Origin of the sequence: Solimonas terrae, assembly GCF_011067135.1 — a bacterium.
GTDB lineage: Bacteria > Pseudomonadota > Gammaproteobacteria > Nevskiales > Nevskiaceae > Solimonas > Solimonas terrae.
The window spans coordinates 1-57,157 of record NZ_JAAMOW010000009.1; the positions used below are offsets into that span (position 1 = coordinate 1).

Sequence of the window (57,157 nt, forward strand, 5' to 3'; positions counted from 1 at the left end):
CATCCTCGATCGCCGACGGCGCGACCGGGAAGCCGGCCTTCTCGACGAAGTTGCGCGCGCGCACCTTGTCGCCCATCAGGTCGATCTGCTGCGGTGTCGGGCCGATGAAGCGGATGCCGGCGGCTTCCACCGCCTCGCAGAAGCCCTTGTTCTCGGACAGGAAGCCGTAGCCCGGATGGATCGCGCCGGCGCCGCAGGACGTGGCCGCGGCAATGATCTGCGCGCCGTCGAGATACGAGGCCACCGGCGTGCTGCCGCTGATCTCGATCGCGACGTCCGCCATCTTCACGGCCAGCGTGCCGCGGTCCGCGGCGTGGTAGACCACCGCGCCTTTCAGACCGAGCTTCTGCACCGTGCGCAGCACGCGCACCGCGATCTCGCCGCGGTTGGCGACCAGTACGGTATGGAATGGCCAGGGGGTTTGCGTGGGCGCGGTCATGCGCTGCTCCTGTTGCGGGTTGCCCGCTTCCTGAAAGGCGTTTCGAGTGGTGACGCAGGCGCGTCGCGACGGCTGATGCCGTCACAGAGAATCGAGGTGATCTGTTCCGCAAGCACGTCGATGTCGAGCGTGACATGACCACTGGCGGCGCCGCGTTCGGCGCGGACTGCGGCGGATTTTCTGAGGTAGGGCCAGCTGTGGTGTTCAGTGGCGCCGTACACCATGTCGCGCAGCAGCGCGGTCGGCAGGTCGGTGCGGAACTCGCCGCTGGCGCGGCCTTCTTCGATCACGTCGATGAGGAACTGCGTGTACTGGCGATTCATCGCATGCAGACCCGAGCCGTGATAGTCGGATTCGCCATGCACTTCGCGAAACATCAGGCGGCACAGCAGCGGGTAGTCGCGTACCGAGCGCAGATGGCGCCAGATCAGCAGGTGCAGCCGGGCGCGCGCACCCTTGATGGCAGCAAGGTCGCGCGCGTAGTCGCCGAACATTTCCTCGTACCAGTGTTCGAGAACTTTCAGCAGCAGTTCGCGTTTGCTCGCGAAGTACTTGTAGATCGTGCCTTCGACGACGCCGATGCGCGCGGCGATTTCGGAAACCGCCGTCGGCTCGTAGCCCTTCTCGCAGAACACGTCGCGCGCGGCCTGCAGGATGTCGGCGACCCGCTCGTCGCGCGTCATCCTCGCTGCCTGCGGTCTGGCGATCATGCCGCGCACGCCGATCCCGACTCCGCAGGACGGGCGCATGCCACCCTGCGCGCGCCGGATGCATGCGGGCGACGGGATACGCTGCGCTGCTCCCGACCTGCGCGGCTCCTGACGTTCACGACAGCAGGTCCGCCGGCACCTGCATCGGAAAGTCCATCAGGATCTGCGCCAGCATCTTGCCCTGCGGGTCATAGCGCAGGCTCGCCGTGCCGCCACCGCCGAGCGCGTTGTGCATCAGGAAGTTGAAACCGTGCAGACCGGGAATTTCGAAACGCTCGACCGGCCCTTTCGCGAAATGGGCGAAGTACTGTTTCACCGCATCGGCAGTCAGCTGCGCGCGCAGGATCGCGACATATTCGGGCTTGCGCGCGAGCACGCCGATGTTGGCGGCATCGCCCTTGTCGCCGGAGCGGCCGTAGGCGAGCGCGATCAGCGGGACGGTCCTGGTTCCCTCTCCTCCGTGGGCAAGAGGATCGGGGTGAGGGGGCTGCCGCGCAGGACTTGATGCAGCATCGCCCGATCCGGCGCCCCTCTCCCCGCTCGGCACGGCGAGGGAGAAAGCCCGGCCGTCGATTTCGATGTTCACGCTGGACTTCGGCACCAGGCATGAGAACAGCGTGACGCGCGGCGTCGGTGTCGGCCGGCCGCCGGCGAAGCCGGTGATGCCCTGCACCATTGCCGTTGCCGGCGGAATGAATTCGCGGCCGAAGATGTCGAGCGCGGCCTTGTCGGCATGTTGCACGCCGATCTTCAGGATCACTTCACGCGCGTCGCGGCGGCGCGCATTCGTGCCCCAGTTCGCTTCGCTGCCCAGCACTTCGACATCGGTGCGCGTGTAGTCGGCGAGCCCGCGCGCCGCGAACAGCGTGCGCGTGCGCTTGAGGATCGCGGCACCGACGGCCTCGGCTTTGCGCACGGCATCGACGCCGCCGATCATCATCGTCGCGCTGCTGCGGAAACCATCCTGATACGTCGCCGAAACCTTGTACTGATCGCTCGGTGCGCGACCGCGCGCGCCGCTGACCTCGACCCGGTTCTCGCCGACCTGCCGGAGTTGCACGTCGCGCCAGTCGCAGCAGACGTCGGGCAGCAGATACGCGGCCGGATCGCCGATTTCGTAGACGATCTGTTCGGCGATCGTTTCCGGCGTGACACGCCCGCCGGTGTTCGCCGGCTTGGTGGTGATGAAGCTGCCGTCCGCCTTGCAGATCGCGATCGGGAAGCCCATGCGGTCCCAGTCCTGCGCGACCAACTGCCAATCGGTGCTCGCGCCGCCGGTGGCCTGCGCGCCGCACTCGATGATGTGGCCGGCCAGACTGCCGGCCGAGAGCTTGTCGTAGTCGTCGGCGGCCCAGCCGAATTCGTGAATCAGCGGCCCGAGCACGATCGCGCTATCGACGCAGCGGCCGGTCAGCACGATGTCGGCGCCGGCATCGAGCGCGGCGGCGATCGGGAACGCGCCGAGGTACGCATTCATGCTCCACAGCCTGGCCGGCATCGGCTGGCCGCTGAACATCTCCTTCACGTCGGCGAACTCGGCGGCTCGCGGCAGCAGATCGTCGCCGGTGACGATGGCGATCTTCAGCTCGATGCCGAGCGCCTTGAGCTTGTCCTCGATCGCCGCCTTGCAGGCCTGCGGATTGACGCCGCCGGCATTGGTGACGAGCTTGATGCCGCCGGTCTTGAGTCCAGTGGCGAGGCTGGCGACGACCGACGGCAGATCGGTGGCGTAACCGGCGTTCGGGTCCTTGGCGCGCGCCTTGGCGAGCAGCGACATGGTGATCTCGGCCAGATAATCGAGCACGAGGTAGTCGATCTCGCCGGACTCGACGAGCTGCTTCGGCCCTTCCGCCGAATCACCCCAGAAGCCGGCGCCGCAGCCGATGCGAATTTGGTCTTTCATCTTTTCACTCCGACTCCCGCTCATCCCGAGTAGCCGCGTCGCGGCGTATCGAGGGACGGCGCGTGCCTCGATACGCCCCGCGTCGCGGGCCTACTCGGCATGAACGGTTGGTGGACGATTCAAGCGCAATCAGTTGCCCGTGAACTGCGCCGCCCTCTTTTCCTGGAAGGCGGCCATGCCTTCCCTGGCGTCTTCGGTCGACGACATCACCGGCACCATCGCTTGCGCGTATTCGAGCGACTCGCGCAGGCCCATGTCGCGCATCGCGTTGTAGGCCTGCTTGCCGAGGCGGATCGCGGTCGGCGACTTGTCGATGATGCGGGCGAGCAGCCAGTCGAGCCTGGCATCGAGTTCGGCGCGCGGCACGACGTAATTGACGACGCCCCACTGCAACGCCTCGGCGGCCGTGAACTGTTCGCCGGTGATGCACATCTCCTGCAGCTTGCGCGGCGGCAGCACGCGCAGCATGTACGGCAGGATCATCATCGGCGTGACGCCGATCTTCGCTTCGGTCGTGCCGATGCGGATGTCATCGGCGGCGATCGCCATGTCGCAGGCGCAGAGCAGACCGAAGCCGCCGGCCATGACATGACCGTTGACACGGGCGATGACCGGCAGCGTGCATTCCTGCAGACGCTTGAACAGATCGACGATGTAGTGCTTCGGCCGTGCGAAGTCGACGGCGAATGCGAAGCCCTGGGTGCCCTTCGCGAGATCGGCACCGGCGCAGAACGCCTTGTCGCCGATGCCGGTGATGACGATGGCGCGCGACTCGCCGTCCCGGGTCGCGGCGTCGATCGCCTGATCGATCGTCCGCACAACCCCCTCGTTGAGCGCATTGCGGCGCGCCTCGCGATTGATCGTGATCCAGCAGACGGCGCCGCGGCGCTCGACCAGCACGGGATTTTCGACGGCCTCGGACATGCTCGCTCCTGCGTTGCGTTCACTGCGCAAATGGCGCGCGGAAATTGCGAATGGGGACAGGCGACGAGCGTGCCCGGTCGCTGGTGAGTCTGCCTCACCCATTTGTGCGAGCGCGGCCGCCGGCGGGCATTTCCGCTTGTTTGCGCCTAGAATGGGCGCGATCGCAGGTGCCTGAAGGCCGCTCGGCCGGACGGTGAAACGGGAAGTTCGTAAGGGGCCGCTGTGTCCCTGCAAGCGAACACTGCCCCCGCAACGGTAAGTGGGATACGCGGCACACCGCCACTGGACGAACCGTCCGGGAAGGCGCCGCCAATCCAAACCCACGAGTCCGGAGACCGGCCTGCGTTCATGTTCCGTGGTCGCGGCGGGCGACTCAGCGGGTGTGGCGGTTTGCCACGCCGACCACGGCCTGTCTGTCGTTCAGCGGGACGGTTCGTGGCAGCGATTCGACATCTTCACGCACGCGGGATTCCCGTCGTTCTGGCGCTGTGCGCCGGCTGGCCGCTGGCAGCGCGCGCCGACGACGCGCCGAACGAACTGCCGACGGTCACCGTGATCGGCGAGCGCAGCGAATTGCAGGACAGCGGCGTCGTCATCCGCGTGCCGGTCGCGCCGCTCGGCGCCAGCAGCCTCGCCGATCTGCTCGCCGCGCTGCCCGGCGTGCAGGTGCGCAGCAGCGGCGGACTCGGCAGCTACAGCGAGGCCAGCCTGCGTGGCAGCAGCGGTCGCCAGGTGCGCGTCCTGCTCGACGGCCTGCCGCTCGATACCGGCGGCGGCGACGCGACTTCGCTGTCGCTGGTCAGCCCGCTGCTGCTCGACCGCGTCGACGTCTATGAAGGGCGCGTGCCGGTCGCGCTCGGCAGCGGTCTGGCCGGCACCATCAATCTGCGCACGCGGCGCGCGCTGGCGGCGCCGGTGGTCTACGCCGGCAGTGTCGGCAGCTTCGGCGCACGGCAGTACGACGTCGCGGCACAGCTCGGCGACGACGTGCAGCTCGCGCTCGGCGGGCAGGCCGCCGACAACGACTTCCACTTCGTCAACAAGTTCAAGCCGTTCGATCCCGACGATCCGGACCGGACCGACAGCGAGCGCCGACAGAACGCGGCTACCAGCCAGTACTACGGCCTGCTGCGTTACCGCGGCCCGCTGGAGATCACCGCGCATGTGGTCGACGACATGCAGCAGCTGCCGGATCACGCCAACAGTCACAGCGCGGACGCCCAGCTCGACACGCATTCCTATGCCTTGTCGCTGAGCACGCCGGAAGAGGCGCTCTGGCAGGCGGCGCTCTCGCACCGCGTCACGCGCGAGGACTATCGCGATCCGCACAGCCAGATCGGGCTCGGCGCACAGGAAACGCAGTCCGACACACGACGCACGCTGCTCAGCGTCGGCCGCCGCTTCGAACAGCTGCAGGACAGCCTGAGCAGCGAGTACATCGACTACTCGGCGGACGATCACATCGCCAGCGTGCCGACCGCCAGCGCGCGTCGTTTCGGCATCCGCAACGGCGTCGCCGCGCAGATCGGCGATCTTCGCCGCTACAACGCCAGCCTGATCACCGGCTGGTCGCGTGACGGCAGCGCCGGCCGCCAGGACGATCGCTGGCAGCTCGAACCGGCGATCGGCGCCAGCCAGCAATTCGACAGCTGCCTGGCGGCGATCAATCTCGGCCGGCGTCAGCGCCTGCCGACCTTCTTCGAACGCTATGGCGACCGCGGCCTGTTCAAGGGCAATCCGGCGCTCGATCCGGAGACCGCGAACTACGGCGATCTCGGCGTGCGCTGCCGGCCGGGCGAACACCTGCAGCGGCTCGAACTGACACTGTTCGGCCAGGACCTGCATGATGCGATCAGCCCGACCTATGACGCGCAGGGTGTGGGCCATTCGATCAACACTTCGCATGCGCTGATCTACGGTGCCGAACTCGACAGCGCCGGCAGCGTCGCCGGCTTCGGCTGGCAACTCGGCGGCACCTGGCAACACACCGAAGACCGCAGCGACGTGCGCGCGACGCGCGGCAGGCAACTGCCCGGCCGCTTCGAAACACAGATCAATGCGCGCATCGAACGCGCCTGGCGGGGCCTGATCTTTCACTATGCGTTCCGCTTCGAGGCCGGCGCGTACTACGACAGCCCCAACCTGCTGAAGACGCCGGCCATGCAGCGCCATGACCTCGGCGTACGCGGCGCACTCGGCGCACTCGGCTGGTCGCTGCAGGCGCTGAATCTCGGCGACCAGCACTCCGAACAGTTCAACGGCTACCCGACCCCGGGACGGCAATGGCTGCTGTCGCTGAGTTATCCGGGCAGCGCCGCCGGGGCTGCCGACTCCACCCCACCCGAACCACCGACCGAAGGGACCTACCGATGAAGCTGAAAACCTGTCTGCTGCTGATCCCGGGCCTGCTGCTCGCCGCCTGCGGCGGCGGCCATGGCGACAACGCCGGCGACAGCCTGACGCATGTCGCCGTCGTCGCCACACGCGCGCCGGACTACGGCAGCGGTGCGATCTCGCTGATCGACACCACCGCGCCGTTCACCGCCCGCAACGGACTCGACTCGACGATTTCCGACATCGCCGTGCGTGCCGACGGTGATCACTACTTTGTCTTCAAGCGCTATGGCAGCAACCAGATCGCACGCTACGACGCGGCCGATCCGGCGACACCGGTGTGGACCTACTCCACCAACGACAGCGACGGCGAACAGAGCAATCCCTACGATCTGATCGTCGCCAGTCCGACCAAGGCCTACCTGCTGCGCTACGGCTCGGGCACGCTGTGGATCGTCAATCCGTCAGCCGGCAGCGAAGCGAACTTCAAGACCGGCGAGATCGATCTGTCGGCCTACGACAGCGACGGCGTGCCGGAGATGGCCGCCGGCCTGATCAAGAACGGCAAGCTCTACGTGCTGATGCAGCGCCTGCAGAACTACGACGCGACCCAGGACGGCTACGTCGCCGTGATCGACACCGCGACCGACACCGAAGTCGACACCGGCAAGGGCAGCGACGGACTCAAGGGCATCGAACTGCCGGTATTCAATCCGTCGGCGATCGTCGCGGTACCGGGCACCGACACGCTGCTGATCAGCGCATCCGGTGCCTACGGCAGCTATCCCGACTACGTTCCGCCGTACAACGGCGGACTCGTCCGCCTCGACACCGACAGCGACACGGCAACGCTCGCGCTCGACGACGGCGATGCCGACACGCACGCGTACGGACAGTTCGACGCGCTGGCGGTCGTCGATGCGCATCGCGCGTACTTCGTCGGCAGCAACGGCTACGGCGACACCGACCAGACCCTGTATCGCATCGACCCGGGCGCGACGACGATCGCGCCGGTTGCCGTCAACGACTTTGCCAACCGCGATCTCGGTGCCCTGGCCGTCGATCCGGACGGCCAGCTGTGGGTCGCGCGCACCAGCGACGCCGCGCCCGGCCTGAGCGTGCTCGGCTTCGACGGCAGCCAGGAAACCGTCAACAAGGCGCTGATCGACACCGTGCTGACGCCGATCAACATCGACTTCGGCGAGGTTCCGACGGAATAGGCCGGTTGCAGTGCGCGGGCGCAGACCCGAACACCGGGCCTGCGCCCGCACGCACATCAGCCAGGGCCTGTTGACGCTATGGACGATCCGCGCCGGAACGGTGGCTGCAAAGCTGTCGTCTTCGCGCGCATTGGTCGCGACCATGATCACGACGCTGGTTCCCGTCTGCGGATACCCGATGCCGGTGCAGCGCTCACCGACACAGCTCGCGGCGTCCGGGTTCTCCGGGGACGGCTCCGACGCAATGGTACTGACCTGCAGCGCGTACAGGCGACCGTCCGCGTCGGGGCCGAACTGTCCGGAGAACGCGCAGCCGTCCACCGTCGCGCCGCTGAAGGCGGTGTCAATCTGCCATGTGACGGTCGCGTGGCGGGCGAACCCCGCGTAGCTGACGAAAGCATCCGGAGTCGTTCCGCCTTCCAGACGCTGCATGTCGTATGCCGCTGCACGAGGCGCTGACACAGCGACGGTTTTCGACGGACGGCCGCGCGAACGACCGTTGCCGTCAACGCGCTCCGCGCGGTGCCGACGAGGGGCGCGCTTCGCGTGCCTGCGCAAGCGGCGCACCGCAAGGCAGGCCGCCGGTACAATAAGGGCCATGAGCGAATACATCCGTCCGCAACTCGACCTGCCGGAAGGCTACGACCGCAGCCGCGACAAGCTGCTGCTGCATTCCTGCTGCGCGCCGTGTTCGGGCGAGGTAATGGAAGCGATCCACGCGTCGGGCATCGACTACGCGATCTTCTTCTACAACCCGAATATCCATCCGCTCAAGGAATACGAGCTGCGCAAGCAGGAGAACATCCGCTTCGCCGAGAAGCACGATGTGCCGTTCATCGACGCCGACTACGACACCGACAACTGGTTCGCGCGCGCCAGGGGCATGGAGAACGAACCGGAACGCGGCGTGCGCTGCACGATGTGTTTCGACATGCGTTTCGAGCGCACCGCGCTGTACGCGCACGAGCACGGCTATTCGCTGATCAGCAGCTCGCTCGGCATCTCGCGCTGGAAGAACATGGAGCAGATCAACGGCTGCGGTGATCGCGCCGCCGCGCGTTATCCGGAGATGCGTTACTGGGATTACAACTGGCGCAAGAAAGGCGGTTCGGCGCGCATGATCGAGATCGCCAAGCGCGAGAACTTCTACCAGCAGGAATACTGCGGCTGCGTCTACTCGCTGCGCGACACCAATCGTCATCGCCGCGCGCAGGGCCGCGACCGCATTCACCTCGGCGTGCAGTACTACGGCGTGCCGGCCGCGGATGCCGCCGCCGCGCAAAGCGACGACGTGCCGGCGCGCGACGCGTGATCACGCTCTACGGCATCAAGAACTGCGACACGGTACAACGTGCGCGCAAGCGGCTCGACGCGGAAGGCATCGCGTATCGCTTCCACGACTTCAAGCGCGATCGCCTGAGCCATGAACTCGCACAGCGCTGGATCGATGCGCTCGGTGTCGATGCCGTCGTCAACCGCAAGGGGACAACCTGGCACAAACTCGACGACGCGAAACGCGCCGGCCTGACGACAACCGACGCCGCCGCGCTGCTCGCGCGCGAGCCGTCGCTGGTCAGGCGGCCGGTGATCGATCGCGACGGCGCGCTGTCGGTCGGCTTCGCGAAGGTCGACGAGGATGCGATCGTCGCGCGCCTGCGCTGATCGCGATGCAGGATTCGCTGTTCGGCGATGATGGCGGCGACGCGGCACGCGATGCGGCACGGCGCAAACCGGCTCGTCGGCGCGGCGTCGATGCCGCGGCGCACGCACCGGCGCTGCAGGCGCTGCGCGACGCGCTGCCGGCATCGCTGCGGCTCGGCACTTCGTCGTGGAATTATCCGGGCTGGATCGGCAGCGTCTGGGCCGGGGAGTATTCGCCGCAGAAGCTGTCGAAACAGGGCCTGCGTGCGTATGCACAGCACCCGCTTCTGCGCAGCGTCAGCCTCGACCGCGCGTTCTACCGGCCGCTCGACGCCGCCCAGTACGCCGCTTACGCCGCGCAGGTGCCGGACGACTTCCGCTTCGTCGTCAAGGCACCGGGTCTGATCGCCGACGCGCTGCGCCGCGACGAGCAAGGCCGTGGCATCGCACTCAATCCGGACTTTCTCGATCCGCTGCTCGCCTCGCGGATTTTCGCCGAACCGGCGCGCGACGGGCTGCGCGACAGACTCGGTGCGCTGGTGTTCCAGATCAGCCCGGTGCCGGACGTGTTGCTGCGCGATCGGAATGCGCTGCTGTGTCGGCTCGGCACGATGCTGCGCGCACTGCCGGCGCTGCGTGACCTTGCACCGGACGCGATCGTCGCCGTCGAGGTCCGCGATCCGGCGTGGCTCGGCCCCGACTTCGCGGCAACGCTGCGCGCGGGCGGCGCGACGTACTGCCTCGGTCTGCACGCGAAGATGCCGACGATCGAAGACCAGTTGCCGATTCTGCGCGCGCTGTGGCCCGGGCCGCTGGTCTGTCGCTGGAACCTGCATCGTCGCCACGGCGCCTACGGCTATGAAGCCGCGAAGCAACTCTACGGCGACTTCAACACGCTCGTCGATCCGGATCCGGAAACGCGCACGACGCTGGCGCGCGTGATCGCCGGCACCGTCGCCGCCGGCCACGCCGCCTACGTCACGCTCGGCAACAAGGCCGAGGGCTCGGCGCCGCGGTCGGTCGTCGCGCTCGCGGAAATGCTCGTCGCTCGGTGATCATCCGCGCCCGCGACTTCAGGCGGGCGTCGCGTCCGCCAGCGTCGCGCGCGCCGCACGTGCGGTCGCGACCATTCGCGTCAGCGCCGCCTCGGTTTCCGGCCAGCCCCGAGTCTTCAATCCGCAGTCTGGGTTGATCCACAGTCGATCGGCCGGCAGCACGGCGAGCGCCTTGTCCAGCAAGGCCGTCATCTCCTCGCGCGTCGGCACACGCGGCGAGTGGATGTCGTAGAGGCCGGGGCCGATGTCGTTCGGATAGCGGAAATCAGCGAAGGCATCCAGCAGTTTCATGCGCGCTCGCGAGGTCTCGATGGTAATGACGTCGGCGTCCATTGCGGCGATCGCCGGCAGGATGTCGTTGAACTCCGAGTAGCACATGTGCGTGTGGATCTGCGTCTCGTCGCGCACGCCCGAGGCCGTGATGCGGAACGCCTGCACGGCCCATTCCAGATAGGCCGGCCGGTCGGCCTGCTTCAGCGGCAACCCCTCGCGGATCGTCGGTTCGTCGATCTGGATGATGCGAATGCCCGCCGCTTCCAGATCGACCACTTCGTCGCGCAACGCCAGCGCCAGCTGCAGTGCGACCTCGCGTTTCGGCAGATCGTCGCGCACGAAACTCCAGAACAGCATGGTCAGCGGGCCGGACAGCATGCCCTTCATCGGTCGGTCGGTGAGTGACTGTGCGTAGGTCGACCACTCGACGGTCATCGCGCACGGCCGCGAGACGTCGCCGTGGATCACCGGCGGCTTCACGCAGCGCGAGCCGTAGCTCTGCACCCAGCCGTTCTGCGTGAACGTGTAGCCGTCGAGTTGCTCGCCGAAGTATTCGACCATGTCATTGCGTTCCGGCTCGCCGTGCACCAGCACGTCGATGCCGAGCGCTTCCTGTCGTTCGACCACGCTGCGGATTTCCGCCTGCATCGCCGTGCGATAGTCCGCTGCGTCCAGCGTGCCGGCCTTGCAAGCTGCGCGGGCAGCACGGATTTCGTCGGTCTGCGGGAACGATCCGATCGTCGTCGTCGGCAGCTTCGGCAGTCGCAGCTGTGCCTGCTGCGCGACATGACGTGTCGCAAACGGCGTGGCACGGCGCGCGTGTTCGGGCTTCAGAGCGGCGACGCGCGCACGCACGGCGGCTACCTGCGTGCTCGGCGCCCGGCGACGATCGGCGATCGCGCTGGCCGCGACGTGCAGCTCGCGCCAGACCGAGCCCTCGCCGTCGCGCAAGGCGCGCTTGAGCAACGCCAGCTCGTCGAGCTTCTGCACCGCGAACGCCATCCAGTTGCGGATGCGCGGTTCGAGTCGCCGCTCCAGCCGCAGGTCGGTCGGCACGTGCTGCAGCGAGCAAGAGGTCGCGATCCACAGCCGCTCGCCAAGCGCGGCCTGCGCGGCATGCAGCGTCGTCAATGCCGCAGCGAGATCCGTGCGCCAGAGATTGCGGCCGTCGACGATGCCGAGCGACAGCACCCGATCCTGCGGCCATTCATCGACGAACTGCGCGAGCTGCTGCGGCGCACGGACCAGATCGAGATGCAGGCCTGCGAGCGGCAGCGCGCGCAGCATTGCCGCATGCTCGCTGACATCGCCGAAGTAGGTCGCCAGCAGCAGCTGCGGTCCGGCGCCGGCGAGCTCGCCATAGCTCGTCACGAAGGCCTGCCGCCAGTCCGCCGGCAGATCGAGGGACAGTATCGGCTCGTCGAGCTGCGCCCATTCGACGCCAAGCGTCTTCAGTTCCGCAAGCAGGACCCAGTAGACATTGAGCAGCAGCGACAGCAGCGCGAGCTTGTCGAGGCCGGCCTCGGCTTCGCCCAGCCACAGCCAGGTCAACGGCCCCGGCAGGACGACCTTGATTCGATGGCCGAGCGCCTGTGCCTCGCGCACTTCCGGCAGCAGCCAGTCGCGATTCAGCGCAAAGCGCGTGTCCGCCGCGAGTTCCGGCACCAGATAGTGATAGTTGGTGTCGAACCATTTCTTCATCGCCAGCGCCGGCTGTTCGGGCGTGCCGCGCGCCATCGCGAAATAGTCGGCAAGGCCAGGCGACGGACCGACACCGAAGCGTGCCGGCGACGCGCCGACCAGCGCGGTCAGGTTGTGCAGATGGTCGTAGAACGCGAAGTCGCCGACCGTGACGAAGTCGAGTCCGGCATCGCGCTGCTGCTGCCAGTGCCGCCGGCGCAGGGCGCGCGCCGCTTCGTGCAGACCCGCTTCGTCGAGCGCGCCGCGCCAATGCGCCTCGACGGCGGTCTTCAGTTCTCGCTGTGCGCCGATGCGCGGAAAGCCGAGGATGTGGGCAACGGGCATGGCAGAACCTTCACGAAAAGAACCGGCCGTCATGGTCAGCGCGCCGCTTCCATGATTCAATCTCAGCGTTTTCCCGTTTTTGATGAATTCAATTAATAGGCATCCACATGGCCCAGTCGCCGCTCGAAATCCGTCATCTGCAGACCCTGGTCGCGCTCGCCGACAGCGGCTCGCTCGCCAAGGCGGCCGATCGCGTGTTCGTCACGCAATCCGCCCTGTCGCATCAGCTCAAGGCGCTGGAAACCCACTACGGCACCGCGCTGTTCGAGCGCAATACCAAGCCGCTGCGCTTCACGCAGGTCGGTGCGCGGCTCGTCGCGCTCGGTCGTGACGTGCTGGCGCAGCTGGGCGAGGCCGAGCGCGAGATCGTGCAGCGCGTCTCCGGCAGCAGCGGCGAACTTCGCATCGTCATCGAATGCCACACCTGCTTCGACTGGCTGATGCCGGCCATGGACGCCTTTCGCGAGCACTGGCCGCAGGTCGAACTCGATCTGGTCGGCGGCTTCCAGACCGCACCGATGTCGCTGGTCGAGCAGGGGCTTTGCGATTTCGCCGTGATTCACGACCGGCCGGCGCGACGGCCCGGCATCGTCACCGAGCATTTGTTCAGCTACGAGACACTGGCGATCCTCGCGCCCGAGCATCCGCTCGCCGAGCGCGACCATCTGACACCTCGGGATTTTCTGTCGGATACGCTGATCAGCTATCCGGTCGACGACGCGATGATCGATGTCGTGCGCCATTTCCTCGCCCCGAAAGGCATCAAACCGAAGCGGCGCAACGCGGAATTGACGGTGGCGATCCTGCAGCTGGTCGCCAGCCGGCGCGGCATCGCCGCGCTGCCGGACTGGAGCGTGATGCCGTATCTGGAACGTGGCTACGTGATCGGCAAACCGCTGGGCAGCAAGGGCCTGAAGTGCGAGCTGCATGCGGCAATGCCGGAGAGCCTCGCGGACAAACCCTACATGCGCGACTTCATCGCCAAGGTCCGCGACGGCATGCGCTGAGCCGACGCGAGCGGCGGCGATGTCGCCGGCGTCGTTAGAATGCAGGGATGATGCTGAGTCAAAGTCTGCTTTCGACCGACCACGTGCAGCTGCTGGACACGCTCGCGACGAGCGACAAGCTGCTGATCATCCAGGACCTCGACGGCGTCTGCATGGCTCTGGTGCGCGATCCGCTGACGCGCGTCATCGACCGCGCCTATATCGAGGCCGCGCACGCGCTCGGCACGCGCTTCCAGGTGCTGACCAATGGTGAACACATCGGCAGCCGTGGCGTGAACGCGATTGTCGCCGCCACGTTCGAAACCCCGGATCAGGCGGCCGGCCGCTATCTGCCGGGCCTCGCCGGCGGCGGCGTGCAATTGCAGGATCGACACGGCACGGTCACGCATCCGGGCGTCGGCGATCACGAGCTGGTCTTCCTGCGCGCGGTACCGGAACGGGCGGCGCGGTTTCTTGCCACGCGTCTGTGCTCAGCGCCTTACGATCTCGATGGCGCCGAAGTCGCGACGCTGCTGCAGGCCACCGTGCTCGACAATCTGGTGTCGCCGACGATCAATCTCAACCATCTGCATCTGCGCCTGTCCGATCGGCCGTCGCGCTATCGGCAGCTGCAAGGCGAGGTCGAAGCCTTCATGCAGCAGTTGCTTGCCGATGCCGCGCGCGACGGCCTGGGCGATGCGTTCTTTGTCCACTACGCGCCCAACCTCGGCCGCGACGAACGCGGCGGCGAGCGCATGAAGCCCGGCGACGCGGACAGCGCCGGCACCCACGATTTCCAGTTCATGCTCAAGGGCGCGGTCAAGGAAGTCGGCGTGCTGGTGATCCTCAATCGCTACTACCACGCGCAGACCGGCCGCTATCCGCTCGGTGAGCATTTTCACGCGCGCGCAGCGCCGCGCGATCACGACGCGCTGTTGCAACTGGCGATCGATCATTTCGACCCGGCACTGATGCCGCGCCTCGTCGGCGTCGGCGACACGGTCAGCGCACAGGCACACGTGATCGATGGCCGGACGCAGATGCTGCGCGGCGGCAGCGACCGCGGTTTCCTGACGCTGGTGCAGGATCTCGGCAAGGCCTTCGCGACGGACAATGCGGTGCTGTATGTCGACAGCAGTCGCGGCGAAGTGCAACGACCCGGTGTCGATGCCGCGCAGCTCGCGCGCCGTGCGGACGATCCCTGGGCTGCCGTGCAGGACATCAGCGACGAACACGACCCGCTGCGCCTGAATTTCGTGTTTGCCGACGGGCATGCGCAGTACGTCGAATTCTTTCTGGCGCTGGCCGCACGCATCGCGGGCAATGACCGGTCTCCCGATCCGGTTTGAAGTTGGAATACCCGTCATTGCGAGCCGCATCGCGGCGACGCAATCCGGCTGCGCAGCCGGATCGAGCACTGTGATACTTTAGACAGCGGTTGCCCGGTCCGGGCACCGGTTTCCGGGACGACAACACGTGCAGCGGCGGTATTTCTTTCATGTCTTTTGTGCGGTGATGATCTTCGCGACGCAGCTCGTCGCGGTGATTCACAGCACGCAGCATGAACTGACCGCTCCCGAGGCGGCGCACTGCGAGTTGTGCGCGGTCGCCCACGCGGCGCCGATGCCGCCGGTCGCGGTGGTCGTGCCGAGCCTGCCGCACTTCGAAGTCATCGCCGCCGTGGCGGCGCCCGCCGGTCTGCCGGACCGCCGTCCGCACGCGCGGCCGAACAGTCGCGCCCCACCCTCGCTGCTCTCCTAGCGTGACCTGATCGGGTCGTGACGCCGCGAACGCGGTGTCGCTTTCCCGTTTGTCCACGGCCGGTCATGACCGCTCGCGCGTTTGCGACGGCCATGCATTGCGCGGAGCGGCTGCAGTGCGTTTGCATCATTCCACTGAACTCGACGAGTCAGGTCCGGCGTCCGGCCGGGTCGACTGCCCGCGCGCGTCCTGACGAACATGTCTCGTCGGGCGACGCACCGGGTGATCCGCTACGGCCTGCTGGCCGTGATGCTGCTGCTCGGCCGCAGCGCACTGGTGGCGCACGACGAGATTCACTGGCAACCCAAGCTCAGCGGCCATGTCTGCGAGCTGTGTCTGCATCACGTCGGCCAGAACGAAATTGCCGGCGACAGCTCGAGTTTTGTTCCCGAACACCCTGCCCCGCCGCGATTGCAGGTCGCAGGCGTCGCCATCGTCTGCCATGCGCCGCGCCGGCGCTGCCGGATTCGCGGACCACCCACGCCCTTCGACTGAACGCACCGTCAATCAAAAACGGCGCGCGCCAACGCGCGCGCCGCACCGTGTTCATTTGGAGATTTTCATGTCCCAGATTTTCCGACCGCGCCTGCTCGGCGTGGTGTCTTGCATTGCCTCGACCTTCCTCGCGACGCCCGGCTACGCGGCCGACAAAACGATCACCCCGGACAGCACCGATGTGGCGTCGGCCGACATCGCCACCGTCACCGTCACCGGCTCGCCTTTGACGCAGGATGCCGACGCGCTCGCCACCGTTGTCGACAGCGTCGACAAGGAACAGATCCTGCGCGCCGGCGGCGCCAATCTGGCCGACGCGCTCGCCAATGTGCCGGGGGTCACCGGCACCGGCTTCGCGTCCGGTGCCAGCCGGCCGGTGATCCGCGGCTTCGACGCGACGCGCGTGCGCGTGCTCGAAGACGGCATCGACAGCTTCGACGTCTCCGACATCGGCCCCGATCACGGCGTGCCGATCGATCCGATGTCGGCGCAGAGCATCGAGGTCGTGCGCGGCGCCGGCACCCTGCGCTACGGCAGCCAGGCGATCGGCGGCGGCGTCAACGCGATCAACAATCGCGTGCCACTGGACCTGCCGGAAGCACCGATCTCCGGCGACGTCACCGGCAGCTACGACAGCAATGGCCACACCGGCCAGGGCGCGGGCGAGGTCGACGGCCGCGTCGGTTCGTTCGCGCTGCACGCCGACGGCTTCGACCGGCGCGCAGACGACTACGACACGCCACACGGCACGCAGGACAATTCGTTCTTCCACGGCGACGGTTACTCGGTCGGCAGCTCGTACTTCTTCGGTGACGACAACGCGAGCCGCATCGGCGGCGCGGTCATCCACTACGACGCCAGGTACGGCATTCCCGCCGACACCGTTTACATCGACATGAAGCAGACCAAGGAGCTGCTGCGTTCGTCGTTCGCGATCAACAGCGGCGCGCTGCAGACGCTGACCGTCGATGGCGGCTACGCGAGTTATCAGCACACCGAGAACAACCCGGACGGCAGCGTCAATTCGACGTTCCGCAACAAGGCCTGGGACAGCCGCGCGGAGGCGCTGTTCGGCGCGATCGGCCCGTTCTCGCGTTCGGCGCTCGGCATGCAGCTGCAGCATCGCGATTTCTCGGCGCTCGGCGAGGACTCGGATTATCTGTTCCCGACCACGACACGAAGCTACGCGGCGTTCGCGTTTACCGAGGCTCCGCTCGCCGACTGGCTGCGGCTGCAAAGCGGCGCGCGGGTCGAACGTGTCGGCGTCGACGGCACGCCGTCGACCGATGTCGCGACCACACGCGACTTCACGCCGCTGAGCGCATCGCTCGGACTGGTCGCCGACGCTTCGCAGGCCGTCCGCTTCGGCCTGACCCTGTCGAGCACCGCACGCGCACCGGCGCAGACGGAGCTGTTCGCACGCGGTCCGCATGACGGGCCGGGCACCTTCGAAACCGGCGATCCGACGCTCGGCATCGAACGCTCCAATTCGCTGGAAGCGACGATGCGCGTGCGGATGGACAAGGTCCGACTCGATGGCTCGGTGTGGGCTGCGAAGTTCAACAACTACATCTATGGTGCGCTCACCGGCCGCACCTGCGATGACGACGACAACTGCGTGGTCGGCGACTCGGAAGAGCTCAAGGAGCTGAATTACACGCAGCTGGACGCGACCTTCCGCGGTGCCGAAGCCAAGGCCACGATCGGTCTGTACCAAGGCGGCGCCGGCAAGCTCGATGCCAGGCTGCTCGCCGATTACGTGCGCGCCACACTCGACAGCGGCGGCAATGTGCCGCGCATTCCGCCGTATCACGTCGGCGGCGGACTCGACTGGGAACGCGGCAGCGTCGATGCCGGTTTCCTGCTCAAGTACGCCGGCGCGCAACACGATACCGCCGAAGCGGAAACCGACACCAAGGGCTTCGTCTCGCTCGACGCGCAGGTCGGCTGGCGGCTGCTGCCGGCCAGGCCGGGGCTGGAAGTCGCGCTGGTCGGACACAACCTGACCAACACCACGCAGCGCAATGCGGTCGCCCTCAACAAGGAGGACGTGCTGATGCCGGGGCGCAACGTCAGTCTGATCGTGCGCGCGGACTTCTGAAGCGGCGACCGCGACGGGAGGCGGCAACACGCCGCCTTCCGTTCCGGTCCGCACGATCGTCGCCCAGGGATTCGCGATGAACAAGATTCACGGCCGCAGGCTGCTGCGTCGGCGACTGCTGATCATTGCCGCCATCGCACTGATCGCGGCGACCGCCGCCGGCCTGCTGACCGCGACACAGGCGCCCGCCGAACCGGGCCCGGACCTGCTCGTGTTCGCGCAGGCCGACGTCATCAGTACCACGCGCTGGATTCGCTATCTGTCGGCGCACGGCTTCCGCGTGCGCGTGCGTTACGACCCCTACGTGCGGCTCGTGCATGAGTACCTGCGCGTGCCGAAGGCGCTGCAGTCGGTGCATACCGCGCTGGTCGACGGCTACATCATCGAAGGCAATGTGCCGGCCGAAGACATCCGCCGTCTGCTTGCCGAACGGCCGCATGCGCGCGGCCTCGCGGTGCCCGGCATGCCGGACCTCGCACCCGGCATGCAAGGGCTCGGCGGCCAACCCGGACCCTACCCGGTACTGCTGTTCGGCGACGACGGCCCGCTCGGCGTCTTTGCAGTCCACGGATCGGCCACCGGCTCGGCAGAAAACTCCCGTCATGCCGCGAATCGCGACACGCCACACACCCCATCTTCTTCCCGATGCCAACCATGCTGACAACCTCTTCCTGCGACAGCCGCGCGCCGCGCGCCGACATCCGGATCGGGGGCGACTGCCGCGCCAATCCCGCCCGAGCAGCAACCGGCACACCATTCCTGGCCTGCATAGCCGGCCTGCTCGCCATCGGCGTCGCTTTGGCCTTGCGCGTCCCGCAGGCTCCGCCTGCCAACTCGCAGCCGGTCGTCAGACCGGCAATACCCGCTACCGTCACACAAGTGCCCGACGGCCCGCGGCAAGACGCCTGGATTCACCTCGACGTCCAGCCGGGCGACTCGCTGTCGACGCTGTTCGACAGGGCCGGTCTTCCAGCATCGCAGTGGCTGGACGTGCAGGCGCTCGGCGAGGACGCCGAGCCGCTGCTGCAAGCGCGGGCCGGCGACGTGATCGATATTCTGGCCCACGCTGACGGTCAGCTGCAGCAGGTGCGCAAGTCACTCGATACCATCTCGACACTCGTCATTGCACGACGCAACGGACAGCTGCAGGCGCGGATCGAGCGCCGCCGGACCGAGCTGCGGCAGCGCGCGCTCGAGGGGCGCATCGCGCACAGTCTGTCGCAGGCAGTCCGCACGGCTGGCGGAACGCCGGTACTGAGCCTGCAACTCGCGCGCATCTTCGGCGACCGGCTCGATCTGCGGCACCGCGTTCGCAACGGCGATCACTTCACGGCGATTTACGAATCGCAGCTGCTCGACGGCGAGCCGGTCGAAACCGGCGCCGTGCTCGCCGCACGCCTGCTGCTCGGCGGCAAGTCCTACGAAGCGTTCCGCTACACCGACGCCAGCGGCAGAACCGCCTACTACGACGCCGACGGCCTGCCATACGAACGCTCGATACTGCGCGCACCGCTGCGCTATACCCGTATCAGCTCCGGCTTTTCGCTGCGCCGCTTCGATCCGGTCCTCCATGTCTGGCGCGCGCATGATGGCGTCGACTACGCAGCGCCGACCGGCACGCCGATCGAGGCCGCCGCCGACGGCCGGGTGGCATTTGCCGGTCGCGCGCACGGCTACGGCCGGCTGATCGAAGTTCGGCATTTCGATGGCTACTCGACGCGCTACGCGCATCTGTCCGCGTTCGCCAGCGGCCTGCATCAGGGAGCTGCCGTCGTGCAGGGGCAGATCATCGGTTACGTCGGCGCCAGCGGCGAGGCGACCGGCCCGCACCTGCATTTCGAAATCCGCGTTCGCGGCGCACCGCGCAATCCGCGCACCGTCGCCTTGCCCGGCGGACACGCGATCCCGCGTCCAGAGCTGGCTCGTTACCGCTCGTCGATACAGCCTCTGCTGGCACGACTGGACCTGCCGGCAAAAACCGCGGACACGATGCTCGCCAGCGATGACGCGGTGCCGGCCGGCAGCGAAGGCGCCGATCCGGGCCCGACACCATGGCGCAGCACGCCGACGCACGGCACGCGCGGCCGGCGATCCCCGACCGCGAAAGCAGCGCGCGCGATGGCGGCGCATGCGCAGATGTCGACGATCGGCCCGCGGCGGCCAGATGCGCGCACGGCAGCGCAGTTGCACGGATAAGGGCCTGGTATCGATGGGCGACGGAATGCCGGCGATACCGCCATTCGCGTCCCTTCGCGATATGCTGCTTCGCCCTGCCCCCGCTCGCGATCATGCCGACCATCACCTTCACGCTCGAAGCCGAGTACGTCGAACTCAACCAGCTGCTGAAACTGGTCGGCATCTGCGACAGCGGCGGCGCCGGCAAGCTGCTGGTCGCTGAAGGCCGGGTGACGGTCGATGGGCAGCCGGAGCGCCGCAAGACCGCAAAGATTCGCGCCGGGCAGACCGTGATCTGCGACGACCTGCGAATCACCGTCGTCGCCGGCACGGCGGGCTGAGGCCTTGTCGGACGCAGCACCGACCGCGATCGATACCACGATCGCCCGCTTCCTTGGCGGCTATCCGCGTTCGATGCATGAAGACGTGGCGGAACTGATTGCGGCAAACAGGCTCGCACCGTATCTGGCGCGCAAGTATCCGGCACAGCACGCGATCCAGAGTGACGCGTCGCTGTACGACTACACCCTGGACCTGAAGCAGCGCTATCTGCGCAGCTCGTCGCCGCTGCACAAGGTGGTTTGGCAGAACAAGATGGACGTGATGCAGAAGGTGCTCGGCCTGCACACGGCGGTGTCGCGTGTACAGGGCGGCCGTCTGAAAGCGAAGGCGGAGATCCGCATTGCCAGTCTGTTCAAGGGCGTCGCGCCGGCGTTTCTGGAAATGGTGGTCGTGCACGAACTGGCGCACTTGCGCGAGTTCGAACACAACAAGGCCTTCTACCAGCTGTGCCGGCACATGCTGCCGGACTACGACCAGATCGAATTCGATCTGCGTCTGCTGTTGCTGCAGCGTGCGATCGAATCGGCAGGCGTCGAAGAAATCGCCGCGAACGCCGCGGATGACGGACAAGTCCGTCGCGCCGCATCGAAACTCCGCGCTTGAAACCCGGCGGCTTCGCCCCGGTCGTGCACCCGCCGGTGATGTCGTCTATGGCCCGTCGATGATCGCGGCGCTGACGGTCGAGGTGCTGTTGTCGAAATGCCCCCAACTCAGGACGCAGTCGCCGTCGCCGCGCATCGCGATGCCGGGCCTGGACTGGATGCCGTCGGAGGCAAACGTCGCCGTGCCGATTGCCGAGCCGTCCGATGCATAGACCTGCGCCGATATCGACGGCGACGGCGACTGCTGCGCCGATTCAGGCCCGAAGTTTCGCCAGGCGACGACGAAGCCGCCGCCGGAATGCACGGCCACGGCCGGCGAGCCGTCATACGTGGTTTGACAGCAGAACGGGCTGGGCCCGCGCTGCACTTCGGTCGCGTTGCGCGGCACCGTGCCGGCGGCGTCGACATGCTTGAAGTAGATGCCGCGCGACAGCGCCGCCGAGCGCAGCGCGTCGTTGCGGTCGTAGGCAACGACAAAGCCCCCATCCGGCGCCCAGGCGACAGACGGCGGATCGTAGATTTCGTGCGCATTGGTCAGGGCGCTGTCGATCGTGATGCGCTTGCCCTGAGTCAGGCCGGACGCGTCGAAGCGCTGTGCATAGACGGTCTGCAGCCCGCCGCCGAGCAGCGGCGCGGTCGACACCAGACTGTAGATTCGCTGCTCCTCGACGAAACCGGCAGTCCAGGCGACGACGGTTTCGCCTGCGCTGCCGATGCTGACCGACGGCCCCTTGGACGCGTACTGCAGTCGCCCGAAGATGTCGAGCGCCGGATACAGGGACGGCGAAATGTTGAGATAGCCGGATTCACGGCTTGCCACCGTCTGCACCGCGCTGGCGAGCCCGGCGCTGCTGTAGCGGCGCATCATGATCGGCCCTTGCGTCACCCTCAGCAAGCTGTTGCCCGAGGACTGATACTGCAGGGTGCTCCAGCTCACGACGAACTGGCCGGCCGCATTCATCGACACGTCCGGGTCAATCTGATCGAAGTTCGCGGCGGCGCTGTCATCGACGGCGACCACCGGTGACAGAGCGGTGCCGTCGGCCGCGAAGCGGCGCAGGAAAATGCGGTACAGATAATAGGGATAGCTACCGCTCTGCTCGGCCCAGGCAACGACGAAACGACCGGCCGCATCGACGGCGACGCTGGGCGTGAGGACCTGAACCTGAGGATGACCGGCGATCGAGAAGCTCGCTGCGGCAACGCCGGCCGGCTGATCGATGCGGACGTGGACCAGGTCCCGTTCGGGGCCGACCCAGACGTAGACGGCCGTGCCGTTCGCTGCCACGGCCACGTCCGGCGTACCGGCTTGCGTGGCGATCGGATACGGCGCCGTCACGACATCGCCGGGTGCGGCCGCGGCCCCGCGGCCGATCAAGCCGGCTGCCGCGAATGCAGCAGCCGCGATTCTCCCCATCGTTTTCATCGCGCTTCTCCCGAGCGTCTGCGCCGGACCATACGCGGGCACGCGGACGCCTGTCCAGAGGCGCGCGGCAATGCAGCACTCGTTCGCGGCGCGAATTCGAAGCACAGCGCCTCAGGCGGCCGCTGTTGCGGCCAGCATGCGACGGACCTCCACAGCGACCGCCCTGGCGCCGCGTGCGGAAATCACGATCGTGCAGCGGTTGACGTCGCGCACGTCATATCGGCATCACCGATCGCGCCAAGGACCTGATCAAGTCCGGCGGTGAATGGATCAGCTCGCAGGATCTTGAAAACGAGTTGATGGCACATCCCGCCGTTGCCGAAGCGGTGGTCATCGCCGTGCCGCACGCCCGCTGGACCGAACGGCCGCTGGCGGTCGTCGTCCGCAAGCCGGGAACGGACGTTTCGCCGACACAGCTGCATGCGCATCTCGACGGCAAGTTCGCGAAATGGTGGCTGCCGGACGGCTACGAATTCGTCGAGCAGATTCCGCGCACGTCGACCGGCAAGTTCCAGAAGCTCAAGGTTCGCGAGATGTTTGCCGACCGGCAGCCCGATGCCGCCCTGCAGGAGCGGCGCCAGCCGGGACCCGGCGCCCGCTTCAGGTGACGGTGTGACCGTCGCGGTTCGCACCGTTCCTGCAGAACATCGTGCGCGCGACCGTTCGTGCAGGCTTCTCAGCGGCGCATGCCTGAACCTGCAGAACCACTGTTCCTGATCGCCAGCACGCCATCGCCGCTGAGTTCCGTGCTGAAGCCGGCTTTCTGCAGCCGCGTCGAGACTTCGTTCGGCACGTCGCGACGACTGGTCAGCTTGTTCGGCGATCCGGTGTAGTGAAACATGCGACCGCGCGGTTTCAAGACGCGTGCGAGCTGGTTGTAGAACGCCTGCGAATACAGTTCGCCGGCGATGCCGAAACGTGGCGGATCGTGCAGGATCGCGTCGACCGATGTATCGGCCAGCGTCCTGATCTGCTCGGCGACATCGCCGTTGCTCAGTGTCAGCGCGCTGTCTTTTGCGGTGTGATCGGGCGACCAGGGGTTGAGCGTGCGCAGCCAGATCACGTCCGGGCTCTTCTCGAACGAAATCACGCGCTGCGCGTCGCCCCGCAAGCACCAATCGGCAAAGTAGCCGAGGCCGCCGCAGGTATCGAGCACGATCTTGCCGCGCGGCTGGATCAGACCGACCTTGCGTTGCGCATCTTCGTACGGCGAGACCTGCGCGGTCGGCAGCATCTTGATGCCGTCGATCTCGAAGGTCGGCGCGCCCCATTCGGTCGGCACCAGCTTGACAAGCGAATGGGTGAAGCGCGCGACCGGCGCGAAGCCCTCGCCGTCCCAGTAATAGATCGTGCGGTCCTTGCAGTTTTTCGCGTACGCAAATGCGCGCCCGTTGCAGCGCCAGACTTCGGCGTCGATATCGACCCGGCTCAGCGTGCGACCCAGATCGAGCGTGCAGTCGATGGTTTGCACGCCCGCATCGCGCGCGGCCAGCAAGGCCGCGTGAATCGGCAGGCTCAGCAGAGGACCGCGATGCTTGTTCATGCGCTGGGTATGGTGACCGTTCCGGTGCTGGGAAAATCCGAGTGCGTGCTCGGTCCGGCCGCGCACTCTCGCACATCGCTGCCGACGATGATGTCGTTTCGTACCGCCGCTTGTGGACGATATGCCGACTCGATAGCATCGAAAATCGGGGTTGGGGAACAGACAGTGGACCTGAAAATCATCGGCGCGGGCTTCGGACGGACCGGCACGCTGTCGGTCTGCACGGCGCTCAATCAGCTCGGCTTTCCGTGCTATCACATGTTCGAGGTCATCGAGAACAAGCAGAACAGGTCGCATCTCGATTTCTGGCGCGAGGTGGCCAACCAGGCGCCCGGCACGCAGTTCGACTGGCAGCAGGTGTTCGCCCGCTACTCGGCCACCATCGACAACCCGGCCTGCTGCGTCTGGCGCGAATTGCTGGCGGCCTACCCGGATGCCAGGGTCCTGCTCACCGTTCACCCGCGCGGTGCGGAGGCCTGGTACGAGAGCACGATGGACACGATCTACTTCACCGAGATCATGTGGCAGTTCAAGTTCCTCGCGCTGATCACGCCGTTCGGCCGCAAGATGGGCGACATGTCGCACAAGCTGATCTGGCAGCGCTCGCACCAGGGCACGATGCAGGATCGCAGCGCGGCGATCGCGCATTACCATCGACATGTCGCCGAGGTGAAAGCGGCGGTTCCGGCCGACAGACTGCTGATCTATTCCGTCGACCAGGGCTGGGGTCCGTTGTGCGACTTCCTCGGTGTGCCGGTGCCGGACGGCGAATTTCCGAACGTCAACGATCGCGCCGCCATCAAGCAGGTGATCAAGGGCATGACGCGCGGCGCATATGTACTGCTCGGCATCGGCGCGTTGCTGATGGCCGGCCTTGTCTACGGCATCGTTCGCGCATTGTCGTGAACGCGCAGCAGATCGATCACATCAAGCAGGAGCATGGATTGGCAAAGAAGCTCAGCAAATCGCAGACCGTGGTCATGAACTGGCTCGGCAAGGGCTGGCAGGCGTACTGCGTCAGCGGCACGCGCGTCGAAGTCAACGGCAACCCTGTCGGCACGACCGCGACCATGGCGTCGCTGGAAAAGCTCGGTCTGATCGAGAAGATCGGCGTTGCCGCCTGGCAGGCGACCGAGGCGGGCAAGCAGTAGGTGCGCGGCCTTCAGGCCGATTGTTCGACGCGATCGACCCGGTCCGGATAGAACGCCATGCAGTCCTTGATCGCGGCGACGGCATCGTACGGGGCTTCGTAGCTCCAGATCGCGTTGACCGAACGCGCGCCGCCGACCGGAATGCTGTAGTAGCTGCAATCGCCCTTGTATGGGCAGTACGTCCGGTGGTCCGTGCGTTCGAGCAGTGCGAGCTTCACGTCACTGCGCGGGAGGTACAGCACGCCCGGATAGCTCGCTTCCTTGAGCATCAGGGCCTCGCGCGTGTCGGCGATCACCTGCGCGGCGACGATGACGACGACGCGGCGCGACACGGGCTCGATCGCGATCGGATGATCGGGTCCGGGAATCCGGATCGGCTTGCTGCTCATGCGACGTTTCTCGGGCTACGCCGCTTCAGGCTTGAGGCCGAGCACGGCGAAGCGCTGCTCGGGATCGGTCCAGCTGCGCTGCAGGTCCCAGCCGGCGCTTTCGGCGAGCAGTGCGAAGCCGGCGACGTCGTACTTGCGCGAGCTTTCGGTGTGTATGGTTTCGCCGGCCGCGAAGTCGATGCGGCAGCCGCTGACCGACACACGCTGCGCGCGTTCGCTGACCAGATGCATTTCGACGGCGGATTCGGCGGCGTTCCAGCGCGCCTCGTGATGGAAACCGTCGAGCGCGAAGTCGCCATCGAGTTCGCGATTGATGCGCGCCAGCAGATTGAGATTGAACGCCGCGGTCACGCCTTCGGCATCGTCATAGGCGGCGAGCAGGGTCGGCAGGTCCTTGCGCAGATCGACGCCGATGATCGCGGCACCCTGCGCGCCGACGTGGCGACGGATCTGGCCGAGGAAGGCCGAGGTCTCCCCGACATCGAGATTGCCGATCGTCGAACCCGGAAAGAAGGCCAGACGATGTGCCCGCGGGATGCCGCGCGGCAGGTCGAAGTCGGCGGTGAAGTCGGCGACCACCGGCCGCATCTCGATGTCCGGAAAACGGGGCCGCATGCGCGCGGCGGTCTGTTCGAGAAAGTCGCCGGCAATGTCGATCGGCACGTAGACGCGCGGTGACTGCAGCGCATCGAGCAGGATTTCGGTCTTGATGCCGGCACCGGCGCCGTATTCGAGCACCGCGGCGTCGGCACCACAGAACGCCGCCATGTCGTCGGCGTGCTCGCGCAGGATCGCGGTCTCGGTGCGCGTCGGGTAGTACTCGGCAAGCGCGGTGATGCGCTCGAACAGCAGCGAGCCTTCGTCATCGTAGAGCCAACGGCTCGGCAGGGTCTTGTGCCTGCGACTGAGGCCGGCGATCGCGTCTTCGCGAAATGCTTCGAGTTGCCGCGTGCGTTCGTCGACGATGTCGAGCATGTCTAGAGATCCTCCGCCAGTCGTAGCCCGGAGAACTGCCAGCGCGCCTCGGGCGGGAAAAAATTGCGATAACTGGCGCGGATGTGGCCGGCCGGCGTCACGCAGGAGCCACCGCGCAGCACCAGCTGCCCGGACATGAACTTGCCGTTGTATTCGCCGACCGCACCGGCTGCCGGCTTGAAGCGCGGATACGGCGCGAACGGACTGCGCGTCCATTCCCAGACGTCGCCGAACATCTGTTGCAGGCCGCTGCCCGGCCCGACCGGCTTCGGGCGCAGGCGACCGGAGTCGGCGAAATTGCCGCTGATCGCGATGCCGTCTGCGGCATGTTCCCACTCGGCCTCGCCCGGCAAACGCTTGCCGGCCCAGCGCGCGTAGGCATCGGCTTCGTAGGCGCTGATGTGCGTGACCGGCGCGGCCGGATCGACCGCCTGCGCGCCACGCAGGCTCATGCTGCGGTAACCGTCTTCGCCGTGCTGCCAGTACAGCGGCATCGTCCAGGCCTGCGCCTGCACCCTTGCCCAGCCGTCGGACAGCCACAGCAGCGGATTGCGATACGCACCGTCGTCGATGAAGTCCATCCATTCACGATTCGTGACGAGCCGGTCGGCCAGTGCGAACGGCTCCAGCAGCACGCGATGCCGCGGGCCTTCGCTGTCGAAGGCAAAGCCGCGCCGGTCGTGGCCGATCTCGACGATGCCGCCGTCGAAGCGCAGGAACTGCGGCGCCGCGCCCGACGCGGCCTGCGTCGGCAGCGGCTCCGGCGCCTTGTATGCAGGCTGCAGCGGATTCTGCGCGAACAGATGCAGGATGTCGGTGAGCAGCAGTTCCTGGTGCTGCTGTTCGTGATGACAGCCGAGTTCGATCAACTCCAGCGCGCGCGCCGCACTGCCGGCACGCAGCAGCGCAGCGATGCCGTCGTCGACATGCGCACGATACGCGCGCACGACGTCAAGCGTCGGCCGCGTCAGCACGCCGCGCTGCGGACGCGGCTGGCGCGCGCCGACGCTGTCGTAATAGGAATTGAAGAGGTAGTTGTAGCGGACATCGAACACGCGGTAACCGTGCAGATACGGCTGCAACACCATGGTCTCGAAGAACCAGCTGGTGTGGGCCAGATGCCACTTCGCCGGGCTCGCGTCCGGCATCGACTGCACGGTCGCGTCGGCATCGGACAAGGGCTCGACCAGTTCGAGGCTCTTGCGCCGCACGGCGCGGTATTGCGAATCCAGCCGGCTCGGTTCGGGCGTGAAACGGGCCTCGGAGGCAGCATCCATGCAACTCCCCTCTGGTTCCCGTCGCGCGCCGCAGGAGGCGCGACAACGGCGGTCCATTATTCCGTTCCGCCGATGGCGGAATCATGAAGGCGAAGTCTGGTACGGACCACGGCAGGGCAAAATGCCCGCACGTCCGGACTTCATGCCGTGGCGCAGCTTGCCAGCATCGCGCAGGCACTGCCCGCTTTCATCGCGGCAGCTCCCGCGTTTTCAAGAGCACGCGCCGCATTCCATGCCAGACGGGCGCCAAGCACACCATGATCTGCCCGAGTCGGCGCTGAACGCGTGCGCGCGCCGAATCCTGTCACGGGCACAGGTCTTGCCTGTGCCGACGTTTTTCCGGCAGATCGGACATCGAATGTCGGGATGCCGACACCGGACGACGGGCGCGCGTCGCCGCGCCGTACTTGCTGCCGCAGCGTGCCGCGCCATTCGTCTGCCGGCCGATGCCGCTGGTAGCGTCGCGCACTTTTCCGACATCGCCCTGCCAGGCGTCGATGCGGACGCACATCGTCCGTCGCGCAATTCGCCTCGCACGGTCCCGACGATCGCGCCATCACACTGACGCCGCGACAGAATTTCCGTGCGGCGGGCGGCGATGGCGACCGCCATCAACGGCAATTCGCGTGGCTTTGCGCGCACCGCGCGAGCGCTTCGATGCACAGCGCGTAGTACGAATCCCCTACACGCATCGCCCGACACAGGCATGGCCGTGTCGCACGGGACTTGGATCGGTCGGGCAGGCCCCCGGACCCCGCCATCCCCACCATGGACGCCAGCACACCGTCGCCGCTACCTCATCCGCTGTCATCGATGCTCCTGCGGATCTGCCGTGCCGCCGTGATCGCCGCAATCGGCCTGGCCACGGCGCCGGCGGTGCTGGCATCAAGCACCGCGGACGAGGATGCGAACCTGATACCGGCGAACGCCACGCGCGGCGGCGCCTTCACCAGCAGCTACCGCACCGCCGACGAGGCCGACGGCCTGTATCGCGTGAGCACGCGCTTCCGCACGTTCTCGGGCGAAACCCTGTCGATCGGCTTCGAGCTGCCGGACACCGCCGGTCGCGCGTCGCTGCGCGAGTTCGGCGTCTCCGATCAGGAACTCAAGACCCTGCTCGATGCCTGCATGGCGAGACAGCACTGCGAGCAGGACGAGTTCGACCAGGAGACGGCGCGCTATTACCGGGAACACGCGCTGCGCATGCGCATCGTGCCCGGACAGAAGACGCATCTGTACGTCGACATCGCGCAGGTCGTGCAGCGCAATCGCGCGCGCGTGCAACCCGTCGCCGCAGCGCTGCGGCGCGTCGCCGCCGAACACGGCCACGACACGCGATGGACCATCAATGCGGCGATCGCGCTGGTGCAGACCGGCCTGCTCTACCGCAAGCCTTCGCAGAGCGAGGACGGCCGCCAGATCCTCGGTTTCTACCCGCCGCCGCGCGCGCTGGAACGCGGCTACGGCGACTGCGACACCAAGGCGGCGCTGCTCGCGGCGATCCTGCAGAACCTGACCGATACGCCGATCATCGGCGTCCACGTGCCGCAGCACTATCTGCTCGGCATCGCGATACCGCCGGCTGCCGATCAGGCAACGCTGCGCTACGACGGCAAGCCCTTCGTGCTGGTCGAAGCCTCGGGCCCGGGCGAGCGGCCACCCGGCGACATCGGCAGCACGACGCAGCTCGCGCTCGACAGCATGAACGGCGTGCGCATCGATCCGATGTTCTGAACGCGGCAAACTTGACGCCGGTCAATGCGCGCCGGCCGGCGATGCGGTCTGCTGGGCAGGCTTACGAGGTACACCGCCATGCTCAGCTCATCCGTACGACCGGCCACTCCGGGCACTCCGTTCGCTGCGGCGGCGCACCCGACCGAAGACTATTTCCGCAGTCTGGTCGAGTGTTCGCCGGACGTCGTCATCGTGCTCGACGAAGACGGCGTGGTCCGCTACGTCAGCCCGTCGGTCGATCTGATGGGCTTCACCGAGCAGCAACTCCGCGGCCATCACGTCGGCGATTTCCTGCACGATGACGAGCGCGCGGAGGCGCTCTCGCGCCTGCGTTTCCTCGCCGAGCATCCCGGCTCGTCGACGCGCTCGGAACGCCGCGTGCGTCGCGGCGACGGCGCCTGGCGCGTCGTCGACGCAGTCTCGACCAGCCTCGTCGACCATCCGCAGGTACGCGGCATCGTCATGCAGCTGCGCGACATCAGCGCCCGCACGGCGGCGCAAACCGCGCTGCGCGCGAGTCGCGAGCGCCTGAAGGAAATCACCGAGATCATCGCCGAGGTATTCTGGGTCAGCGACCCCGACAGCACGCGCATGCTCTATATCAGTCCCGGCTACGAGCGGATCTGGGGGCGCAGCTGCGAAAGCCTGTACGCCGATCCGCGGTCGTTCGCCGACGCCATCCACCCGGACGATCGCGCGCGTGTAGCGGACGCACTGGCGGCCAAGGCGCGCGGCGAAGCGATGGCGGTCGAGTACCGCATCGCGCAGCCGGACGGCGCGCTGCGCTGGATCTGGGATCGCGGCTATCCGGTCCGCGACCCGGCCAACGGCGCGGTGAGTCACGTCGTCGGTGTGGCAATGGACATCACCGAACGCCGGCAGACGCAGGACGAGCTGAAGCTGTTCCGCGAGCTGATCGACCGCTCCAGCGACGCGATCGAGGTCCTCGACATCGACAATCTGCGCTTTCTCGATCTCAACCAGACCGCCTGCGATGTGCTCGGCTACAGCCGCGCGGAGCTGCTGACGATGACCGCATTCGACATCGATCCGCTGCTGCAGGACGGCGTTCCGAAGGAGCGCATGGAACAGCTGCGCGGCGTCGGACAGGCCTGCTTCGAAACACGCCACCGGCGCAAGGACGGCACGACGTTTCCGGTCGAAGTGAACATCAAGCGCGTCGACCTCGGTCGCTCGTATCTGGTGTCTTCGGCGCGCGACATCAGCGACCGGCGCCAGCTGGAAAGCGCGATGGAAGCGACCATCCGCGCCTTGTCGAACGCGCTCGAAGCCCGCGACCCCTACACCGCCGGCCATCAGCAGCGCGTCGCCCAGCTGGCGCGAGCAATCGCGGTCGAACTCGGCTGCAGCGACGACAGCATGCGAGGGCTTAGCCTGGCGGCGACCGTGCACGACATCGGCAAGATCGCCGTACCGGCCGAAATCCTCGCGCGGCCCGGCCGCCTCACCAAGCCCGAGTTCGATCTCATCAAATGCCACGCACAGACCGGCTACGAGATCCTCAAGGATGTCGCCTTTCCGTGGCCGATCGCCGAGATCGTCCATCAGCATCACGAGCGCTACGACGGCAGCGGCTATCCCGGCGGACTGAAGGGCGAACAGATCCTGCGCGAAGCGCGCATCCTGGTGGTCGCCGACGTGATCGAGGCGATGTCCGCGCACCGCCCCTATCGTGCGGCGCTCGGGCTCGAAGCGGCGCTGCAGGAGATCGAACGCGGTCGCGGCAGCGCCTTCGATCCCGAGGTCGTCGACGCCGCCGTGCGGCTGTTCCGCGACCGCGCCTACATGCTGCCGCGCTGATTCGTCCGGCTCGGCCGGCAATGTCCGGCAGGCCAGGCGCGCGACCGGCGATGGCGGCGGCGCTGTTGTCGCCGATCGTGGCAACGACGGGGCGGCGCCGACACGATCGTCGGCATGAGCCGTCGGGCAGCCGCCTTCGTTGCCGCGCCGCGCCGGCATCTTGCACCACTCGTCTACAGGCGCGCCGGCGCGATCTCGCGCGGCAGCCGCAAACACGCCTCGAAGCCCTGTGCCGCGTCGCGGCGATTGCGGAAGTCGACGCTGCCGTCACAGGCCGCGATGCAGCGGCGCACGATCGCCAGACCGAGCCCGAAGCCGCCGCTGTCGCGGCTGCGCGAACCCTCCGGCCGAAAGAACGGCTCGCCGAGCCGCGCCAGCGCCGCCTCCGGCACGCCGGGTCCGCGATCGAGCACGGCGATCTCGATCTGTTCGCCATCGAGCATGGCGCGCAGTTCGATCGGCCCCGCATCGCCGCCGTAACGCAGCGCGTTGCGCACGAGATTCGACAGCGCACGCTGCAGGAAGGCGCGATGACTGCAGAGCTCGATGTCGGCGTCGAGCACGATGCGCACACGGCCGCCACCGTCGTCACGCTGCGCGACCGCATCGAGCAGCGGTCGCAACAGGAAGCGCGTCGGCAGCGCGCGCTGCGCAAATTCGGCGTCGGCACGCGAGAACAGCAGCAGCTCGCGCAGGAGCTCGGACATTTCCGCGGCATCGTCATGCAGATCCTGCAACTGCGCACGCTCGGCCTCGCCGGCTCCGGCGCCGGCATCGAGAATGCCGAGACCGATCTGCAGTCGCGACAGCGGCGCCGTGACTTCGTGCGCGATGTCCGCCATGAAGCGACGTTGTGCGTCCGCCTGCTGCTGAAGCCGCGCGGCCATGCGATTGACCGCTTCGGAAAGCTGGCCGAGTTCATCACGCGAGGTGACCGCGACGCGCGCGTCGAAACGGCCCTCGGCGATGCGCGCGGTCGCCGCCGTGATGCGTGCGACCGTCCGCGTCAGCGCCGCGAGCAGCGGCAACCACCAGAGCACCGACAGCAAGGCGCCGAGCAGCGGCAGCAGCAGCCAGTGCTGCAGGCCGAGAAAGACAATCAGCGCCTGCAGGCTGGCCGCCGTGATGATCAGATCGGCCGGCGCGCGCGCGTTGCCGGCGCCGAGCAGCGTCGGCACGCGCAGCTGGTAGTCCGATCCGGTATGGCGCAGTTCGATGCGATGCGCGGGATTCTGATCGTCGGGCGGCGGCGGCCCGTCGAAGCGCGCGTCATCCGGCCGACCCTGCGGCGCCGGCCCGCCGTCCGGCGGCGGCGGTCGATCGCCGGCGCCGGGGGGCGGGCCGGGCGGCGGCCCGTGTTCGGGCCCGCCACGCGCCCGGCAGCATTCGAAGCGCACGCCATAGCGTTGCCCGTAAGCGTCGAGCAGCGCCGGCCACTGTGCCTGCGGCTGCGTCGACAGTTCGCGGCCGAGGCCCTGGCCGATCGTGAACAGGCGCTCGCGCACCGGCACCGACAGCAGGCTCTGCCAGCCGAAACCGGACTGCCCGGAGGTGAACGCGAACAAAACGAACAGCAGCACGAGATTGAGCAGCAGCCACAGCAGCAGCTTGATCGACAGCGGCAGGCCGGGTCGCGTCATGTTGCGGCCGGCTCGCCGAGCAGATAGCCGGCCGCCCGCACGGTGCGGATCAGCTGCGCATCGCGCGCGGTGTCGCCGAGCTTGCGGCGCAACGCCGCAATATGGACATCGATGGAGCGGTCATGGCCGGTGAATTCACGGTCACGGACCTCTTCGAGCAACTGATCGCGGCTGCGCACCTGACCGGCGTGCCGCGCCAGCGCGGCCAGCAGATCGAATTCGACCGGCGTCAGCGCGACAAGCTCGCGATCGAGCCGCACCTCGCGCGCGGCAACATCGATCTGCAGCGGCCCGACGCTGATGTTCGGCACGCCTTTGGGCGCGTGCGCACTGCGGCGCAGGATCGCGCGCACGCGTGACAGCAACTCGCGCGCCGACACGGTCTTCGGCAGGTAGTCGTCGGCACCCAGATCAAGGCCGACGATGCGATCTTCCTCGGCGCCGCGACCGGTCAGCATCAGCACCGGCACCTCGGACTGCACGCGCAGGTGCTTGAGCACCGAATAGCCGTCGACGGTCGGCAACATCAGGTCGAGCACGATCAGATCCCAGGCTTCGGCGCCCGCGCGACGGATGCCTTCAGCGCCGTCGTGCACGGCCTGCACCTCGAAACCCTGCGGTCGCAGATAGTCCGCGAGCAGACGGGTCAGCTTGCGGTCGTCGTCGATCAGCAGCAGGCGGGGCGTAGCGCTCATGTCAATCCAGGCGGCGGTCCGGCTACGGTAGCGCAGATCGCGACGGCGGCAGCGCAGGCTTTACCGGGTCTTTACATGGCGCGCCGGCCTCATCGTCGCTCAGGCCGGAGCCAGCCGCGGCGTGCGCATCGTCACGAACTCCTCGGCGGTGCTGGGATGAATGCCGAGGGTGTCGTCGAAAACCTGCTTGGTCGCACCGGCCCTCAGGGCGATCGCGATGCCCTGGATGATCTCGCCGGCGTCCGGACCGACCATGTGCGCGCCGAGCACGCGGCCGCTGTCGGCGTCGACGACCAGCTTCATGTAGGTCCGCTCCTGCGAATCGGTCAGCGTCAGTTTCAGCGACTTGAAGCGGCTCTCGAAGATTTGCAGCGCATGGCCGCGCTCGCGCGCCTGCGCTTCGCTCAGGCCGACCGTGCCGATATTCGGCAGGCTGAACACGGCGGTCGGGATCAGCTCGTAGTCGAGCCTGCGGTATGCGTCCGGGCGAAACAGCTGACGCGCGACGGCCGTGCCTTCGGCAAGTGCGACTGGCGTCAGCTGCACGCGGCCGACGACGTCGCCGACCGCGAGGATCGACGGCTCGGCGGTGCGAAAATCGTCGTCGACCTCGATGAAGCCGCGATCCTTGCGACGCGCACGCGTGCTGGCAAGGCCGAGGCCGTCACCGGCCGGCGGCCGGCGGCCGGTCGCGAACATCACGCAATCGGTCTCCAGCGCGCGTCCGTCGCACAGATGCGCGACCAGCACGCCGTCGGCGCGCCGCTCGATGCGTGCGATGTCGGCCTGGAACTGCAGGTCGATGCCGCGCAGGCACAGCTGCGCACGCAGATGCTCGCGGATGCCGTCGTCGAAACCGCGCAGGAACCGTTCACCGCGATACAGCTGCGTGACCTGCACACCGAGGCCATGAAAGATCGACGCGAACTCGACGGCGATGTAGCCGCCGCCGGAAACGATGACGCGGCGCGGCAGTCGCGGCAGGTGGAAGGCGTCATCGGACGTGATCGCATGTTCGGCGCCGGGAATGTCGGGCACGTCCGGCGCGCAGCCGGTCGCGATCAGGATGTGCGCGGCGCGGATGCGTTCGCCGCCGATCTCCGCGGTATGCCCGTCGAGCAGGCGCGCGTGGCCGCGGATCAGGCGCGCGCCGGCGTCGGCGAGCAACCGACCGTAAACGGCGTTGATGCGCGCGATCTCGCGGTTCTTGTTGTCGCGCAGCGTCGGCCAGTCGAAGGCCGGTGCCGCGCCGTGCCAGCCGTAGCTCGACGCGTGCGCGAAGTCGTCGGCGTACGAGGCGCCGTAGACGAACAGCTTTTTCGGCACGCAACCGAGATTGACGCAGGTGCCGCCCAGTTCGCGACTTTCGGCAATCGCCACGCGCGCGCCGAAGCCGGCCGCGACACGCGCCGCACGCACGCCGCCGGAGCCGGCGCCGATGACCAGCAGATCGACATCGATGGACATGGCGTGCTCCCGCTTCGGCGACAGGGCGAACAGCATGCACGCAAATGGTCGGGCTTCGCGATGCCGCGGCGTCCGCCGCTCATGCTCGCGTCCGGCAGACGGGAGCGGCGCGCCTAGGCGGGATCGCTGGCGCCGCTGCGGCGGCGGTAGTCGCCGGGACTGACGCCGGTCCACTGCCGGAACGCGCGATGGAAGGCGCTCGCCTCGGCAAAGCCGAGCAGCTGCGCGATCTCGAGCACGGTCTGCCGCGAGCGCGTCAGATGACGGATCGCCAGATCGCGGCGCAGCGCGTCCTTGATCGCGCGGATCGACTGGCCTTCGTCGTCGAGACGACGACGCAGCGTCGACGCGCTGATGCGGAAGTCGACCGCCAGTTCATCGAAGCCGGGCCAGGCGTCGGGTGGCGTGCCGCGCAGACGCCGGCGGATGCGCGCGGCGAGGCTTTTAGGGTTCTGGTACTTGACGATGAAGTTGCGCGGCGCGCGCTGCAGGAATTCGCGGGCGCTGCGTTCGCTCTGCACGACCGGCGCTTCCAGATCGAGCGCGTTGAACGTGAACACGGTCTGCGCGGCATCGAAGCCGACGTCGCCGGCATAGACGGCGATGTACTCGCGCCACCACGGTGGCTGTGGATACGCAAACCGCGCGGTGCGGATGGCGATGCGCCGGCCGATCAGCCAGCACAGCAGCCCGTGCAGCATGACGAACAGCGTCTCGTGCGCGAAGCGTCGGCGCTGCTCGTCGGTCACCCGCAGCACCATGAAGCGCAGGCTGGCGACATCGTCGCCCGCGTCGAACTCGACGCGCGTGTCGTCGAGCAGCAGATTGAGGAAGCGGGTCCCGCGCAGCAGCGCTTCGCGCAGGCTGCGCGTGTGCAGGGTCAGATGACAGAGCGTCGCGAAACTGCCGACCTTGAGACGGCGTGTATCGAGACCGAAGAACTCGTCATCGAGGGCCGCGGCGATGTCGAGCCACAAGGTGCCGAAAGCATCGGCGGAGACGCGCGCCTCGTCGCGGGCCAGCAGCGACGGGTCGATGCCGGCGCGGCGCAGGAAGTCGTCGGGCGCCAGGCCGCGCTCGACGACGCCGCTCAAGGCCTCGCGCACGAAGGCGATCGCGACACTGCCCTTTTCGATGCTGATCATGGCCGCTGACGGCGCGATCCGGTTCCGGTCGGGCGGTCAGTATGGCAAATTCGGTCATCGTTCACGGCGTTTTTCGACATGCCTTACGCAGGGCGGCGGTCGTAAAATCGGCGGTCTTCCCGCGGAGCCGGCTCCGCGCCAACCGGTACCTGTCATGACCGACCTTTCCGTTCCCGCGCCACTCAAGCCGTACAAGGCCAAGCACAAGGTGCGCTTCGTCACCGCCACCTCGCTGTTCGACGGCCACGACGCGACCGTCAACATCATGCGCCGCATCCTGCAGGGCACCGGCGCCGAGGTGATCCATCTCGGCCACAACCGCTCGGTCGGCGAGATCGTCAACGCCGCGCTGCAGGAAGACGTGCAGGGCCTGTGCATCACCTCGTACCAGGGCGGCCATACCGAATTCTTCAAGTACATGGTCGACCTGCTGCGCGCCAACGGCGGCGAGAACATCAAGATCTACGGCGGCGGCGGCGGCGTGATCGTGCCGGCCGAGATCAAGGAGCTGATGGGCTACGGCGTCGCGCGCCTGTACTCGCCGGAAGACGGCGCCAGCATGGGCCTGCAGGGCATGATCAACGACGTCATCCAGGGCTGCGACTACGACCTGACGCCGCTGGCGCCGAAGCCCGGCGAGGCTTTGAAAGCGCTGAAATCCGGCAGCCGCCGCGATCTGGCACGCGCGATCACCGCGATCGAGAACGGCAGCTATCCGGATGCGCTCAAGGCCGACATCCGCAAGGCGGCCGCCGACATCAAGACGCCGACGCTCGGCATCACCGGCACCGGCGGCGCCGGCAAGTCGTCGCTGACCGACGAGCTGGTGCTGCGCCTGCGTCTCGACCAGAACGACGCGCTGAAGATCGCCATCATCTCGATCGACCCGTCGCGCAAGCGCACCGGCGGCGCGCTGCTCGGCGACCGTATCCGCATGAACGCGATCGAGCCTTGGACCGAAGGCCAAGACAATGTCTACATGCGCTCGCTGGCAACGCGTGACACCGGCAGCGAACTGTCGGCAGCCCTGCCGGACGTGATCGCCGCCTGCAAGCTGTCGGGCTTCGACCTGATCATCGTCGAGACCTCGGGCATCGGCCAGGGCGATGCGGCGATCGTGCCGTTCGTCGACACCTCGCTGTACGTAATGACGCCGGAATTCGGCGCCGCGTCGCAGCTCGAGAAGATCGACATGCTCGACTTCGCCGACTTCATCGCCATCAACAAGTTCGATCGCAAGGGCGCGGCCGATGCGCTGCGCGACGTGCGCAAGCAGTACCAGCGCAACCGCGAACTGTTCATGCGCAAGCCCGACGACATGCCGGTCTACGGCACGATGGCGTCGCGCTTCAACGACGATGGCGTGACGGCGCTGTATCAGGCGCTCGCCGAAAAGCTCGGCGCGCTCGGTCTCAAGCTTGCGGCCGGCAAGCTGCCGAAGGTCACGGTCAAGGCCTCGTCGGAAGGTCGCGCGATCGTGCCGCCGGAACGCGTGCGCTATCTCGCCGACATCGCCGATACCGTGCGCGGCTATCACAAGGAAGTGGCGCGACAGGCCCGCGTTGCACGCGAGCGCCAGTCGCTGCAGATCGCCAAGGCCTTGTTCGAGGCGGCCGGCAAGCCGGCAAGCGGCTTCGACGAACTGGTATCGGCCAAGGACGGCGAGCTGACGACGGAAGCCCGGAAGCTGCTCGCGCGGTGGCCGGAGCTCGTCGCACGCTACGCGCAGGACGAGGACGTCGTGAAGATCCGCGACAAGGAGATCCGCACCAAGCAGACCAGCGAATCGCTGTCCGGCACCAAGGTCCGCAAGGTCTCGCTGCCGCGCTTCGAGGACGACGGCGAAACCCTGCGCTTCCTGATGAAGGAAAACCTGCCGGGCTACTTCCCGTTTGCCGCCGGCGTGTTCCCGTTCAAGCGCGAAGGCGAGGACCCGACCCGCATGTTCGCCGGCGAAGGTGATGCGTTCCGCACCAACCGCCGCTTCAAGCGCGTGTCCGAGGGCATGCCGGCGCATCGCCTGTCGACCGCGTTCGACTCGGTGACGCTGTACGGCTGGGACCCGGACCTGCGCCCGGACATCTACGGCAAGGTCGGCAACTCCGGCGTGTCGATCGCCACGCTTGACGACATGAAGGTGCTGTACTCGGGCTTCGATCTGTGCGCGCCGACAACCTCCGTGTCGATGACGATCAACGGCCCGGCGCCGATGATCCTGGCGATGTTCATGAACACCGCGATCGATCAGCAGGTCGAACAGTTCACCGCGGCCCAGAAGCGCGCGCCGAATGCCGAGGAGCACGCGGCGCTCAAGGCCAAGGCGCTGTCGACGGTGCGCGGCACCGTGCAGGCCGACATCCTCAAGGAAGACCAGGGCCAGAACACCTGCATCTTCAGCACCGAGTTCGCGCTGAAGATGATGGGTGACATCCAGCAGTACTTCGTCGAGCACAAGGTCCAGAACTTCTACTCGGTCTCGATCTCCGGCTATCACATCGCCGAAGCCGGCGCGAACCCGATCAGCCAGCTCGCCTTCACGCTCAGCAACGGCTTCACGTACGTGGAGTCGTATCTGGCGCGTGGCATGCACATCGACAGCTTCGCGCCGAACCTCTCGTTCTTCTTCTCGAACGGCATGGACCCGGAGTACACGGTGATCGGCCGCGTCGCACGTCGTATCTGGGCGGTGGCGATGAAGAACCGCTACGGCAGCAACGAGCGCTCGCAGAAGCTCAAGTACCACGTGCAGACCTCGGGCCGCTCGCTGCACGCGCAGGAGATGAACTTCAACGACATTCGCACGACCCTGCAGGCGCTGCTGGCGATCAACGACAACTGCAACTCGCTGCACACCAACGCCTACGACGAGGCGATCACGACGCCGACTGAAGAATCCGTGCGGCGCGCGATGGCGATCCAGCTGATCATCAACCGCGAGTTCGGCCTTGCGAAGAACGAGAACTCGCTGCAGGGCAGCTTCATCGTCGACGAGCTGACCGATCTGGTCGAGGAAGCCGTGCTCAAGGAATTCGAGGCGATCGCCTCGCGCGGCGGCGTGCTCGGCGCGATGGAAACCGGCTACCAGCGCGGCAAGATCCAGGAAGAGTCGCTGTACTACGAACACAAGAAGCACGACGGCTCGCTGCCGATCATCGGCGTCAACACCTTCCGCAATCCGAAGGGCGACGACGAGCAGCATGAAATCGAATTGGCACGTTCGACCGACGACGAGAAGCAGTCGCAGCTGACCCGTCTCAAGGACTTCCATAAGCGCAACGCCAAGGATGCACCGGCCATGCTCGGGCGCCTGCGCGATGCGGTGATCGCCAACGACAACGTCTTCGAAGTGCTGATGGATGCCGTGCGCATCTGCTCGCTCGGCCAGATCACGCAGACGCTGTTCGAAGTCGGCGGCCGTTATCGCAGGAATATGTGATGTGCCTCCCTCTCCCCGCGCGCGGGGAGAGGGAATTCCCGGCATCACCCGTTCAGGGGAACGCGCCGCGCGTTGCGAGTGCTAGGTTCGTGCCTCGCAACGGAGAACGATGATGCGCGAAGACCTCGAACGCCAACTCGAAATCCTGCTCGACAAGCAGGCGATCACCGAACTGGTGTACGCCTATTGCAATGCCGCCGACCGGCACGATTTCGACAAGATGCGCGCGCTGTATCACGACGACGCGATCGACGAGCACGGCAAGTTCGCGAAGGGTCCAGCCAAGGAGTTCCTCGACAAGCTGCCGGAAATCCAGGCGCCGATGGCGGTGCTGCACCACAACGTCACGACCATCAATCTCAAACTCGACGGCATTCGCGCGGAGGGCGAGATCTACCTGATCGCGATGCATCAGGTGAAGACCAACGACGGCCTGTACGATGTGCTGATCGGTGGCCGCTACTTCGACAAATACGAAAAACGCCAGGGCGTCTGGAAGTTCAGCCACCGCAGCATCGTTGCCGACTGGGCCTATCCGGCGAATCCGAGCCGGATCGAACTCGATCATCCGTTTCTGGCCGGCGCGCACATCGGCGCGCCCGGCCCTGACGATCCGTCGTACGGATTCTTCAAGCTGCTGCGACGCGGCGAACGCTGAGCCGGCGCGGCGACCGGCCAGCTGCGCGCACGCGCTGCCCGATTCGGGCTTTGGCGCTTGCCGTCGCGGCGACGGCGCTCTAGCGTGACGCCATGTCATCCACTCCGGTCCCGTTGTCCGTCGACCAGCTGCGACAGCTCGCATCGCTGGGCGAACGGCGCGCGCATTCGCCGCTCGGCGAACCGCTGCTGCTGCTGGCGCTCGGCGCCGGCGACCGCGCCGATCGCGCGTTGAACGACTGGCTGCGCGCGCTGCCGGCGCCGGTCGTCGGCATCGGCGCCGGCGACGCGCCGTTCGCCGTCGCCTGCGATGCGGTCGTCGACGACATCGATGCTGCCGCATCCCTGATTGCCAATGTCCGTCGCCATCCGCTGGCGGCAATGGTGTTCGTGCAGCTCTTGCGCTTGATCGAGAAGCTGCCGATTACCGAGGCACTGAGCGCGGAGTCACTGGCCTACGCGGCGCTGCAGAACGGTCCGGAATTCCACGGCTGGCGCAACGCCCATCCCGGCGACCGGGCGGCGCCGGACGAGGACGGTCCGGCCGTCGTCATCACGCGCGAGGAGGATCGCCTCCAGCTTGCGCTCAACCGGCCCGGCAACCGCAATGCAATGACGGTGGAGATGCGCGACGCACTGTGCGAAGCCCTGCAGCTGGCGGTCAGCGATGCGTCGATCGCCACGATCGAGATTCGCGCTCGCGGCAAATGCTTCTCGACCGGCGGCGATCTGCGCGAATTCGGGACGGCACCCGATCCGGCGACCGCGCATCTGGTCCGCAGTCTCGCCTTGCCGGGCCGCCTGCTGGCGCAGCTGGCTTCGCGCAGCACGGCGTTCGTGCATGGCGCCTGCATCGGCTCCGGCATCGAATTCCCGGCTTTCGCCGGCCGCATCGTCGCGCGTGATGACGCCTGGTTCCAGCTGCCCGAACTCAAGTACGGCCTGATTCCGGGTGCCGGCGGCTGCATCAGCATCACGCGCCGCATCGGCCGCCAGCGCGTCGCCTGGCTGGGCCTGAGCGGACTGCGCATCGACGCGGCACGGGCCCTGGACTGGGGTCTGGTCGACGCGATCGCGCCGTGAACTTCCTCGCGCATCTCTGGCTCGCCGAGCGCAGCGGTACCTCGCTGGCCGGCAGCATTCTCGGCGATGTTGTGCACGGCGCCGATCTGTCGGCGTATCCCGACGACATCGCACTCGGCATCCGCCTGCATCGCCGGGTCGACGCGCAGACCGACCGGCACCCGGCGGTGCGCGTTCTGCGCGAGGGCTTCGCACCGGGCACCCGCCGATATGCCGGCATTGTTCTCGATCTGGGCTTCGATCACGCGCTGGCAGTCGACTGGCGGCGCTACAGCGACGAGCCGCTGTCCGTGTTCTGCGATCGCGCCGGTGTGGCGATCGCCGATGCCGCACCATGGTTCGAGCTGGCCGGCGGCCGCCGCACTTCGGCGGCGGCCTTCGGTTCCTTGCTGCGCTCCTACGCCGAGCCATCCGGCATCGCGCAGGCGCTGACGCGCACGGCGGCGCGATTGCGAAGGCCGCAGGCCCTGCTCGATGCGGCGCACGCCTGGGCGGATCATCTGCCGCAGCTGCACGCACAGCTGCCCGGTCTGCTGCAGGTCCTGCAGCAGACGATGGCGGAAGCACCGGGCGTTTAGGACGCGTTGCGCTCGCGCGCCTGGCTCAGACTGATGATCTTGGACGGCAGCTCGTCGGCCGGCGTCGGCTTGCAGAAATGGTAGCCCTGCAGCGCGAAGGCATCGATCGCGGCGCCGCGACCGATGTGATACCCCTGCGCCGCATCGCAGGCTCGATCGCGCAGGAACACCAGCTGATCCTGCGTTTCGACACCTTCGGCGATGACCTTGATGCCGAGACCGTGCGCCATCGCGATGATCGCACGCGCCACCGCCGCATCGGCCGGATCGTTGATGATGTCGTGCACGAAGCTGCGATCGATCTTGAGCAGATCGATCGGGAAACGCGTGATGTACGAAAGGCTGGAGTAGCCGGTGCCGAAATCGTCGACGGCGATCTCGATGCCCATGCCGCGCAGCGCGTGCAGTGTCGCCATCGTCTCCTCGGAATTCGCCATCAGCGCACCTTCGGTGATTTCAAGCACGAGCAGCTCGGCGGGCAGGCCGGAATGGGCCAGCGCCGACTGCACGTTCTGCATCAACTCGGGATGCGCGAACTGCTTCGGCGACAGATTGACCGCGACGGTCAGCCGCTGCCCCAGCCGCGCCTGCAGCGTGACCGCCTCGCGGCAGGCCGTGTGCAGGGTCCAGTAGCCGATCGGCACGATCAGCCCGGTTTCCTCGGCGACCGGCAGGAACTCGGCCGGCGACACGAGACCACGCTCCGGATGCCGCCAGCGGATCAGGGCCTCGACGCCGAACACTTCGCCGCTCTGCAGTGCGACCTGTGGCTCGTAGTGCATCTCGAATTCGCCGCGCGCCAGCGCCCGACGCAGTTCGGTTTCGACGACGATGCGCTGCTCGGCTTCGAGCAGCATGTCCTGCGTGAAGATCCGGTAGCCATCGCGACCACCGACCTTGGCCTTGTACATCGCCGTGTCCGCGTTCTTCAGCAGGGTCGCCGGATCGTCGCCGGCATTGGGGTAGGCGCTGATACCGACACTGGCGGTGACGCGCAGTTCGTGCGCGCCGACGACGACCGGTTGATCGATCGCCGCGATCACCGACTGGGCGATGCGCACGATGCTGGCAGTGTCGCGCACGTCGGGCAGCAGAATCGCGAATTCGTCGCCGCCCATGCGCGCGATCGAATCGCATTCACGCACGCAGTCCTTGAGCCGCGCGGCCACGGTGATCAGCATCTGGTCACCGACGTGATGACCGAGCGAGTCGTTGATGCGCTTGAAATTGTCGAGATCGATCATCATCACGCCGACCTGGCTGTGGTCGCGGCGCGCACGCGCGATCGCGACGCTGGCGCGGTCGCTGAACAGGGTGCGGTTCGGCAACTGCGTGAGCGCATCGTGATGGGCGATGTGGCGCACGTATTCTTCGCGCCGGCGCCGCTCGGTGATGTCGTAGGCCATCGCCAGATAGCCGATGATCCGTCCGTCGGCATCGCGGCGTGCGGTGATGGCAATCTCCAGCGGCACCGATGAGCCGTCCTTGCGGCGCCCGCTCCATTCGTTCTCGTCGGCCAGCCCGCGGCCGGCGCGCAGCTTGAGGACCTCGAAGCCGACCGGCGGGACGATGCCGAACTCCTTGGCGAGCGTGTTCGCGCGCAGTTCCAGATCGGACTCGTCGATCAGATCGGTCAGGCGCAGGTGGCCGACCATCTCGCTGCGTCGATGCCACCAGAGCCGCTCGGCCGCAGGGTTGGCCGCGCTGATGCGGCCGTCCACGTCGGTTGCGACGATGCCGAACGCGGCGCCGTCGAGGATCGACTGGCGGAAACGATTGGCTTCGGCGATCGCCTCTTCGGCGTGGCGGCGTTCGCTGAGATCGCGCACGACTTTGACGAAGCCGATCAGCTTGCCCGTCGAGTCGCGCAGGGCGGTAATGACGACGCTGGCCCAGAAGCGCGTGCCACCCTTGCGCAGGCGCCAGCTCTCGTCCGTGAAATGTCCCTTTTCGGCCGCGATCTGCAGCGCGCGCTGCGGCTTGCCTGCGGCGAGATCGTCGGGCGTGTAGAAGCAGGCGAAGTGGCGGCCGACGATCTCGTCTCCGGCGTAGCCCTTGATGCGCTGCGCGCCCTCGTTCCAGGTGCTGACATGACCAGCCGGATCGAGCCCGACGATCGCGTAGTCGCTGACGCTGCTGATCATCAGGCGGAAGCGTTCCTCGGAGTCGCGCAGTGCCTGCTCCGCCGCTCGGCGCTCGCTGATGTCGGACACGACGCCGACGAAACGGCGCCGCCCTTCGGCGTCGATCAGATTGATCGACAGCGACATCGGAAACTCCTTGCCGTCCGCATGCTGGCCGGTCACTTCGCGGCGCAGGCCGACGATGCGGCTGTCGCGATCCGGATTGAACTGCATGACGTGACGGGCGTGGTCGCCGCGGTAGCGCGCCGGCATCAGCATGGTCACGTTGCGGCCGATCACCTCGGGCGCGGAGTAGCCGAACATCTGTTCCGCGGCACGATTGAAGGTCTGCACGAAGCCGCGTTCGTCGATCGTCAGGATGCCTTCGGCGCCGCTGTCGACGATCGCGCGCTGATACGCCTCGTTCTCGCGCAGGGTCGCGGTCATCCGCCGCGCCAGCAGCTGGGCGCGCTGGCGACCATTGCCGAGCAGAAAAGTGACCATTGCCAGCAGCAGGCTGCAGAGCACACCGGCGATCGCGGTCGCCGGCGCCATCGACGCGCCACCGCCGGCAAAACCGGGCATCGCGGCAAACTGCAGCTGCCAGTGCCGACCGTAGAGCTCGATGCGACGGCTGGCGGTCAGCGCCGGCATCTCGCCGGCGGGGCGATCGTCGAACAGCGCGCCGCCGTCGGCGTCTGCCAGCTGCAGGTGCACGCCATCGGCGCTGCCGGACAGCACCGGGCGGATGAAGTCGCCCATGCGGAATGGCGCGTAGACATAGCCGAGCAGGTCGTGACGACGGCCGGTGACATCATGCGGCGGCAGCCGCGACGCGTAGACCGGCAGATACAGCAAGGTGCCGGCCTGCGGATCATCGCCATTTTCCTGCAACAGCTGCACCGGCCCGGTCAGCGCCGCCCGGCCGCTGTCGCGCGCCCTGATCATCGCCGCGCGGCGCGTGGCCTCGGAAAACATGTCGTAGCCGAATGCCCGCTGATTGCGACCCGTGAAGGGTTCTATGTATTCGATCGACGTGTATTCGCCGCGCGGGCCCGCGGGAAACACGCTGAAATCGCCATAGCCCTCGCCGCGGACCCGCCGCTGGTAGGCGTCAAGCTGATCGGCCTGCAAATGGCGGGCAAACGCGATTGCCTGCACCCCTGGAAAGTTTTCGCTGACGTTGATGCTGTCGACATAGCGCCGCCATTCGTCGCGACTGACCGCGTCCGAGGCATCGAACAGGCCGACGCCGCCACGCAGGATCTGTTCATAGGCCTGCAAACGCGAGACCAGCGCCGTCGTGATGCGTGAGGTTTCCTGCTCGAAGTGCGCGTCGCGAACGGCCGTGGCCGTCTGATCGACGTAGCGATAGGCGCGCTCGGTGATGAACAGTCCGAGCACCAGCACGGCGAGCGCCGGCAGGATCGCCATCCAGACCGCTTTGTGCGCGGCACGCCGGGTCGTCATCGGGTGCTCCAGATCGGGTTCGAGCGCATTCTCGAACGGCGCTGCCGGCAGTAGCGGCCTGCTGGTAGGTTTTTGCCACCCGGCACGGCGCGGCAACGGCCGGACGGCAGGCCGAAGCCGACCGACGGACCCTCACCAGATCGGACGAAGTTGTTGCCGGCCTCACTCACTAGCATGCTGGTAAGTCAGACTCACCAAAGCGATCCCATGGCAGACTTCAGCGGCAACGAACGCCCGAGCGTGATGCAGGCGTTTTCCGGACTTTCCAACGACGAACTCGAAATCCTCGGCAACGCCGACCGCTTCGCGCAGGCCGAGCTGTACCCGCTCGCGCAGAAGATGGACGACGAGGAATGGTGGCCGACCGAAATCTTTCCCAAGATCGGCGAGACCGGCTATTTCGGCATCACCGCGCCCGAGGGGTACGGCGGCTCGAATCTCGGCGTGTTTACCTCGGGCCTGATCCTGCAGGCGTTCTCGCGCTGGAATCATTCGCTCGGCCTGGCCTGGGTGGCGCACGAGAACCTGTGCATGAACAACATCCTGCGCAACGCCAACGAAGCGCAGAAACAGAAGTATCTGCCGGGCCTGAACAGCGGCAAGCTGATCGGCGCGCTCGGACTCACCGAGCCCGGTGCCGGCTCCGACGCGCTCGGCTCGATGCGCACGACGGCGCGCCGCGAAGGCGGCCACTACATCCTCAACGGCAGCAAGATCTACATCACCAACGGACCCGTGGCCGATGTGCTGCTGATCTACGCCAAGACCGACAAGGACAAGGGCGCGCAGGGCATCTCGGCGTTCGTCGTCGAAAAGGGCACGCCGGGTTTCCGCATCGCGCAGAAGCTCGTGAAGATGGGCTTCCGCGGCTCGCAGACCGCGGAGCTGGTGTTCGAGGACTGCAAGGTCCCGGCCGAAAATCTGGTCGGTGACGAGAACCGCGGCGTCAGGATCGTCATGTCCGGCCTCGATCTCGAGCGTGCGATGATCTCGCCGATCTGCCTCGGCATCGCCGAGCGCGCACTGGCGCTGTCGCTGGATTACGCCCGCCAGCGCAAGCAGTTCGGCAAGCCGATTTCGGAATTCCAGATGGTGCAGTCCATGCTCGCCGAGATGTACGTCTGGGTCGAATCGATGCGCCTGTACACCTATCAGGTGCTGCGCGCCGCCGATGTTGTCGACGAGAACGAGGGCGGCCGCGGCGAGATCCACAAGCTGACCGCGGCCGGCGTCATGTATGTCGCCGAAACCATGAACAAGGTGCTCAATCACGCCATCCAGGTGCACGGCGGCAGCGGTTACATCTGGGAATCCGAGATCAACCGTCTGTATCGCTCGATCAAGCTGCTGGAGATCGGCGCCGGCACGACGGAAGTGCGCAAGATGATCATCGCCGGCGAGCTGCTGCGCAGCTGAGCCCCGCATGAGCCACGCTTATCAGGCGCAGCTGGACGCCAACACGCCGGAATCGGTCTGGTCCGCCGACACGGTTTACCGATCCGATCTGTTTGCCGGCAAGGTCGCGCTGGTGTCCGGCGGCGGCAGCGGCATCGGCCGCGCGACGGCGCTGTTGTTCGCCCGCCTCGGCGCCACCGTCGTGATCTGCGGGCGCACGGCGGAGAAGCTGGCCGCGGTCGTCGACTTCGCGCGCGGCAAGGGCGCGACGATGCTGGCGGTGCCGACCAATGTTCGCGAGGCCGAACAGGTCGACGCGCTGTTCCAGCGCATACACGCCGAGTACGGCCGCCTCGATTTCACCGTCAACAACGCCGGTGGCCAGTATCCGCAACCTGCGATCGACTACGCGCCCAAGGGCTGGGCCGCGGTCATCAACAACAACCTCAACGGCAGCTGGTACATGATGCAGCGCGCCGCGCGGTACTGGCGAGAACATCCGGTTGCCGGTGGTGGCGGCTCGGGTTCGATCGTCAATGTCGTGGTCGTCACCGAGCGCGGCATGCCCGGTGTCGCGCACACGGTCGCGGCCCGCGCCGGCATCATCGGCGCCTCGCGCACCGTCGCTGTCGAATGGGCACCGCTCGGCATTCGCGTCAACTGCGTCGCACCAGGCCTGACCGCAACCGAAGGCCTCGAGGTCTACCCGCCGGAAGCCGTCAGGGAATTCCCGCTCGCCAACCCGATGAAGCGGCCCGGCACGGCGATGGAAATTGCCGAAGCCTGCATTTATCTCTCGGCCAGCAGCGGCAGCTTCATCACCGGTGAAGTGCTGACCGTCGACGGCGGCGGCAAGCTCTGGGGCGAGCTGTGGACGGCCGGGCGGCCGGATTACTACAAGCAGTCGACGTAGAACATCCTGCGCACTCTTGTCGCGCGAGCTTCAGCGCCTGACTGACCAAGCCCTCGAGCCGACCCTCTGCCCTCCTGGAAGCGAGAAGGGATTGGCCTTGTGAAGCCCGCGGGTCGCGCTCCTGCAGGTGTCACGCGCGGATTCGGCGTTGCGAGCAGGGCCAAGCTCGCGCTTTCCGCGCACAGCCTCTGATCGGCAGCGAAGAAATCGTCGCGAGCGGCCCGAGGCTGTGCCGAGAAGCGCAGCCGTACAGACGGTACGGCGAGCATCACAGGTGCTGGATCGGGTCGCGCAGCGGATTTATTCGCCGCCGATCACTCGAACCACGCGCGCACGGCGTTTCTCCCTTCGCGCTTGGCCTTGAACAGCGCGGCATCGGCATGCCGCATCAGCTCGCCGAAATCGCGCGTCAGCGGCCGCATGGCCGCGACACCGCCACTGACCTGGACCGACGCATGGTGCGGGCCGTCGGTGCTGATCCGGTTTTCGCTGACCTGCAGCCGCAGGCGCTGCGCGATTTCCAGCGCTGGACCCTTGTCGCAGCGCGGCAGCAGCACCGCGAAGTCGTCGCCGCCGAGCCGGCCGATGACATCGATGCGGCGCAGGCCCGCCGTCAGGGTCTGCGCGACACCGACCAGCGCGCGATCGCCGGTGTCGGTACCTTCGCTGTCGTTGAACTTGCGGTAGTGATCGACATCGAACAGCGCGACCGACAAGGGCTCGGCAAAGCGCCGGGCGCGCTCGAATTCCTGGGCACCGATGTCGAGGAAATGGCTGCGGTTGAACAGCCGGGTCAGGCTGTCGCGCGTCGCGCGTTCGTAAAGCTCGCTCTGCCGGGCCTTCTGTTCGGTGATGTCCTGGAAGACTTCGACGATGCCGAAGATCTCGCCGCCGGCGCCGCGCACGACATCAAGCGTGCATTCCGCGAGAAAATGGCTGCCGTCGGGGCGGCGCCGGCGGTGCTCGCTGCGGCAATGTCCATGCGTGCGGGCGAAATCGAGCGACTGCTGCGGCGCGTTGTCTCGTGCGCCGTCGTTGACGAACATCTGCGCATAAGGCCGGCCGACGATTTCTCGCTCGCGCCATCCCGAGAGTCGTGTCGCACCGCGGTTCCAGCTGGCGATGCGGCCGTCGCGGTCGATCACGCAGACGCCGAACGCGCTGATCGCCTGCACGACATCGGCATAGCGCTGCGGATCGCGACGCAGCAACTGGTCGTATTCGTCGCTGCGCAGTTGCGCCGGATCATGGGCCAGCGGCTCGACGAAGTCGGGGGGTGGATAGGTCTGCGGCGGCGACAAGGGATCAAGCATGCGCGGATTCTAGAAAGTCCGGATTGCCGGCGCGGTAGGAAATCAGCCCTCGTCGTGCCAGCCAGATGCCCGCCGCGGGATTAAGAACGGATTCAGTACCGTGCCGCGACGCTGCTCGTGCCGATTAAGATGAAAGCCCCTGTGGAGGAATCATGAAAACGCTGAAACGTCCGCTGTTCGTCACCGCGCTGCTGCTGACCACGAGCCTCGCTCCGGTCGCCTGGGCCGCCCCGGATACGCCGGTCGGCACCTGGAAGACCATCGACGACGCGACCGGCAAGGCCAAATCGCTGATCACGATCACCGAACAGGACGGCAAGTTGCAGGGTACGGTCGTCAAGCTGATCAATCCGTCGAAGCCGAACCCGGTTTGCGAGAAGTGCGAGGGCCAGCGCAAGAACCAGCCGATACTGGGCATGCAGGTGCTTTGGGACGTGCGCAAGGACGGCGACCAGTGGGACGGCGGCCAGGTGCTCGATCCGGAGAAGGGCAAGATCTACGGCGTCAAGCTGACCATGGCCGACAATGGCCGGAAGCTCGACGTGCGCGGCTTCATCGGCTTTTCCCTGCTGGGCCGCACCCAGACCTGGCTGCGCGAACCGGACGCCGACGCCGCAACACCGCCGACTGCGCCGTAAGCCGGCGAACCGGCCCGCCAAGGGCCGCCAGTCCGCGGCGCCGACCTTGCGCCGCGCCGGGCCGCCCATAGAGATCGGCCTGTGGCGCCGGCGTGCAGTCGACGCGAACGTCTCCTAGAATCCGCCCTCCATGCGCTGTACCGGCCGCGACCCGCTCGCGGTCGGCAACCGGAAAGAAAAATGCTCGATCACGATTCCAAGCAGGCCGAGAAAGACGAAGACGAGGCCAAGGCCGCAGCGCGCAAGGTGCCGGCGCTCGAGGAGCGCCTGTTCAAGGCGCGCACGATCCTGATCTACGGCGCGATCAACCAGAAGCTCGCCGAAAGCTTCAGCGCCCGCCTGCTGGCGCTGGCCGCCGATTCCGACGAGCCGATCACGATCTACATCAACAGCCAGGGCGGGCACGTCGAGTCCGGCGACACCATTCACGACATGATCAAGTTCGTGAAGCCGGTCGTGAAAGTCATCGGCACCGGCTGGGTCGCCAGTGCCGGCGCGCTGATCTACTCGGCCGCCAGGCCGGAGAACCGCCTGAGCCTGCCGAACACCCGCTACATGCTGCACCAGCCGTCCGGCGGCGCCGGCGGCACCGCGTCCGACATCGCGATCATGGCCAAGGAGATCGTGCTGATGCGCCAGCGTCTGAACGAGATCTTCGCACGCGAAACCGGCCAGCCGCTGGAGCGTGTGCAGCGCGATACCGAACGCGATTACTGGATGAGCGCGCAGCAGGCCAAGGAATACGGTCTGGTCGGCCGCATCATCGACAACGCCGGCCAGATCGACGGCTGAAGCCCCGGGGAAGGTCCGGACAACGACTCGCTTCCTCATGGCGAGGAGCCGCAATCCGGCGGCTCCCTGCGCGAGTGCCGCACCTGGATCGCCACGGCCGCTTCGCGACGTCGCGATGACGGGCTCGTGCAGCGCCGCCTGGCAGACCCTGCGGATTTCGCGAGCCGAGCGGAGGGCAATGAAGGTCTGGCCGGACCTTTGCTCCGTTCCGTCCCGGTTCCGCCGTTGCGGAGCTTCAGATCAGGGCATCGGCCTGCAGGCCGCGCGCACGCAGGGTCTCGATCAGCAAGGCGGTATCGCCGTGCATCGCCAGCACGCGGCGCGCACCGGTTTCGTCGATCGTGCGCAGCAGCGCCGGCCAGTCGGCATGGTCCGAGAGCGTGAAGCCGCGATCGTATTTCGCCGCACGGCCGCTACCTTGCTCACCGGGTGCGCCCATCCAGCCTGAGGCGAAGCCGGTCCGGTAAGGCGCCAGCCTTTTCAGCCAGGACGTGCCGAAAGCGTGCGGCGGCACCAGGATCAGGCTGCCGCGGAAGTCATGACTGCGCACGCACTCGTTGACGCTGCGCGTCGGCAGCATGGCGATGTTCTCGCGCCGGTAATGGCCGACCAGCTTGGTCATCGCCTCGTGCAGATAGACCGTCGCGTCGGTGTGTCGCGTCAGTTCGGCGAGAATGCGCTGCGATTTGCCGAGCGCATAGCAGAACAGCACGCTGGCAACACCGTCCTCGCGATTGCGCGTCCACCACGCGAAGATTTCCGCGCTCGCGGTGCCGTCCGGCGGCCACACGTATTGCGGAGCAGCGAAGGTTGCTTCGGTGACAAACACGTCGCAAGGCACGACCTCGAAAGGAGCACAACTCGGATCGGCGTCACGCTTGTAGTCGCCGGAAACGACCCAGACCTCGCCACCGACTTCGATGCGCACCTGGGCCGAGCCGAGGATATGTCCGGCCGAATGCAGCGAAACACGCGCGTCGCCGAGTTCGAAAATCTGCCCGTAGTCCTGCGGCTTGACCTGCGCACCGGCGCCGAGCCGCGTCTTCAGCAGCCGATAGCCCGGCGTCGCCGTCCAGTAGCGGGCACAGCCGCTTTTCGCGTGATCGCCGTGCGCGTGCGTGACAACGGCACGGGTGACGCGCTTGTGCGGGTCGATGTAGAAGTCGCCGGGCGGACAGTAGAGTCCTTCCGGCCTCATCACGACAAGATCGCTCATCGCGATTTGCCATCCATGGCGCGGTGCCCCGGCCCGCACATCCCTGTGCGGGCGTGCTCAGGCGCGAAGCCGTGCTTCGCGACAGCCCCCTCGCACCCTTCCGGCCTCATCACGACAAGATCGCTCATCGCGATTTGCCATCCATGGCGCGGTGCCCCGGCCCGCACATCCCTGTGCGGGCGTGCTCGGGCGCGAAGCCGTGCTTCGCGACAGCCCCCTCGCACCCTTCCGGCCTCATCACGACAAGATCGCTCATCGCGGCCATGGTAGCGCCAAGGCCATCACTCCTCGTGCTCGGTATCGAACTTGTCGCGCAGGCTTGCCAGCCAGCGCGCAACGATGTCGATCTCGGCATCGCTGAAACCGTCGGCGAGCCGGGCATTGAGCGGCGCGAGTTCGCGATTGGCGGTCTTCAAGGCATCGCGTCCGGCAGCGCTCAGATGCAGGCGCACCGCGCGCCCGTCCTGCGTATCGCGGCGGCGCTCGAGCAGGCCGGCGCGCACCATGCGATCGACGAGACCGGTCATCGCCGAGGCAGCGAGATCGAGCGTCTGTGCCAGCTCGCCAATCGACGCCCCGTCGTGCCGCGCCAGATAGAACAGCGCACCCGCCTGCGCCGCCGAGATCATGCCCTTCTCGCCGAGACGCGCTTCGAGCCAGCGATTGAGCCGGCGCTGGCCGACATTGAGCAGATAGATGAGCCTGCGATCGGTGCCGTTCGTCATTGCCGCATTATGTCGCGGCGGACAGCTCCGTCGGCAGTTGTCGGTCCAGCCAGGCCTGCAGCTGCGGCCACAGGCTGTCGCTGAAGCGTTGGCGGAAAAAGCCCATGTGTCCGATCGCCCTGGCACCGACATCCGCCGGCGCGATCTGCCGGCGCTCCAGCGGGCACTGTGCGAAGTGCCGGACCAGTGCGTCGATCGCGCGCGGATTCGCCCACGGATCGTCGGTGAAGCCGAGCACCAGCAGCGGCAGCTTCTTGTCGCCGAAACGGCTGCGCGCCTGCAACGCGGGATCGTCGAAGAAATAGCCCGGTTGCCGGCACCAGCCGATCCACTCGCGCGCGACGCCGGCCGGCAGGTCTTCGCCCAGGCCGAGTCGGCGCCAGGGCAGGTACCCGAAGCAGCGAAGCAGCAGCGGCCCGAGATCGAGCAGCACGGCACGCACGCGCAGTCGCTCGGTCCAGCCGCGAATGCTGCCGACATAGCCGGCGTGGCTGGCGATCATCGCCGCCGCGCGCAACTCGTGCGTGGCGTCGCTGATGCCCAGGGCATGGCCTCCGACGCTGTGACCGATCGCGAGGATCGGCAATCCCGGGTACAGCGCCGCGGACGCGCGCGTCGCGGCGGCGACATCCTGTTCCATCCAGTCGCGCATGCGCGCCGAAAAGCCGCGCAGCGAACCTGGTGCCGAGCGGCCGATGCCGCGATAGTCATAGGTCAGCACCGCGTAGCCCTGCGCGGCAAGAAAGCGCGCGAACGGCAGGTAGAGGCGTTCCGGGACGCCGGTCGCCGGATGGATGACGATCACCGCGCGCGCGCGCAACGGCCGTTGCAGGCTGCCATGCAGCCGATAGCCATCGGCGGCGGCGAATTCAATGGATTCTTCAGTCGACATCGTGGCGACGCCCGGCAGGATGATGTCGTCAATTTATTTCGCATGCGAAATATATGCAAGCCGTGCAGCCGGAAGAACGACATCCTTCACCGCATGGGCGGGCCGTGGTGGCACGCCGGGATCAGGTTTCGCCGATCGCCGCCAGCAGCTTGTGCAGCGCGCCGCGATTGGCTTCGACCACGCCACGCCCCGCGGCGCCGATCGCATGACGCCGATTCGCGTCGCCGAGCAGTACGCGCAGCGTGTCCGGCAACGATGCGGCGCTGATTTCGATGCCGCCATGGGCGTGGAGCAGCAGATCGCGGGCGGCGACGAAGTTGTGCATGAATGGACCGAACAGCACCGGGAGGCCGAGCGCCGCCGGCTCCAGTACGTTGTGACCACCGACCGCCTGCAACGACCCGCCGACGAAGGCGACATCGCTGGCGGCGAAGTACGCGAACATTTCACCCATGCTGTCGCCGAGCAGGACCTGCGCGTCGATCAGTGTCGTCCCGCCGTCGAACGCCGCCAGCGCGCTGCGGCGGATCAGCGTGAACGATTCGCGCGCCACCAGCCGCGCGACCGCATCGAAGCGCTGCGGATGACGGGGCACCAGCAACAACAGGGCGTCCGCCTGCGTCGCCAGCAGCGCGCGGTGAGCGGCGAGCAGGATCTCGTCCTCGCCCTCATGCGTGCTCGCAGCGATCCACACCGGTCGCGCCCCGAGCCTGGCGCGCAGCTGTCGGCCGAGCGCGAGCTGTGCTTCAGGCAGCTGCTGATCGAACTTGATGTTGCCCATCACGCTGACCTGCGCGGCGCCAAGCTGCCGGAAGCGTTCCGCATCGGCCGCGCTCTGCGCCGCGATCTGCCTGCAGTCGGCCAGCGTGCGCCGCGCAAGGCCGGCAACTTTCGAATAGCCCTTGAACGAGCGCGGCGACAGCCGCGCGTTGACGATGCTGAGCGCGATGTCGCGCACTGCCGCGGCGCGCAGCAGGTTCGGCCACAGCTCGGTTTCCATCACGACGATCTTGCCCGGCCGCACGCGGGCGAGAAATCGGGCGACGACATCGGGCAGGTCGTACGGCGCGTAGCTGTGCACGACATCGGCACCGAACAGCGCGGTGACGCGCTCGGAACCGGTCGGCGTGGTCGTCGTCACCCAGACCCGGCCCGCGCCATGTCTTGCGATCAGGGCGCGGATCAACGGCACCGCGGCCAGGGTCTCGCCGACCGACACCGCGTGTACCCAGACCGCGATCGGCTGTGCGGGCCTGGCGACGAATCCGAAGCGTTCGTTCCAGCGATGGCGATACGCGGCCAGCTCGCGACTGCGCCACAACAGCCGCAGCAGCACGAACGGCGTCGCCAGATAGAGGAGAGCGGTGTAGAGGGCACGCATGGACGCGCAGCCTACGTGACGCCCATGGTCGCTACAATGCGCGACACTTTTCGACCGATCGCCATGGCTGCGCCTGCGCTCGAAGCCCGCCATTTCCACCCGCGCTGGTGGCCGACCTGGATCGGCATCGGTCTGCTGTGGCTGGTGAGCTGGTTGCCGATTCCCCTGCTGCTGGCGATCGGCGAAGGTCTGGGCTGGCTCGCGGGTCGCGTTCTCGGCGGCCGCCGCCGCATCGTTCGCGTCAATCTCGAATTGTGCTTTCCGGACCTCGATGCCACCACGCGCGCACGATGGATCGATGCGCACTTTCGCGCGCTCGGCGCCGGCCTGTTCGAAGCGGCGATCGCCTGGTTCGCGCCGGACTGGCGGCTGCGGCGACGCGGCGAGATCGTCGGGCTGGAACATCTCGACGCGGCGCAGGCGGACGGTTCCGGCGTGCTGCTGCTGACCGGCCACTTCACGACGCTGGAAATCGGCGCTCGCTACGTCTGCCTCGCGCAACGGCCGTTCCACGCCATGTACCGGCCCTACAACAACGCCGTGCTCGATTACTTCATGCACCGGTGGCGCGAAGGCCGCTCCGGCGAACCGGCCCTGCCGCGCGACGATCTGCGCGCGCTGGTGCGGGCGCTGCGCCAGGGCCATGCAATCTGGTACGCACCGGATCAAACCCTGGACCCGCGCATCAGCGTGTTCGCGCCGTTCTTCGGTGTGCCGGTCGGCACGATCACCGCAACCGCGCGCCTCGCGCAGATGGGCCGCGCGAAGGTCGTGCCGTACTTTCCGCAACGCATCGGCGGCCGTTACCGGGTGACCTTCCTGCCGGCGCTCGAGCATTTTCCGTCCGGCGACGAGCTCGCCGACGCGGCGCGCGTCAATCTCGCGATCGAACAGGGCATACGGCTCGCGCCGGCGCAGTACTTCTGGGTGCACCGGCGCTTCAAGCGGCTACCGCCCGGCACCCCGAATCCCTACCGTCGTCAGAAGTAGGACTTCATGCAGGCTTTTGGCCGCGAATCGCGGCGGACCGGCTGTTATAGTTGCCGGGCTCAACGAAAAACATCAGGGGCAGGATCCGATGGAAAGATTTCGCTATGCCGCGCTGGCGGCCGTCATTGCGGCCGGGGTCGCACTTTCACCGGCCGTCCATGCCGACGCCAGCGTCGCGCAACAGGCGCAGGCCCTGATCGACAGTGGCCATGCCAGCGATGCGCTGAGCAAGCTCGATGATCACCTGGCCAAGAATCCGCAGGATGCCGAAGCCCGCTTCACCAAGGGTGTGGCGCTGGTCAAGCTCAACCGCAGCAAGGACGCGATCCGCGTGTTCGCCGACCTGACGCGCGACTACCCGCAGCTGCCGGAGCCTTACAACAATCTCGCGGTGCTGTATGCCGCTCAGGGCGACTACGACAAGGCACGCGACGCGCTGCAGGCAGCGATCGCCAAGCATCCGAGCTACGCCACCGCGCACGAGAATCTCGGCGACATCTACGCCGCACTGGCCGCTGCCGCCTACGGCAAGGCCGCGTCGCTCGATCCGGATGATCAGGCGGCGCGCCGCAAGCTGGCCGTGATCAACCAGCTCGACACCGATCTCGGCCTGCCGGCTGCCGCGCCGCCGCCGGCGGCCAGCGTGGCAGCGACGCCGGCAGCGCCGGTCGTCACCGCCGCGGCACCGGTCGCGGCAGCAAAGCCGGCACCGGCCGAAGCGCCGAAGAGCAGCGAAGGCGCGGCCCGCGATGCAGCTGCGATCGCGCAGGTACAGGCCTGGGCGCAGGCCTGGGCCAGCCAGGATGTCGATGCCTATCTGGCGATGTACGCGCCCGAGTTCAAACCGGAAGGTGGCGTTTCGCGCGACACTTGGGCTGCGCAGCGTCGCGATCGCATCAGCACGCCGAAAAAGATCAGCGTGCGCGTGATCGACCCGAAGGCCAGCGACATCGAGGACGGCGCCGTGCGCGTCAGCTTCAACCAGGCCTATACCTCGGACGCCTACTCGGACAACGTCAACAAGGTGCTGGAACTGGTCCCGGTCGACGGCAGCTGGAAAATCGTCCGCGAGTACACGCGCTGAACACCTTCCGTTCGGCCATGACCTGAACGGAACGCCAGACTGGTTTTTGTGGGGGACGCGGTTCGTTCGATGTCGACGATTTCATCCACGCGGCTGGCGCAGCTGGCCGCCGCGCTGCTGGTCATCAGCACATCTGCCTTTGCGAGCTCGCCGGAACAACAGTTCGGCGCGGTTGCCGATCTGTTGTCGGCGGGCAAGGCCGATGACGCCCTGCACTCGCTC

At 67.2% G+C, this 57,157-nt stretch carries 50 protein-coding genes and 1 riboswitch (1 of these 51 cut by a window edge); of the genes, 30 read left to right on the forward strand and 20 right to left on the reverse strand.

Annotated elements, in window-relative coordinates; all coding sequences use genetic code 11:
* The 4 genes from G7Y85_RS16400 to G7Y85_RS16415 form a co-directional block, all read right to left on the reverse strand.
* The coding region (locus tag G7Y85_RS16400) for a biotin carboxylase N-terminal domain-containing protein (protein WP_277817192.1) at positions 1-439 on the reverse strand (439 nt) is incomplete at its 3' end.
* Entirely contained in the window at positions 436-1,149 is a 714-nt protein-coding gene (locus G7Y85_RS16405) for a TetR/AcrR family transcriptional regulator (RefSeq protein WP_166259797.1), read from the reverse strand. The genes G7Y85_RS16400 and G7Y85_RS16405, both read right to left, overlap by 4 nt.
* 115 nt (positions 1,150-1,264) lie before the next feature.
* A complete protein-coding gene (locus G7Y85_RS16410) occupies positions 1,265-3,052 on the reverse strand; it encodes an acyclic terpene utilization AtuA family protein (protein WP_166259801.1) in 1,788 nt (595 codons plus the stop codon).
* Positions 3,053-3,181: 129 nt separating this feature from the next.
* The gene (locus tag G7Y85_RS16415; protein ID WP_166259804.1) at positions 3,182-3,976 is read right to left on the reverse strand and encodes an enoyl-CoA hydratase-related protein; all 795 of its coding nucleotides are present in this window, start codon (positions 3,974-3,976) and stop codon (positions 3,182-3,184) included.
* Between the two features lie 148 nt (positions 3,977-4,124).
* A riboswitch (cobalamin riboswitch) is annotated at positions 4,125-4,334 on the forward strand.
* Between the two features lie 77 nt (positions 4,335-4,411).
* Here G7Y85_RS16415 and G7Y85_RS16420 point away from each other — a divergent pair.
* From G7Y85_RS16420 to G7Y85_RS16440, 5 genes are all read left to right on the forward strand, one after another.
* Complete coding sequence (locus G7Y85_RS16420; RefSeq protein ID WP_166259807.1) at positions 4,412-6,349, forward strand: TonB-dependent receptor plug domain-containing protein; 1,938 nt, start codon at positions 4,412-4,414, stop codon at positions 6,347-6,349.
* On the forward strand, positions 6,346-7,530 hold the full coding sequence (locus tag G7Y85_RS16425) for an NHL repeat-containing protein (RefSeq protein WP_166259810.1): 1,185 nt from the start codon (positions 6,346-6,348) through the stop codon (positions 7,528-7,530). The genes G7Y85_RS16420 and G7Y85_RS16425 overlap by 4 nt, the downstream gene beginning before the upstream one ends.
* Before the next feature lie 598 nt (positions 7,531-8,128).
* Positions 8,129-8,842, forward strand: a complete 714-nt coding sequence (locus G7Y85_RS16430; RefSeq protein ID WP_166259813.1) for an epoxyqueuosine reductase QueH — start codon at positions 8,129-8,131, stop codon at positions 8,840-8,842.
* Positions 8,839-9,192 (forward strand): Spx/MgsR family RNA polymerase-binding regulatory protein, encoded by a 354-nt coding sequence (locus tag G7Y85_RS16435; protein WP_166259816.1) that lies wholly within the window; start codon positions 8,839-8,841, stop codon positions 9,190-9,192. Before G7Y85_RS16430 ends, G7Y85_RS16435 begins: the two co-directional genes overlap by 4 nt.
* 5 nt (positions 9,193-9,197) lie before the next feature.
* Positions 9,198-10,226 (forward strand): DUF72 domain-containing protein, encoded by a 1,029-nt coding sequence (locus G7Y85_RS16440; protein WP_166259819.1) that lies wholly within the window; start codon positions 9,198-9,200, stop codon positions 10,224-10,226.
* An 18-nt stretch (positions 10,227-10,244) separates the two neighbouring features.
* Here the strand turns inward: G7Y85_RS16440 and metE are convergent, their stop codons facing one another.
* Positions 10,245-12,524 (reverse strand): 5-methyltetrahydropteroyltriglutamate--homocysteine S-methyltransferase, encoded by a 2,280-nt coding sequence (metE, locus tag G7Y85_RS16445; protein WP_166259822.1) that lies wholly within the window; start codon positions 12,522-12,524, stop codon positions 10,245-10,247.
* A 107-nt stretch (positions 12,525-12,631) separates the two neighbouring features.
* Between metE and G7Y85_RS16450 the strand changes: the two genes are divergently transcribed.
* The 9 genes from G7Y85_RS16450 to G7Y85_RS16490 all read left to right on the forward strand — a co-directional run bounded on the left by G7Y85_RS16450 (position 12,632) and on the right by G7Y85_RS16490 (position 20,987).
* On the forward strand, positions 12,632-13,531 hold the full coding sequence (locus G7Y85_RS16450; protein WP_166259824.1) for a LysR family transcriptional regulator: 900 nt from the start codon (positions 12,632-12,634) through the stop codon (positions 13,529-13,531).
* 47 nt (positions 13,532-13,578) lie between these two features.
* The gene (gene stpA, locus G7Y85_RS16455) at positions 13,579-14,859 is read left to right on the forward strand and encodes a glucosylglycerol 3-phosphatase (protein ID WP_166259827.1); all 1,281 of its coding nucleotides are present in this window, start codon (positions 13,579-13,581) and stop codon (positions 14,857-14,859) included.
* A 127-nt stretch (positions 14,860-14,986) separates the two neighbouring features.
* A complete protein-coding gene (locus G7Y85_RS16460) occupies positions 14,987-15,271 on the forward strand; it encodes a DUF2946 family protein (protein ID WP_166259830.1) in 285 nt (94 codons plus the stop codon).
* A 198-nt stretch (positions 15,272-15,469) separates the two neighbouring features.
* Positions 15,470-15,766, forward strand: coding sequence for a hypothetical protein (locus G7Y85_RS16465; RefSeq protein WP_166259832.1), 297 nt, complete (start codon positions 15,470-15,472; stop codon positions 15,764-15,766).
* A gap of 67 nt (positions 15,767-15,833) precedes the next feature.
* Positions 15,834-17,867, forward strand: coding sequence for a TonB-dependent receptor (locus G7Y85_RS16470; protein ID WP_166259835.1), 2,034 nt, complete (start codon positions 15,834-15,836; stop codon positions 17,865-17,867).
* Between the two features lie 76 nt (positions 17,868-17,943).
* A complete protein-coding gene (locus G7Y85_RS16475) occupies positions 17,944-18,528 on the forward strand; it encodes a DUF411 domain-containing protein (RefSeq protein ID WP_166259837.1) in 585 nt (194 codons plus the stop codon).
* A gap of 218 nt (positions 18,529-18,746) precedes the next feature.
* Positions 18,747-20,063 carry a M23 family metallopeptidase gene (locus G7Y85_RS16480; RefSeq protein ID WP_166259840.1) on the forward strand — a complete coding sequence of 439 codons (1,317 nt, stop codon included), beginning with the start codon at positions 18,747-18,749 and terminating at the stop codon, positions 20,061-20,063.
* Positions 20,064-20,155: 92 nt separating this feature from the next.
* Positions 20,156-20,383, forward strand: coding sequence for an RNA-binding S4 domain-containing protein (locus G7Y85_RS16485; RefSeq protein WP_166259842.1), 228 nt, complete (start codon positions 20,156-20,158; stop codon positions 20,381-20,383).
* Positions 20,384-20,456: 73 nt separating this feature from the next.
* Positions 20,457-20,987, forward strand: coding sequence for a YgjP-like metallopeptidase domain-containing protein (locus tag G7Y85_RS16490; RefSeq protein WP_166260491.1), 531 nt, complete (start codon positions 20,457-20,459; stop codon positions 20,985-20,987).
* Positions 20,988-21,032: 45 nt separating this feature from the next.
* Here the strand turns inward: G7Y85_RS16490 and G7Y85_RS16495 are convergent, their stop codons facing one another.
* The gene (locus G7Y85_RS16495) at positions 21,033-22,412 is read right to left on the reverse strand and encodes a hypothetical protein (protein WP_166259845.1); all 1,380 of its coding nucleotides are present in this window, start codon (positions 22,410-22,412) and stop codon (positions 21,033-21,035) included.
* Positions 22,413-22,708: 296 nt separating this feature from the next.
* Here G7Y85_RS16495 and G7Y85_RS16500 point away from each other — a divergent pair, with 296 nt between their 5' ends.
* The gene (locus G7Y85_RS16500; RefSeq protein WP_277817193.1) at positions 22,709-23,020 is read left to right on the forward strand and encodes an AMP-binding enzyme; all 312 of its coding nucleotides are present in this window, start codon (positions 22,709-22,711) and stop codon (positions 23,018-23,020) included.
* Between the two features lie 68 nt (positions 23,021-23,088).
* On the opposite strand, the gene G7Y85_RS16505 is transcribed toward G7Y85_RS16500, so the two are convergent.
* On the reverse strand, positions 23,089-23,955 hold the full coding sequence (locus G7Y85_RS16505; protein WP_166259851.1) for a class I SAM-dependent methyltransferase: 867 nt from the start codon (positions 23,953-23,955) through the stop codon (positions 23,089-23,091).
* Positions 23,956-24,120: 165 nt separating this feature from the next.
* On the opposite strand from G7Y85_RS16505, the gene G7Y85_RS16510 reads away from it, so the two are divergent.
* Together G7Y85_RS16510 and G7Y85_RS16515 are read left to right on the forward strand one after the other, a co-directional pair.
* Positions 24,121-24,861, forward strand: coding sequence for a sulfotransferase family protein (locus tag G7Y85_RS16510; RefSeq protein WP_166259854.1), 741 nt, complete (start codon positions 24,121-24,123; stop codon positions 24,859-24,861).
* On the forward strand, positions 24,858-25,106 hold the full coding sequence (locus G7Y85_RS16515; protein ID WP_166259857.1) for a hypothetical protein: 249 nt from the start codon (positions 24,858-24,860) through the stop codon (positions 25,104-25,106). The genes G7Y85_RS16510 and G7Y85_RS16515 overlap by 4 nt, the downstream gene beginning before the upstream one ends.
* Before the next feature lie 11 nt (positions 25,107-25,117).
* Here G7Y85_RS16515 and G7Y85_RS16520 read toward each other — a convergent pair whose 3' ends face one another.
* From G7Y85_RS16520 to egtB, 3 genes are read right to left on the reverse strand one after another with little or no spacing between them, the layout of a single operon-like run.
* The gene (locus G7Y85_RS16520; RefSeq protein ID WP_166259860.1) at positions 25,118-25,495 is read right to left on the reverse strand and encodes a DUF427 domain-containing protein; all 378 of its coding nucleotides are present in this window, start codon (positions 25,493-25,495) and stop codon (positions 25,118-25,120) included.
* A 15-nt stretch (positions 25,496-25,510) separates the two neighbouring features.
* The gene (egtD, locus tag G7Y85_RS16525; RefSeq protein WP_166259863.1) at positions 25,511-26,470 is read right to left on the reverse strand and encodes an L-histidine N(alpha)-methyltransferase; all 960 of its coding nucleotides are present in this window, start codon (positions 26,468-26,470) and stop codon (positions 25,511-25,513) included.
* Between the two features lie 2 nt (positions 26,471-26,472).
* Complete coding sequence (egtB, locus tag G7Y85_RS16530) at positions 26,473-27,747, reverse strand: ergothioneine biosynthesis protein EgtB (RefSeq protein WP_166259866.1); 1,275 nt, start codon at positions 27,745-27,747, stop codon at positions 26,473-26,475.
* An 813-nt stretch (positions 27,748-28,560) separates the two neighbouring features.
* On the opposite strand from egtB, the gene G7Y85_RS16535 reads away from it, so the two are divergent.
* Positions 28,561-29,481 carry a hypothetical protein gene (locus G7Y85_RS16535; RefSeq protein WP_166259869.1) on the forward strand — a complete coding sequence of 307 codons (921 nt, stop codon included), beginning with the start codon at positions 28,561-28,563 and terminating at the stop codon, positions 29,479-29,481.
* A gap of 78 nt (positions 29,482-29,559) precedes the next feature.
* Entirely contained in the window at positions 29,560-31,302 is a 1,743-nt protein-coding gene (locus G7Y85_RS16540) for a PAS domain S-box protein (protein WP_166259872.1), read from the forward strand.
* Positions 31,303-31,475: 173 nt separating this feature from the next.
* Here G7Y85_RS16540 and G7Y85_RS16545 read toward each other — a convergent pair whose 3' ends face one another.
* From G7Y85_RS16545 to G7Y85_RS16560, 4 genes are all read right to left on the reverse strand, one after another.
* Positions 31,476-32,942 (reverse strand): HAMP domain-containing sensor histidine kinase, encoded by a 1,467-nt coding sequence (locus tag G7Y85_RS16545; protein ID WP_166259875.1) that lies wholly within the window; start codon positions 32,940-32,942, stop codon positions 31,476-31,478.
* Entirely contained in the window at positions 32,939-33,637 is a 699-nt protein-coding gene (locus tag G7Y85_RS16550; RefSeq protein ID WP_166259878.1) for a response regulator transcription factor, read from the reverse strand. The genes G7Y85_RS16545 and G7Y85_RS16550 overlap by 4 nt, the downstream gene beginning before the upstream one ends.
* 99 nt (positions 33,638-33,736) lie before the next feature.
* Positions 33,737-35,104, reverse strand: coding sequence for a glutathione-disulfide reductase (gene gorA / locus G7Y85_RS16555; RefSeq protein WP_166259881.1), 1,368 nt, complete (start codon positions 35,102-35,104; stop codon positions 33,737-33,739).
* 113 nt (positions 35,105-35,217) lie between these two features.
* Entirely contained in the window at positions 35,218-36,249 is a 1,032-nt protein-coding gene (locus G7Y85_RS16560; RefSeq protein ID WP_174839792.1) for an AraC family transcriptional regulator, read from the reverse strand.
* Between the two features lie 154 nt (positions 36,250-36,403).
* On the opposite strand from G7Y85_RS16560, the gene icmF reads away from it, so the two are divergent.
* From icmF to G7Y85_RS20685, 4 genes are all read left to right on the forward strand, one after another.
* Positions 36,404-39,685, forward strand: coding sequence for a fused isobutyryl-CoA mutase/GTPase IcmF (gene icmF, locus G7Y85_RS16565; RefSeq protein ID WP_166259884.1), 3,282 nt, complete (start codon positions 36,404-36,406; stop codon positions 39,683-39,685).
* 112 nt (positions 39,686-39,797) lie between these two features.
* Complete coding sequence (locus G7Y85_RS16570; RefSeq protein ID WP_166259887.1) at positions 39,798-40,343, forward strand: nuclear transport factor 2 family protein; 546 nt, start codon at positions 39,798-39,800, stop codon at positions 40,341-40,343.
* A gap of 92 nt (positions 40,344-40,435) precedes the next feature.
* Entirely contained in the window at positions 40,436-41,425 is a 990-nt protein-coding gene (locus G7Y85_RS16575) for an enoyl-CoA hydratase/isomerase family protein (protein ID WP_166259890.1), read from the forward strand.
* Positions 41,422-42,003 (forward strand): acyl carrier protein phosphodiesterase, encoded by a 582-nt coding sequence (locus tag G7Y85_RS20685; protein WP_166259893.1) that lies wholly within the window; start codon positions 41,422-41,424, stop codon positions 42,001-42,003. Before G7Y85_RS16575 ends, G7Y85_RS20685 begins: the two co-directional genes overlap by 4 nt.
* On the opposite strand, the gene G7Y85_RS16585 is transcribed toward G7Y85_RS20685, so the two are convergent.
* On the reverse strand, positions 42,000-45,596 hold the full coding sequence (locus G7Y85_RS16585; RefSeq protein WP_166259896.1) for a bifunctional diguanylate cyclase/phosphodiesterase: 3,597 nt from the start codon (positions 45,594-45,596) through the stop codon (positions 42,000-42,002). The two genes, G7Y85_RS20685 and G7Y85_RS16585, sit on opposite strands and share 4 nt — an antisense overlap.
* A 207-nt stretch (positions 45,597-45,803) precedes the next feature.
* Here G7Y85_RS16585 and G7Y85_RS16590 point away from each other — a divergent pair, with 207 nt between their 5' ends.
* Both G7Y85_RS16590 and G7Y85_RS16595 read left to right on the forward strand, forming a co-directional pair.
* On the forward strand, positions 45,804-47,012 hold the full coding sequence (locus G7Y85_RS16590) for an acyl-CoA dehydrogenase family protein (protein WP_166259899.1): 1,209 nt from the start codon (positions 45,804-45,806) through the stop codon (positions 47,010-47,012).
* A gap of 7 nt (positions 47,013-47,019) precedes the next feature.
* Positions 47,020-47,904: an SDR family NAD(P)-dependent oxidoreductase gene (locus tag G7Y85_RS16595; protein WP_166259902.1), complete on the forward strand. Its 885-nt coding sequence runs from the start codon at positions 47,020-47,022 to the stop codon at positions 47,902-47,904.
* Positions 47,905-48,218: 314 nt separating this feature from the next.
* Here the strand turns inward: G7Y85_RS16595 and G7Y85_RS16600 are convergent, their stop codons facing one another.
* Positions 48,219-49,217 (reverse strand): sensor domain-containing diguanylate cyclase, encoded by a 999-nt coding sequence (locus tag G7Y85_RS16600; protein WP_166259905.1) that lies wholly within the window; start codon positions 49,215-49,217, stop codon positions 48,219-48,221.
* A 152-nt stretch (positions 49,218-49,369) separates the two neighbouring features.
* Between G7Y85_RS16600 and G7Y85_RS16605 the strand changes: the two genes are divergently transcribed.
* Together G7Y85_RS16605 and G7Y85_RS16610 are read left to right on the forward strand one after the other, a co-directional pair.
* Positions 49,370-49,855, forward strand: a complete 486-nt coding sequence (locus tag G7Y85_RS16605; protein WP_166259908.1) for a DUF2147 domain-containing protein — start codon at positions 49,370-49,372, stop codon at positions 49,853-49,855.
* Positions 49,856-50,035: 180 nt separating this feature from the next.
* Complete coding sequence (locus tag G7Y85_RS16610; protein WP_166259911.1) at positions 50,036-50,647, forward strand: ATP-dependent Clp protease proteolytic subunit; 612 nt, start codon at positions 50,036-50,038, stop codon at positions 50,645-50,647.
* Between the two features lie 235 nt (positions 50,648-50,882).
* Here the strand turns inward: G7Y85_RS16610 and G7Y85_RS16615 are convergent, their stop codons facing one another.
* From G7Y85_RS16615 to waaA, 4 genes are all read right to left on the reverse strand, one after another.
* Complete coding sequence (locus G7Y85_RS16615) at positions 50,883-51,863, reverse strand: ligase-associated DNA damage response exonuclease (protein ID WP_166259914.1); 981 nt, start codon at positions 51,861-51,863, stop codon at positions 50,883-50,885.
* 281 nt (positions 51,864-52,144) lie between these two features.
* Entirely contained in the window at positions 52,145-52,588 is a 444-nt protein-coding gene (locus G7Y85_RS16620; RefSeq protein ID WP_166259917.1) for a MarR family winged helix-turn-helix transcriptional regulator, read from the reverse strand.
* A 7-nt stretch (positions 52,589-52,595) separates the two neighbouring features.
* On the reverse strand, positions 52,596-53,480 hold the full coding sequence (locus G7Y85_RS16625; RefSeq protein ID WP_166259920.1) for an alpha/beta hydrolase family protein: 885 nt from the start codon (positions 53,478-53,480) through the stop codon (positions 52,596-52,598).
* Positions 53,481-53,601: 121 nt separating this feature from the next.
* Positions 53,602-54,861, reverse strand: a complete 1,260-nt coding sequence (gene waaA, locus G7Y85_RS16630; RefSeq protein ID WP_166259923.1) for a lipid IV(A) 3-deoxy-D-manno-octulosonic acid transferase — start codon at positions 54,859-54,861, stop codon at positions 53,602-53,604.
* A gap of 63 nt (positions 54,862-54,924) precedes the next feature.
* On the opposite strand from waaA, the gene lpxL reads away from it, so the two are divergent.
* From lpxL to G7Y85_RS16645, 3 genes are all read left to right on the forward strand, one after another.
* Positions 54,925-55,851: an LpxL/LpxP family Kdo(2)-lipid IV(A) lauroyl/palmitoleoyl acyltransferase gene (gene lpxL, locus G7Y85_RS16635; protein ID WP_166259926.1), complete on the forward strand. Its 927-nt coding sequence runs from the start codon at positions 54,925-54,927 to the stop codon at positions 55,849-55,851.
* Between the two features lie 88 nt (positions 55,852-55,939).
* Positions 55,940-56,935, forward strand: a complete 996-nt coding sequence (locus G7Y85_RS16640; protein ID WP_166259929.1) for a L,D-transpeptidase Cds6 family protein — start codon at positions 55,940-55,942, stop codon at positions 56,933-56,935.
* 69 nt (positions 56,936-57,004) lie between these two features.
* Positions 57,005-57,157, forward strand: the 5' end (the start) of a protein-coding gene (locus tag G7Y85_RS16645) for a L,D-transpeptidase family protein (protein ID WP_166259932.1). It continues 999 nt past the right edge of the window; only the first 153 of its 1,152 coding nucleotides appear in the window; its start codon is at positions 57,005-57,007; its stop codon lies beyond the right edge, outside the window.

What these genes read in the sequence shown, in the direction of transcription:
- G7Y85_RS16425 (WP_166259810.1), top strand. Translation starts at nt 6,346, where the DNA reads ATGAAGCTGAAAACCTGTCTGCTGCTGATCCCGGGCCTGCTGCTCGCC.
- G7Y85_RS16640 (WP_166259929.1), top strand. Translation starts at nt 55,940, where the DNA reads ATGGAAAGATTTCGCTATGCCGCGCTGGCGGCCGTCATTGCGGCCGGG.
- G7Y85_RS16505 (WP_166259851.1), bottom strand. Translation starts at nt 23,955, where the DNA reads ATGAACAAGCATCGCGGTCCTCTGCTGAGCCTGCCGATTCACGCGGCC.
- G7Y85_RS16535 (WP_166259869.1), top strand. Translation starts at nt 28,561, where the DNA reads ATGCTCCTGCGGATCTGCCGTGCCGCCGTGATCGCCGCAATCGGCCTG.
- G7Y85_RS16490 (WP_166260491.1), top strand. Translation starts at nt 20,457, where the DNA reads ATGCATGAAGACGTGGCGGAACTGATTGCGGCAAACAGGCTCGCACCG.
- metE (WP_166259822.1), bottom strand. Translation starts at nt 12,524, where the DNA reads ATGCCCGTTGCCCACATCCTCGGCTTTCCGCGCATCGGCGCACAGCGA.
- gorA (WP_166259881.1), bottom strand. Translation starts at nt 35,104, where the DNA reads ATGTCCATCGATGTCGATCTGCTGGTCATCGGCGCCGGCTCCGGCGGC.
- G7Y85_RS16620 (WP_166259917.1), bottom strand. Translation starts at nt 52,588, where the DNA reads ATGACGAACGGCACCGATCGCAGGCTCATCTATCTGCTCAATGTCGGC.
- G7Y85_RS16405 (WP_166259797.1), bottom strand. Translation starts at nt 1,149, where the DNA reads ATGATCGCCAGACCGCAGGCAGCGAGGATGACGCGCGACGAGCGGGTC.
- stpA (WP_166259827.1), top strand. Translation starts at nt 13,579, where the DNA reads ATGATGCTGAGTCAAAGTCTGCTTTCGACCGACCACGTGCAGCTGCTG.
- G7Y85_RS16470 (WP_166259835.1), top strand. Translation starts at nt 15,834, where the DNA reads ATGTCCCAGATTTTCCGACCGCGCCTGCTCGGCGTGGTGTCTTGCATT.
- G7Y85_RS16540 (WP_166259872.1), top strand. Translation starts at nt 29,560, where the DNA reads ATGCTCAGCTCATCCGTACGACCGGCCACTCCGGGCACTCCGTTCGCT.
- lpxL (WP_166259926.1), top strand. Translation starts at nt 54,925, where the DNA reads ATGGCTGCGCCTGCGCTCGAAGCCCGCCATTTCCACCCGCGCTGGTGG.
- G7Y85_RS16485 (WP_166259842.1), top strand. Translation starts at nt 20,156, where the DNA reads ATGCCGACCATCACCTTCACGCTCGAAGCCGAGTACGTCGAACTCAAC.
- G7Y85_RS16430 (WP_166259813.1), top strand. Translation starts at nt 8,129, where the DNA reads ATGAGCGAATACATCCGTCCGCAACTCGACCTGCCGGAAGGCTACGAC.
- G7Y85_RS16450 (WP_166259824.1), top strand. Translation starts at nt 12,632, where the DNA reads ATGGCCCAGTCGCCGCTCGAAATCCGTCATCTGCAGACCCTGGTCGCG.
- G7Y85_RS16610 (WP_166259911.1), top strand. Translation starts at nt 50,036, where the DNA reads ATGCTCGATCACGATTCCAAGCAGGCCGAGAAAGACGAAGACGAGGCC.
- icmF (WP_166259884.1), top strand. Translation starts at nt 36,404, where the DNA reads ATGACCGACCTTTCCGTTCCCGCGCCACTCAAGCCGTACAAGGCCAAG.
- G7Y85_RS16475 (WP_166259837.1), top strand. Translation starts at nt 17,944, where the DNA reads ATGAACAAGATTCACGGCCGCAGGCTGCTGCGTCGGCGACTGCTGATC.
- G7Y85_RS16570 (WP_166259887.1), top strand. Translation starts at nt 39,798, where the DNA reads ATGCGCGAAGACCTCGAACGCCAACTCGAAATCCTGCTCGACAAGCAG.
- G7Y85_RS16495 (WP_166259845.1), bottom strand. Translation starts at nt 22,412, where the DNA reads ATGAAAACGATGGGGAGAATCGCGGCTGCTGCATTCGCGGCAGCCGGC.
- G7Y85_RS16605 (WP_166259908.1), top strand. Translation starts at nt 49,370, where the DNA reads ATGAAAACGCTGAAACGTCCGCTGTTCGTCACCGCGCTGCTGCTGACC.
- G7Y85_RS16575 (WP_166259890.1), top strand. Translation starts at nt 40,436, where the DNA reads ATGTCATCCACTCCGGTCCCGTTGTCCGTCGACCAGCTGCGACAGCTC.
- G7Y85_RS16625 (WP_166259920.1), bottom strand. Translation starts at nt 53,480, where the DNA reads ATGTCGACTGAAGAATCCATTGAATTCGCCGCCGCCGATGGCTATCGG.
- G7Y85_RS16550 (WP_166259878.1), bottom strand. Translation starts at nt 33,637, where the DNA reads ATGAGCGCTACGCCCCGCCTGCTGCTGATCGACGACGACCGCAAGCTG.
- G7Y85_RS16545 (WP_166259875.1), bottom strand. Translation starts at nt 32,942, where the DNA reads ATGACGCGACCCGGCCTGCCGCTGTCGATCAAGCTGCTGCTGTGGCTG.
- G7Y85_RS16415 (WP_166259804.1), bottom strand. Translation starts at nt 3,976, where the DNA reads ATGTCCGAGGCCGTCGAAAATCCCGTGCTGGTCGAGCGCCGCGGCGCC.
- G7Y85_RS16600 (WP_166259905.1), bottom strand. Translation starts at nt 49,217, where the DNA reads ATGCTTGATCCCTTGTCGCCGCCGCAGACCTATCCACCCCCCGACTTC.
- G7Y85_RS16595 (WP_166259902.1), top strand. Translation starts at nt 47,020, where the DNA reads ATGAGCCACGCTTATCAGGCGCAGCTGGACGCCAACACGCCGGAATCG.
- G7Y85_RS16465 (WP_166259832.1), top strand. Translation starts at nt 15,470, where the DNA reads ATGTCTCGTCGGGCGACGCACCGGGTGATCCGCTACGGCCTGCTGGCC.
- egtD (WP_166259863.1), bottom strand. Translation starts at nt 26,470, where the DNA reads ATGCTCGACATCGTCGACGAACGCACGCGGCAACTCGAAGCATTTCGC.
- G7Y85_RS16520 (WP_166259860.1), bottom strand. Translation starts at nt 25,495, where the DNA reads ATGAGCAGCAAGCCGATCCGGATTCCCGGACCCGATCATCCGATCGCG.
- G7Y85_RS16585 (WP_166259896.1), bottom strand. Translation starts at nt 45,596, where the DNA reads ATGACGACCCGGCGTGCCGCGCACAAAGCGGTCTGGATGGCGATCCTG.
- G7Y85_RS16615 (WP_166259914.1), bottom strand. Translation starts at nt 51,863, where the DNA reads ATGAGCGATCTTGTCGTGATGAGGCCGGAAGGACTCTACTGTCCGCCC.
- G7Y85_RS16440 (WP_166259819.1), top strand. Translation starts at nt 9,198, where the DNA reads ATGCAGGATTCGCTGTTCGGCGATGATGGCGGCGACGCGGCACGCGAT.
- G7Y85_RS16560 (WP_174839792.1), bottom strand. Translation starts at nt 36,249, where the DNA reads ATGATCAGCATCGAAAAGGGCAGTGTCGCGATCGCCTTCGTGCGCGAG.
- G7Y85_RS16590 (WP_166259899.1), top strand. Translation starts at nt 45,804, where the DNA reads ATGGCAGACTTCAGCGGCAACGAACGCCCGAGCGTGATGCAGGCGTTT.
- G7Y85_RS16410 (WP_166259801.1), bottom strand. Translation starts at nt 3,052, where the DNA reads ATGAAAGACCAAATTCGCATCGGCTGCGGCGCCGGCTTCTGGGGTGAT.
- waaA (WP_166259923.1), bottom strand. Translation starts at nt 54,861, where the DNA reads ATGCGTGCCCTCTACACCGCTCTCCTCTATCTGGCGACGCCGTTCGTG.
- egtB (WP_166259866.1), bottom strand. Translation starts at nt 27,747, where the DNA reads ATGGATGCTGCCTCCGAGGCCCGTTTCACGCCCGAACCGAGCCGGCTG.